The organism is Paenibacillus sp. 32352, from assembly GCF_002042965.1.
In the GTDB taxonomy this organism is placed as follows: Bacteria; Bacillota; Bacilli; order Paenibacillales; family NBRC-103111; genus Paenibacillus_S; species Paenibacillus_S vulneris.
The window spans coordinates 1-57,671 of record NZ_MZNT01000018.1; the positions used below are offsets into that span (position 1 = coordinate 1).

The 57,671-nt window shown below is 50.4% G+C and carries 54 protein-coding genes, 2 pseudogenes and 1 riboswitch; of the genes and pseudogenes, 37 read left to right on the top strand and 19 right to left on the bottom strand.

Annotation, left to right across the window (positions count from 1 at the left end):
• Positions 1-52 precede the first annotated feature (52 nt).
• On the bottom strand, positions 53-448 hold the full coding sequence (locus B1728_RS31135; protein ID WP_079914332.1) for a helix-turn-helix domain-containing protein: 396 nt from the start codon (positions 446-448) through the stop codon (positions 53-55).
• 190 nt (positions 449-638) lie between these two features.
• On the opposite strand from B1728_RS31135, the gene B1728_RS31140 reads away from it, so the two are divergent.
• Positions 639-1,325 (top strand): class I SAM-dependent methyltransferase, encoded by a 687-nt coding sequence (locus B1728_RS31140; protein ID WP_079914333.1) that lies wholly within the window; start codon positions 639-641, stop codon positions 1,323-1,325.
• 84 nt (positions 1,326-1,409) lie between these two features.
• Positions 1,410-1,811, top strand: a complete 402-nt coding sequence (locus tag B1728_RS31145) for a VOC family protein (protein WP_079914334.1) — start codon at positions 1,410-1,412, stop codon at positions 1,809-1,811.
• 212 nt (positions 1,812-2,023) lie between these two features.
• Here the strand turns inward: B1728_RS31145 and B1728_RS31150 are convergent, their stop codons facing one another.
• On the bottom strand, positions 2,024-2,788 hold the full coding sequence (locus B1728_RS31150) for an SDR family oxidoreductase (protein ID WP_079914335.1): 765 nt from the start codon (positions 2,786-2,788) through the stop codon (positions 2,024-2,026).
• 196 nt (positions 2,789-2,984) lie between these two features.
• On the opposite strand from B1728_RS31150, the gene B1728_RS31155 reads away from it, so the two are divergent.
• The 3 genes from B1728_RS31155 to B1728_RS31165 all read left to right on the top strand — a co-directional run bounded on the left by B1728_RS31155 (position 2,985) and on the right by B1728_RS31165 (position 4,335).
• Positions 2,985-3,425 carry an SRPBCC family protein gene (locus tag B1728_RS31155; protein ID WP_079914336.1) on the top strand — a complete coding sequence of 147 codons (441 nt, stop codon included), beginning with the start codon at positions 2,985-2,987 and terminating at the stop codon, positions 3,423-3,425.
• A gap of 191 nt (positions 3,426-3,616) precedes the next feature.
• Positions 3,617-4,045: a ribonuclease domain-containing protein gene (locus B1728_RS31160; RefSeq protein WP_079914337.1), complete on the top strand. Its 429-nt coding sequence runs from the start codon at positions 3,617-3,619 to the stop codon at positions 4,043-4,045.
• A 17-nt stretch (positions 4,046-4,062) separates the two neighbouring features.
• Complete coding sequence (locus B1728_RS31165) at positions 4,063-4,335, top strand: barstar family protein (protein WP_079914338.1); 273 nt, start codon at positions 4,063-4,065, stop codon at positions 4,333-4,335.
• Positions 4,336-4,595: 260 nt separating this feature from the next.
• Here B1728_RS31165 and B1728_RS31170 read toward each other — a convergent pair whose 3' ends face one another.
• Positions 4,596-5,462, bottom strand: coding sequence for a DMT family transporter (locus tag B1728_RS31170; protein ID WP_079914339.1), 867 nt, complete (start codon positions 5,460-5,462; stop codon positions 4,596-4,598).
• 325 nt (positions 5,463-5,787) lie between these two features.
• Between B1728_RS31170 and B1728_RS31175 the strand changes: the two genes are divergently transcribed.
• From B1728_RS31175 to B1728_RS31185, 3 genes are all read left to right on the top strand, one after another.
• Positions 5,788-7,173: a helix-turn-helix domain-containing protein gene (locus B1728_RS31175; RefSeq protein WP_079914340.1), complete on the top strand. Its 1,386-nt coding sequence runs from the start codon at positions 5,788-5,790 to the stop codon at positions 7,171-7,173.
• A complete protein-coding gene (locus B1728_RS31180) occupies positions 7,170-7,799 on the top strand; it encodes an effector binding domain-containing protein (protein ID WP_256865591.1) in 630 nt (209 codons plus the stop codon). Before B1728_RS31175 ends, B1728_RS31180 begins: the two co-directional genes overlap by 4 nt.
• A 95-nt stretch (positions 7,800-7,894) precedes the next feature.
• Positions 7,895-8,305 carry a VOC family protein gene (locus tag B1728_RS31185; RefSeq protein ID WP_079914469.1) on the top strand — a complete coding sequence of 137 codons (411 nt, stop codon included), beginning with the start codon at positions 7,895-7,897 and terminating at the stop codon, positions 8,303-8,305.
• A 67-nt stretch (positions 8,306-8,372) separates the two neighbouring features.
• On the opposite strand, the gene B1728_RS31190 is transcribed toward B1728_RS31185, so the two are convergent.
• A complete protein-coding gene (locus tag B1728_RS31190) occupies positions 8,373-8,954 on the bottom strand; it encodes a type 1 glutamine amidotransferase family protein (protein WP_079914341.1) in 582 nt (193 codons plus the stop codon).
• Positions 8,955-9,190: 236 nt separating this feature from the next.
• Between B1728_RS31190 and B1728_RS31195 the strand changes: the two genes are divergently transcribed.
• Both B1728_RS31195 and B1728_RS31200 read left to right on the top strand, forming a co-directional pair.
• Entirely contained in the window at positions 9,191-10,042 is an 852-nt protein-coding gene (locus B1728_RS31195; protein WP_218672331.1) for a helix-turn-helix transcriptional regulator, read from the top strand.
• A 441-nt stretch (positions 10,043-10,483) separates the two neighbouring features.
• Positions 10,484-11,272 (top strand): S-layer homology domain-containing protein, encoded by a 789-nt coding sequence (locus B1728_RS31200; RefSeq protein ID WP_179136276.1) that lies wholly within the window; start codon positions 10,484-10,486, stop codon positions 11,270-11,272.
• A 247-nt stretch (positions 11,273-11,519) separates the two neighbouring features.
• On the opposite strand, the gene B1728_RS31205 is transcribed toward B1728_RS31200, so the two are convergent.
• Both B1728_RS31205 and B1728_RS31210 read right to left on the bottom strand, forming a co-directional pair.
• On the bottom strand, positions 11,520-11,834 hold the full coding sequence (locus B1728_RS31205; protein ID WP_079914344.1) for a DMT family transporter: 315 nt from the start codon (positions 11,832-11,834) through the stop codon (positions 11,520-11,522).
• 2 nt (positions 11,835-11,836) lie between these two features.
• Positions 11,837-12,175, bottom strand: coding sequence for a DMT family transporter (locus tag B1728_RS31210; protein WP_079914345.1), 339 nt, complete (start codon positions 12,173-12,175; stop codon positions 11,837-11,839).
• Between the two features lie 106 nt (positions 12,176-12,281).
• Positions 12,282-12,389, bottom strand: a riboswitch (guanidine-I (ykkC/yxkD leader).
• Between the two features lie 168 nt (positions 12,390-12,557).
• Between B1728_RS31210 and B1728_RS31215 the strand changes: the two genes are divergently transcribed.
• Positions 12,558-13,337, top strand: a complete 780-nt coding sequence (locus B1728_RS31215; RefSeq protein ID WP_079914346.1) for a Cof-type HAD-IIB family hydrolase — start codon at positions 12,558-12,560, stop codon at positions 13,335-13,337.
• A 274-nt stretch (positions 13,338-13,611) separates the two neighbouring features.
• Here B1728_RS31215 and B1728_RS31220 read toward each other — a convergent pair whose 3' ends face one another.
• The gene (locus B1728_RS31220; protein ID WP_079914347.1) at positions 13,612-13,791 is read right to left on the bottom strand and encodes a small acid-soluble spore protein H; all 180 of its coding nucleotides are present in this window, start codon (positions 13,789-13,791) and stop codon (positions 13,612-13,614) included.
• A gap of 354 nt (positions 13,792-14,145) precedes the next feature.
• On the opposite strand from B1728_RS31220, the gene B1728_RS31225 reads away from it, so the two are divergent.
• Positions 14,146-15,390, top strand: a complete 1,245-nt coding sequence (locus tag B1728_RS31225; RefSeq protein WP_144028067.1) for an MFS transporter — start codon at positions 14,146-14,148, stop codon at positions 15,388-15,390.
• Positions 15,391-15,504: 114 nt separating this feature from the next.
• On the opposite strand, the gene B1728_RS35945 is transcribed toward B1728_RS31225, so the two are convergent.
• Positions 15,505-15,735 (bottom strand): hypothetical protein, encoded by a 231-nt coding sequence (locus B1728_RS35945; RefSeq protein ID WP_144028068.1) that lies wholly within the window; start codon positions 15,733-15,735, stop codon positions 15,505-15,507.
• A gap of 156 nt (positions 15,736-15,891) precedes the next feature.
• On the bottom strand, positions 15,892-16,983 hold the full coding sequence (locus B1728_RS31230; RefSeq protein ID WP_079914348.1) for a ParM/StbA family protein: 1,092 nt from the start codon (positions 16,981-16,983) through the stop codon (positions 15,892-15,894).
• Positions 16,984-17,180: 197 nt separating this feature from the next.
• Here B1728_RS31230 and B1728_RS31235 point away from each other — a divergent pair, with 197 nt between their 5' ends.
• Complete coding sequence (locus tag B1728_RS31235) at positions 17,181-18,143, top strand: M23 family metallopeptidase (RefSeq protein WP_179136277.1); 963 nt, start codon at positions 17,181-17,183, stop codon at positions 18,141-18,143.
• A gap of 33 nt (positions 18,144-18,176) precedes the next feature.
• Positions 18,177-18,629, top strand: a complete 453-nt coding sequence (locus tag B1728_RS31240) for a bactofilin family protein (RefSeq protein ID WP_079914350.1) — start codon at positions 18,177-18,179, stop codon at positions 18,627-18,629.
• Between the two features lie 136 nt (positions 18,630-18,765).
• Here the strand turns inward: B1728_RS31240 and B1728_RS31245 are convergent, their stop codons facing one another.
• Positions 18,766-18,921, bottom strand: a complete 156-nt coding sequence (locus B1728_RS31245) for a DUF1540 domain-containing protein (RefSeq protein ID WP_079914351.1) — start codon at positions 18,919-18,921, stop codon at positions 18,766-18,768.
• 170 nt (positions 18,922-19,091) lie between these two features.
• On the opposite strand from B1728_RS31245, the gene B1728_RS31250 reads away from it, so the two are divergent.
• Entirely contained in the window at positions 19,092-19,388 is a 297-nt protein-coding gene (locus B1728_RS31250) for a putative quinol monooxygenase (RefSeq protein ID WP_079914352.1), read from the top strand.
• Between the two features lie 136 nt (positions 19,389-19,524).
• On the opposite strand, the gene B1728_RS31255 is transcribed toward B1728_RS31250, so the two are convergent.
• Positions 19,525-20,406 (bottom strand): class I SAM-dependent methyltransferase, encoded by an 882-nt coding sequence (locus tag B1728_RS31255; RefSeq protein ID WP_144028069.1) that lies wholly within the window; start codon positions 20,404-20,406, stop codon positions 19,525-19,527.
• A gap of 118 nt (positions 20,407-20,524) precedes the next feature.
• On the bottom strand, positions 20,525-20,743 hold the full coding sequence (locus tag B1728_RS31260; RefSeq protein WP_079914353.1) for a hypothetical protein: 219 nt from the start codon (positions 20,741-20,743) through the stop codon (positions 20,525-20,527).
• 277 nt (positions 20,744-21,020) lie between these two features.
• Between B1728_RS31260 and B1728_RS31265 the strand changes: the two genes are divergently transcribed.
• From B1728_RS31265 to B1728_RS31285, 6 genes are all read left to right on the top strand, one after another.
• Positions 21,021-22,712, top strand: a complete 1,692-nt coding sequence (locus B1728_RS31265) for an alkaline phosphatase (protein WP_483311002.1) — start codon at positions 21,021-21,023, stop codon at positions 22,710-22,712.
• Between the two features lie 99 nt (positions 22,713-22,811).
• A complete protein-coding gene (locus B1728_RS31270; protein ID WP_079914355.1) occupies positions 22,812-23,546 on the top strand; it encodes an ABC transporter ATP-binding protein in 735 nt (244 codons plus the stop codon).
• A complete protein-coding gene (locus B1728_RS31275; RefSeq protein ID WP_079914356.1) occupies positions 23,518-24,735 on the top strand; it encodes an ABC transporter permease in 1,218 nt (405 codons plus the stop codon). The genes B1728_RS31270 and B1728_RS31275 overlap by 29 nt, the downstream gene beginning before the upstream one ends.
• 252 nt (positions 24,736-24,987) lie before the next feature.
• Complete coding sequence (locus tag B1728_RS31280; RefSeq protein ID WP_256865601.1) at positions 24,988-25,719, top strand: hypothetical protein; 732 nt, start codon at positions 24,988-24,990, stop codon at positions 25,717-25,719.
• Positions 25,720-25,754: 35 nt separating this feature from the next.
• Positions 25,755-25,976, top strand: coding sequence for a hypothetical protein (locus B1728_RS35950; protein ID WP_144028070.1), 222 nt, complete (start codon positions 25,755-25,757; stop codon positions 25,974-25,976).
• A gap of 100 nt (positions 25,977-26,076) precedes the next feature.
• Positions 26,077-26,862 (top strand): DeoR/GlpR family DNA-binding transcription regulator, encoded by a 786-nt coding sequence (locus B1728_RS31285; protein ID WP_079914357.1) that lies wholly within the window; start codon positions 26,077-26,079, stop codon positions 26,860-26,862.
• A 52-nt stretch (positions 26,863-26,914) separates the two neighbouring features.
• On the opposite strand, the gene wsfD is transcribed toward B1728_RS31285, so the two are convergent.
• Positions 26,915-28,351: a glycan biosynthesis hexose transferase WsfD gene (gene wsfD, locus B1728_RS31290; protein WP_079914358.1), complete on the bottom strand. Its 1,437-nt coding sequence runs from the start codon at positions 28,349-28,351 to the stop codon at positions 26,915-26,917.
• A 428-nt stretch (positions 28,352-28,779) separates the two neighbouring features.
• Between wsfD and B1728_RS31300 the strand changes: the two genes are divergently transcribed.
• From B1728_RS31300 to B1728_RS31310, 3 genes are all read left to right on the top strand, one after another.
• On the top strand, positions 28,780-29,343 hold the full coding sequence (locus tag B1728_RS31300) for a Chromate resistance protein ChrB (RefSeq protein WP_079914360.1): 564 nt from the start codon (positions 28,780-28,782) through the stop codon (positions 29,341-29,343).
• Positions 29,344-29,368: 25 nt separating this feature from the next.
• Positions 29,369-29,773, top strand: a complete 405-nt coding sequence (locus tag B1728_RS31305) for a YkvA family protein (protein ID WP_079914472.1) — start codon at positions 29,369-29,371, stop codon at positions 29,771-29,773.
• Between the two features lie 120 nt (positions 29,774-29,893).
• The gene (locus B1728_RS31310) at positions 29,894-31,249 is read left to right on the top strand and encodes a TrkH family potassium uptake protein (protein ID WP_079914361.1); all 1,356 of its coding nucleotides are present in this window, start codon (positions 29,894-29,896) and stop codon (positions 31,247-31,249) included.
• A gap of 188 nt (positions 31,250-31,437) precedes the next feature.
• Here B1728_RS31310 and B1728_RS31315 read toward each other — a convergent pair whose 3' ends face one another.
• The 4 genes from B1728_RS31315 to B1728_RS31330 form a co-directional block, all read right to left on the bottom strand.
• Complete coding sequence (locus B1728_RS31315) at positions 31,438-31,602, bottom strand: aspartyl-phosphate phosphatase Spo0E family protein (protein ID WP_079914362.1); 165 nt, start codon at positions 31,600-31,602, stop codon at positions 31,438-31,440.
• A gap of 284 nt (positions 31,603-31,886) precedes the next feature.
• Positions 31,887-32,876: an ABC transporter permease gene (locus B1728_RS31320; RefSeq protein WP_079914363.1), complete on the bottom strand. Its 990-nt coding sequence runs from the start codon at positions 32,874-32,876 to the stop codon at positions 31,887-31,889.
• The gene (locus B1728_RS31325; protein WP_079914364.1) at positions 32,873-34,390 is read right to left on the bottom strand and encodes a sugar ABC transporter ATP-binding protein; all 1,518 of its coding nucleotides are present in this window, start codon (positions 34,388-34,390) and stop codon (positions 32,873-32,875) included. Before B1728_RS31325 ends, B1728_RS31320 begins: the two co-directional genes overlap by 4 nt.
• A gap of 74 nt (positions 34,391-34,464) precedes the next feature.
• Entirely contained in the window at positions 34,465-35,556 is a 1,092-nt protein-coding gene (locus B1728_RS31330) for a sugar ABC transporter substrate-binding protein (RefSeq protein ID WP_079914365.1), read from the bottom strand.
• Between the two features lie 304 nt (positions 35,557-35,860).
• On the opposite strand from B1728_RS31330, the gene B1728_RS31335 reads away from it, so the two are divergent.
• The 6 genes from B1728_RS31335 to B1728_RS31360 all read left to right on the top strand — a co-directional run bounded on the left by B1728_RS31335 (position 35,861) and on the right by B1728_RS31360 (position 44,584).
• Positions 35,861-38,239: a helix-turn-helix domain-containing protein gene (locus B1728_RS31335; RefSeq protein ID WP_079914366.1), complete on the top strand. Its 2,379-nt coding sequence runs from the start codon at positions 35,861-35,863 to the stop codon at positions 38,237-38,239.
• Between the two features lie 213 nt (positions 38,240-38,452).
• The gene (locus tag B1728_RS31340; protein ID WP_079914367.1) at positions 38,453-40,090 is read left to right on the top strand and encodes an extracellular solute-binding protein; all 1,638 of its coding nucleotides are present in this window, start codon (positions 38,453-38,455) and stop codon (positions 40,088-40,090) included.
• A gap of 161 nt (positions 40,091-40,251) precedes the next feature.
• Positions 40,252-41,172, top strand: coding sequence for an ABC transporter permease (locus B1728_RS31345; protein WP_256865599.1), 921 nt, complete (start codon positions 40,252-40,254; stop codon positions 41,170-41,172).
• Between the two features lie 12 nt (positions 41,173-41,184).
• The gene (locus B1728_RS31350) at positions 41,185-42,066 is read left to right on the top strand and encodes a carbohydrate ABC transporter permease (protein WP_079914368.1); all 882 of its coding nucleotides are present in this window, start codon (positions 41,185-41,187) and stop codon (positions 42,064-42,066) included.
• A gap of 284 nt (positions 42,067-42,350) precedes the next feature.
• Positions 42,351-43,331 (top strand): S-layer homology domain-containing protein, encoded by a 981-nt coding sequence (locus tag B1728_RS31355; protein ID WP_079914369.1) that lies wholly within the window; start codon positions 42,351-42,353, stop codon positions 43,329-43,331.
• A gap of 458 nt (positions 43,332-43,789) precedes the next feature.
• Positions 43,790-44,584 carry an alpha/beta fold hydrolase gene (locus B1728_RS31360; RefSeq protein ID WP_079914370.1) on the top strand — a complete coding sequence of 265 codons (795 nt, stop codon included), beginning with the start codon at positions 43,790-43,792 and terminating at the stop codon, positions 44,582-44,584.
• 141 nt (positions 44,585-44,725) lie between these two features.
• Here B1728_RS31360 and B1728_RS31365 read toward each other — a convergent pair whose 3' ends face one another.
• The gene (locus tag B1728_RS31365) at positions 44,726-45,409 is read right to left on the bottom strand and encodes a hypothetical protein (RefSeq protein WP_079914371.1); all 684 of its coding nucleotides are present in this window, start codon (positions 45,407-45,409) and stop codon (positions 44,726-44,728) included.
• A 510-nt stretch (positions 45,410-45,919) separates the two neighbouring features.
• Here B1728_RS31365 and B1728_RS31370 point away from each other — a divergent pair.
• The 7 genes and pseudogenes from B1728_RS31370 (at position 45,920) to B1728_RS31395 (ending at position 56,636) form a co-directional block, all read left to right on the top strand.
• The gene (locus B1728_RS31370; RefSeq protein WP_079914372.1) at positions 45,920-47,431 is read left to right on the top strand and encodes an oligosaccharide flippase family protein; all 1,512 of its coding nucleotides are present in this window, start codon (positions 45,920-45,922) and stop codon (positions 47,429-47,431) included.
• A gap of 405 nt (positions 47,432-47,836) precedes the next feature.
• A pseudogene (locus B1728_RS36565) lies at positions 47,837-48,364 on the top strand (3-keto-alpha-glucoside-1,2-lyase-like domain-containing protein); the annotation flags it as partial.
• Between the two features lie 117 nt (positions 48,365-48,481).
• Positions 48,482-49,654, top strand: a pseudogene (locus B1728_RS36570) (right-handed parallel beta-helix repeat-containing protein); the annotation flags it as partial.
• 139 nt (positions 49,655-49,793) lie between these two features.
• Complete coding sequence (locus B1728_RS31380) at positions 49,794-52,976, top strand: glycosyltransferase family 39 protein (RefSeq protein ID WP_079914373.1); 3,183 nt, start codon at positions 49,794-49,796, stop codon at positions 52,974-52,976.
• Positions 52,977-53,069: 93 nt separating this feature from the next.
• A complete protein-coding gene (locus B1728_RS31385; RefSeq protein WP_079914374.1) occupies positions 53,070-54,065 on the top strand; it encodes a glycosyltransferase family 2 protein in 996 nt (331 codons plus the stop codon).
• Positions 54,049-54,468: a GtrA family protein gene (locus tag B1728_RS31390; protein ID WP_179136278.1), complete on the top strand. Its 420-nt coding sequence runs from the start codon at positions 54,049-54,051 to the stop codon at positions 54,466-54,468. Before B1728_RS31385 ends, B1728_RS31390 begins: the two co-directional genes overlap by 17 nt.
• 80 nt (positions 54,469-54,548) lie before the next feature.
• Positions 54,549-56,636, top strand: coding sequence for a pectate lyase family protein (locus B1728_RS31395; protein ID WP_079914376.1), 2,088 nt, complete (start codon positions 54,549-54,551; stop codon positions 56,634-56,636).
• Between the two features lie 74 nt (positions 56,637-56,710).
• Here B1728_RS31395 and B1728_RS31400 read toward each other — a convergent pair whose 3' ends face one another.
• Positions 56,711-57,553 carry a hypothetical protein gene (locus tag B1728_RS31400; protein WP_079914377.1) on the bottom strand — a complete coding sequence of 281 codons (843 nt, stop codon included), beginning with the start codon at positions 57,551-57,553 and terminating at the stop codon, positions 56,711-56,713.
• Between the last annotated feature and the right edge of the window lie 118 nt (positions 57,554-57,671).

Below are 57,671 nucleotides of genomic sequence, written 5' to 3' on the forward strand. Positions count from 1 at the left end.
TTGGAACCGCCGTATGCGGACCCGCATGTACGGTGGTGTGAGAGGACGGGGGTTAATCACCCCCTCCTACTCGATTATCGAAAAAACGCAGGTTCTTACCCGTCTGAAGCTTGCCGGTGCTGATCATCCACTCGAAGCCCTGCTCCACAATGCCTATCAAATATTCAACGGCTTTGGGGTCATGTTCATGCAGCGCACGCAAGGATAGGGCAAGCTGCTCGATCCGGGCGCCTGCGTCATTCTCGATATACGGCTCGATCTCGTTGGTTTCGATCAACTGAAATTCGTTTTGCAGCTTGTTGATGATTTCCAGCTGAAGCGTCCTTGTTTTGCCGGATTCAAGATTGCTTAAATAATCGGGCGATACACCGAGCTCCCTTGCAAAATCCATAATGTCCACGCCGCGCTGCTGCCGGATGGTTTTGATGTACAGGCCAATCTCATTCATCCAATCACCGCTCCTTCGTAAGGGTATATGTCCAGTATGGACCGGATGGCTAATGCATAACCGTTAGGACGCGTAGAGGCACGGAGTGACAGCAGCATTTCGGTTGGCGGCACTATGCTATTGACCTTCACGTTACGTTAAGCTTTATGATGATGGCGAACCGGTTCCACTACGATAAGGAGGATTCGATATGCCAAATCATTCTGTTATTTATCAGCAGCAAGCAGACCAGTACCACTTGTTGATTTCCAAGCAAAAGCCGCTCCTTCCCGCCATAGAAGAGCTGATCAGCCCGGAGGGCCTGGACATTCTGGATATGGGGGCAGGCTCCGGCAGATTTACGGTTGAATTGGCTGCCAAAGCCAAATCCATCGTTGCTGCCGATGCTTCGGAAGCCATGTTAAAGGTTGCAGCCGAACGTCTGAAGGAAGCGGGATTCGCTCATTGGAGAACGATCGCCGCAGATCACAGGCTGCTTCCGCTAGCGGACGACAGCGTCGATTTCATCATTGCAGGCTGGACGATCTGCTACCTTACGAATGCCGATGTTCCCGATGCCATGGGCAATTTGAGGAAGATCCTAGCCGAGATGAGACGGGTGCTGCGGCCTAACGGCACCATTCTTATCTTGGAAACGATGGGTACAGGGGAAGAACAGCCTAACCCGCCGGAGTTTTTGAAAGCATACTATGACGCGCTCGTTCAGGATTACGGATTTAACCACAAATGGATTCGGATGGATTATACCTTTGAGAATCTTCAGCAGGCGGAGCAGCTTGCGGGATTTTTCTTCGGGGATGCCATGGCGAAGCGGGTGGTTGAACGGAACTGGATTCAGCTGCCGGAATGTGCGGGAATGTGGTGGCTAAAAACATAGCAATCCATAAGAAGCTTGGAAGAGGTATGTACTCTATAATTAGCTTGTACCGATAAAGCTGAACTTTGAAAGGTGGAACATATTGTGGGACAAGTGAGACCTTTTCTTTTATCTGAGGATGCAAGAGCGCAAGCGGAGTTTTACACCCAATCCCTTGGCGGGGAAATCGTATCGGTCATGACACACGAACAAGCAACGGGGGCACAGCACGAGCATAAGGACAAGGTCATCCATTTATGTCTGGTTGTTGCCGGCGGATGCTCTATTTTTATGGCCGATTCCTTGGAGCCTTTTACTAGGGGAACGGGCGTATTACTCAATGTATCGTACAAAACGGAATCGGAAGCTGGCGAGGCATTTGCCAAGCTTGCAGCGGGCGGTCAAGTGAAGCAGCCTTTTGCGCTGCAGCCTTTCGGCCTGTATTACGGAGAGCTTACAGATCGATACGGTGTCGCGTGGATGGTTACATCCGAGCCTAACGAGTAACATCATATTTATCTAACACCTTGCAATAACCCATAAGGCTGCCGCCAAAAACGGCGGTCTTTTGGTTCTGTCGACAAGCTGAACGGTTCATATTTGAAAAATGAAGGGTTCAAAGTCCAGCGCTTCAGCTGGATTTTTGAACCCCGTTTCTATGACATTATTAATTTCGGGACTCTCGGAACGTCATAGCCATCCCGCTGTGTGGGGGCATTTTATAGATGAGAGCCTCCGCTTGCGTCAATCAATTGACCGGTCACCCAGCGGCTGTCCGATGAGGCCAAAAAGGCCGCAATATTCGCGACATCCTCTGGCTCACCCCAACGGTTGAAGGTGGAGAGGCCAGCGGCAAACTTCTGTCCTTCGAGACTCTGCAAGGTATCGGCATTCATCTCTGTATTGATAAAGCCAGGGAGGATGGCGTTCACTGTAATGAGGCGTTTTCCAAGCTGCTGAGCGAGGACGCTTGTCAGAGTATTGACCGCCCCCTTCGAGATGCTGTAGGCGAAGACATTAGGAAGAGCCATCTTAGTAACAAACGATGAAATATTAATGATTCGCCCCTCATCCCTAAGACGCGGCAGAGCCTGCTGAATAACAAAAAGCGGTGCCTTTACATTAATGTTCATCACTTCATCGAAGGATTGCTCCGTCGTGTCTTCAATAGTCACCATTTGTCCGATTCCGGCATTATTGATAAGAATATCGAATCGATTCTCCCCTGTTCGCTTGTAAAGGGCTTCATCCATTGCGTCATATAAATCCGTTACGCCTTTAAGAGAATGAAAATCCGCGTGGACGGTAAATGCGGAGCCTCCATGATTTTGAATCTGGCGGACGACTTCCTCTGCTTGACTTTGTCTTTTTCCATAATGAACTGCGACTAATGCGCCTTCCTCTGCGAGACGTAACGCGATGCTGCGGCCGATTCCCCGGCTTGCACCGGTGACTAATGCGATTTTACCTTGTAGCTTACTCATGCTCTCTCATCTCCTTGTTTGAATTCATGTTAGTTATATCACAAGGGGATGTTCGAAATGTTGCGCTCTCATTCGGGGTGCAGTTACATACAAGCAAATTAGAAACTATCGCGATAACACTTGCACCTTACGTAACGTAATGATTTATAGTGAAATTACCCGCTGGAAGGCCATAATTTGAAAGGGAGGCATAAGTATGAGCAAAGGTGAGAATGAAGCAGTGGCTTCACGCGAATATGATGTACCAAGGGAGCTGGTGTTTCAAGCTTGGACAACCCCTGATTTGTTAGCTCAATGGTGGGGGCCGGAAGGATTTACGAATACGTTTCACGAGTGTGATATTAGACCCGGGGGAACATGGAGGTTCACGATGCACGGCCCGAATGGAGCAGATTATCCCAATCATTGCGTCTTTGTTGAGATTGTGCCGTTTGAGCAGGTCGTGCTGGATCATGTATCCGGTCCTGAATTTCGGGTAACGGCTTCCTTTGAGGATCTGGGAGGCAGAACCAAGGTGACTTTTCGCCAGACTTTCAAGAAGGCGGAGGTGTTCGAACAGGTTAAGGCTTACTGTGTTGAAGGGAATGAACAGAACCTGGACCGGTTGGGCAGGGTGCTGACGGAAATAGCTTTTTAGCTTTACTAAGAAATGTCGTCGTTCATGCTCCTTGTGGGGGATGACGGCGATATTTTTTTTGATGCGGAGGGAAGCAGTATGTGCAACAAGCCGCGGGATAGGGCGTTTATTAGGCGAATGGGTTTGCATAAATGAAACTTCATGTTATCATTTCCGTAAATATCAGATGACTTATACATAAAGAAGTGAGGATGAAAGCTTTGAAATTCATGAAGTCTATTTTGTTTGTATTCCTAAGCTGTTTGCTGCTTCTGGCCGGATGCGGAGTGAGCAAGGAAAAACCGCAATCAGAGGATTATACGACGTTTGAAAGTGTCGCCAAGTACATTCAAGCTCATAACAAATTGCCGGATAATTTTATTACCAAGAACGAAGCGACCAAGCGGGGCTGGGATCCTCAGAAAGGGAACTTGAATCAAGTTGCACCTGGTAAAAGCATAGGCGGCGATGTCTTCCAAAACCGTGAAAATAAATTGCCCTCGAAAAAGGGGAGAATATGGTACGAAGCCGATATCAATTACAAATCAGGCCACAGGGGAAAAGACCGCATCTTATTTTCCAACGACGGCTTAATCTATAAGACCGAGGATCATTACGAAACGTTTCAGCAAATCAAGTAAACACAGGGGGGATAGCCTTGCGCGAAATCATACTGGATGGCCGGAAATTTGATTCTAAAGACCAGCTGCATGCTGTCTTAAAAGAAGCCCTGTCGCTGCCGCACTATTACGGTAATAATTTGGACGCCTTATGGGATTGTCTGACCGGATGGGTTGAACTGCCGCTAACGCTTCGCTGGCAGCATTTTCAGGAAAGCGAGAAAAAGCTCGGGGAGTATACTGGGCTTTTGTTGCAGCTTTTTCAAGACGCGGAGAAGGAGATTGAAGGTTTTCATTTGCGGATCGAGTAAAAGCTTAATGAATAAGACGGAGGGGTATATCATAGACATGAGAGAGCCTCTATCGAAGCCTTTCTAAGACGTGCGGCCGGCGTCTAGAGGTAGGTTTTATCGCCAAATAAAATTTTTACATCCGATGACCTCGGAGTCTTATAAATTCTGTGGTAAAAAAGGACAAGAGCAGAAGCTGCACTTGTCCTTTTATTAATTTAGAGCTTGTGTGGAAGCTGCAATAGACTGCACCGGTCAATGTTGACTAAACTTTTAACTTACTAGGTCTTATTACCCCTGCTTGTTTCGCTTAGCAGCGTCGATCCCAACAATAAGGCAGCGCCAGCCAATTGAAGTAATGTCATCTTTTCGCCTATGACAAGAACTGAAATAAACAAGGAAGTTAAAGGATCTATATAGCTTAATACAGCGACGCTCTGAGCCTTAAGCCCGCTCATTCCAGTAAAGAACAGGTAGAATCCTACTCCCGCATGAAATATTCCCAGGAGCAGCAGTAAAATAATAGAATTGCCCGATATCCGGAAAATAGGAGAGCCTTCTGTAATGAAAACATAAGGCAGTAGTATGACAGAGGATAAGACAATCTGTATAAACGTATTCTCCAGCCCGTTCATGTTTCGGATGAACTTGTTAACCAGGGTCAAGACCGCATAAAAACCCGCCGCTATAAGCCCATAGATAATACCGAGCAGATTATGTTCGGCTGTGGCTGTTTTATTGCTCTGTACAATCAAAACCAATCCGATAAGGGCAATGACGACACATATTGCTTTTTTTAGCGAAAGCTTTTCTTTCAATACAACAGGCGACATCACGATAACCAGCACAGGAGCAAAATAATAGCTTATGGCTGCATTCGCAATCGTAGTTTCCTTATAGGACTGAAAAAGAAAAATCCAATTGCCGCACAAAGCGAGGCTCGCTATAAACAGCGGGACCACATTTCTTCTTATAATTTGCCGTGATATTTTATGCTTCGTACTCATGCAGATGATGAATAAAAACATACTGCCAATAAGGCTCATGAAAAGAGCAATTACACTTGCACTCAAATCTATATATTTAGCAAAAACGCCAACTGCGCCAAATATGATCATCGACAAAATAAAATAAATCGTTTCTTTCACTTCTTTTTCCCGCTTTCTACTAATATGATGGCGGACCTATGCAGGCCGGCTGCCGAATGCATACAGTAGAATCTATGGAAAAGGTCTGACAAGCCTCTTGTAAGTACCCCGACAGTAGATTCTACTGTTAAGGCATTACGGGAGGGGCGACAAAGTTAACCATGCGATATCTCCTCCATTTCGTTAATCACGTGAATCTTTATAAGAAAGCTGCATGTCATAAATTCATTATATAGCTAGAGTGAGTGACTGAAAAGTTCACTGAATATCTGAGAATTTTGAACATACTGGATATCACCCCCTTTGGTATAATAAGGAAGAAGACGTGAGAGATGAAAAGGTGAAAACCATGAGCTATGCCGATTCTGTGCAAAGGGCGATCGACTATATCGAGGAGCGTCTGGACCAGGAGCTGGATCTTACCTGCATTGCCGAGGAAGCTTATCTGTCGGTCGCTCAGCTGTACCGGGTGTTTTATGCGCTTACCGGACATCCCGTCAAGGACTATATTCGCAAACGAAGAATAAGCGTTGCCGCCCATCAGTTGAGAAATACCGACCGGACGGTCGAGGAGCTCGCATGGGAGAGCGGGTTCGAATCCTACCATTCATTTGCCAAGGTATTCAAGAAGATCGTTGGGCTGACTCCCGCCAGCTATCGAAAGGCCGAGCTGTTCTTCAGCTTCGAACCGATCAGGCTGCATGACCAAATCTCGTACACGGAGGATAGGGAGCAAACGGAGCGGTTCCCCGATGTCAAAGTGATTCGATTGCTGCCAGGCAAAATGTACAGCTATCTGCATATAGCCGATCATGAGGAGGGAATGGAGAACGAGGCGTTCCGGATCGTCGGACGGCTGCTGAGCACCCATGAGGTAACGCGAGACGTCAAGTCGAAGCTTCGCATTTTCGGTCATAATGTAGAGCTTACCGGCAAAGGACAGCCGCGAAAATACGGCTACAAGGTGTTGATAGCGGATACAGCGGACCAGACTATGGAGGATGCGTTTACCGGGGAGCCCTTCGCCGGAGGCTTGTACGCCGTCAGAAGGATTCCTGCTGCATGTCCGAAGACCGTTCAGGATGCGTGGGACAGATTATTGTCCGAATGGCTGCCGAAGAGCACGTTTGACATCGGTACACATCAATATATTGAGGAGTTCATTGCCTACAACGATAAAGTGACGAGAATGAACCTGTACCTCCCCGTGCAGCGGAAGCTTCATCCTGAACCGATAGAGATCGTTGAGCTGGGAGAAATCAAAGCATTCTTTTGCAGGGGAGATGGGGCAGAAGCTCAAAAGGCTGCGGAAATGCAGTTGATAGATTGGCATACTAACGTGTCCCATGCGCGCTGGCGGAAGGGCCATGGTAAATATTATATGTCCTATCATTATGGAGCTAAAGATACGGAGGATTATTGGTGGGAGAACGGGATTTTGTCTGTTGGACCCGAAGCTCCGGCGCTGGAGGGACTGAAGGAAAAACGGCTGGGCTCCGGCACATATGCCTGCTGCGTGTCCAAGACGTACGGCTTGTTGACCGGGGTCTTGGATAAGATGCATCGTTGGATTATCGCCAATGACAGCTACAGATTGGATGAAGAGCGGCAATGGTTCGCTGAATATCATCTCATCGAGGGAAGCGATCTGGAGCAGGATACCGTGGTTAAAGTGTACATTCCCATCTCGAAAGGAGGGGGCTCGCTATGAAGCATTCAGCCAGGAATCCCGGGCGGCTGCAGCCCATGCATAGGATTCTGGAGAGCAGGCGCCCGGACAGCTATAAGCCGGAACGGGTTCCGGCGGCGCTTAGCATTGTGTATCGATCAACCCAAAGAGAGGTGTCAACCGAAGCGATGGAGGATATGAAGCCTTATATCGTTAAGCACGATGAATTGAAATTAATCGGCATTCCTTGCATAAGCCTGCAGGATATGAGCGGCAAATACCGCCATGCCAAAGAAGCGCTGTTATCTTCTGCAAAGCATCTGCCATCCGTCAAAAATCCTTCGGTCCATTATGGCGTTTGGCCAAAGGCTTCTACACAGCAGCAATCAGATATGCATGCCTATATTCTCTGTGTTGAGGTGGATTCCTTCGAAGATGTTCCGGAGTGGTATTTCCGGACCACATTGCCTCCTCAAACCTGCGTAGTCGTACCCAACCGGGACGGTGATTTTGACGCGGCGAGCCAGGCTGTGGAACACTATCTTAGTGAAGCCCGCCTGGAAACAGGCGCAGATGACCGGAAGTACATTATTTGTGAACGATACAGCTATGAAAAAAAGGGGTTCTCCCGGTACTCGCTTCCTATTCATTCAGGCCTGGAGGATTGATCATGAGTACAAATCCAATGCGCAAGGAGCCGCCGGAAGGTTATCAGCCGGTGCGGGTACCGCAAGCGTTAACTACGATTATTGGAGGGAAAACGATGAATCAACAGCACGCATCGGAAGCAGGTTCCGTACGTAATAGTCCGGTTAAGAACAAGGTCGGAAGCGTCTTTATCCCGGTCCGCGATATCGAAAGATCCCGCAGCTGGTATTGCCGGGTGCTTGGGCTGAATGAGGCGGATTGTACGAGTATGGCTGGTCATTTGTGCACCTTACCCATGCAAGGAACGGGCATTATTCTGGATACGATGCCCATGTGGGGAGGGGATCAGCCTGGTGGGGCGCCATCTATCGAGACTCCCGCTTTTATGCTGTTGACGGATGATTTGCAGGGCTCTTACGATTATATGAACAAGCTTGGCGTCGAGCTTGTAACGGCAATCGAGCACAATCATTGGTTCGTCGTTAAGGACCCGGACGGCAATAAGCTGATGATCTGCCGGGAATAGGGCAATACACCGGCAATCTAAAGAGCAGACCGCGGGTTGCGCAGTCTGCTCTGAGATTTAATGCTGTTTATTCAGATAGATATCCCTTTTTAAACACCGTGTACCATTCCTCCAGCTTTTCACCCTCATACACGCCGAGCTTCTCCAAAATATGTCTGGAGAACTCCAAGGCAGCGGTTCCGTTGGCTGTTATGATATTGCCGTCGCTGACGGATTGGACTGTCTGATAATAGCTTTCGCCGCGGTAGTTGGGCGCTCCTTCCTTCAAGAAACCCAAGGTATTGCCGGTGTGCTTGATATTGTCCAGGAATCCGTGGGTGGCCAGGAACGTTGTCGCATCGCAAATGGCTGCCACCGGAATGTCTTTGTCGATGCAGCTCCGTACCAGCCGGGCGGCCTGTTGATTTTTGGCCTCTCTCCATCCCGTACCTCCCGGAATAATCAGCATCGCCAATTTGTCCTGAGATGGTTCATCGTTCAGCTCATAATCGGGCAGCACCCGAAGTCCCCCCATGGAAACCTTGGGGTCTTTGTCAATAGCGATCGTTCTTACCTGAAACCCATTTTCCGGGTTATTCAATTCCGTTGAAACGTAGCTCGCCTCCCAATCGGCGAAGCCGTCAGTTATAAATATCCACACTTCCTTCAATGCAGATCCCTCCTTGGATAGTTTTTACATCCTTATAATCTATTATAAAGCAGATATGCTGACAGAAACGGTCAGTGAAGTTGGTATAGTCTAGTGGAGAAAATTCAGTAGGGCTGATTGATTCATCTTGTTTTTATTTGAAATCACCCTTGGGATAGTCAGCCTGAATCATGCAGAACCCCGCCTATTTTGTTATGATGGAAGTAAAATGAATAGCCCGTAAAGGTGGGACTATGATGCTGTCGCCGAATAATAAATTATGGTATGGAAGACCTGCAGATCCGTTTCACATCGAATTTTCGAATCGGACGGGATATGTCACCATGAATCGTTATCATATCCATCATCACTATGAGATTCTGTACTTGTTTTCGGGGGCCAGGGGATTCTTCATCAAGGATCGCTCCTACACGGTCCGGCAAGGTGATCTGGTGATCATTGGCTCCAACGAAATTCATAAATCATTTGACATCGGCGTTCCCGATTACGAAAGGGCCGTTGCCTACTATGATTCGCGATACTTCGAGAGCTTTAAGCGACAGGATGCCGCCCCGCTGCTGTCACTGTTTCGAGGCTACCCGGTCCTTCGGTTATCGATTCAGGAACGAATGCTGATGGAGGGCCTATTTAGCGAGTTCGCTCAGGAAATGACAAACAAGCCTCCCGCCTTCGAGTTGCGGCTTCAACAGCTATCTGCCGAGCTGCTGCTGCATGTGTTCCGGTTTATTGAAAAAAGAAACGCAACCCCCATCGAGCAAGACTCCACGATCAAGAAGAAGATCCTCGAGATTGTCCAATATATGAACAAGCATTACGATCAGCCGATCAGTTTAACGTCCGTGTCCGGGCAATTTTACATAAGTCCTAGCTATTTAAGTAAAATGTTTAAAAATGTAACCGGTTTCATGTTTACGGATTACGTCAATACCGTCAGAGTGAAGGAAGCGCAGCGGCTGCTGCGCGAAACGGATATGAAGATCATCGACATCTCTACCGCTGCCGGCTTTGGTAACGTATCCCATTTTGGCAAGGTGTTCAAGCAGATTGCCTCCGTATCTCCCCGTGATTATCGGCAAGGCTATCGCTAGATAGTAATTTGTGCGGAGCCGGTGGTACCCGGTATCCTTTGTTATAAGGCTGTCGCTGACCACGAAGTAGCTGTTGAATCTCGCGAGCTGTCTGCCGGTCATGCTGAAACCACGGTCAATACGTTGTTTTGGATGTAGGAGATGCTTGTGTCGGGCAATGGCAAGGCGGTATGCGTGGCAGACCGCGCTCTTTCACCTGTTCCATCAGCTCTGCCCAGTTCTGCGGAGAAGGAAGCTCGATGCCTTTAAACAGTGCTTTTACCTTATCCGATGTTGATAGTAGCTTGAGGCGACTTTGAACTGCACCGAGCCATGCAGGAGAAAAATTTTCTACCTGACCTATAGGTGGAATTTTGCCATTTCCAGTCATTTACGAGAGCGGAAGCAATGTGCTAATATGTGGGAACTAACACTATGAAACAGAAAAGGAAGATAATCAGTATGAAGAAAATCGCACTTATCCTCACTCTCGCATTCTCTCTCGTATTCGGCGCGACTGCCGCAAGCGCACAAGGGACAACCTTCAGTGACGTGAGCGATACAAAACACTCCTGGGCGGTCAAAGCCATTGGTTTCATGAGCGAGCACGGGGTCATCAAGGGGTATTCGGACGGGACGTTCAAGCCTGACGCAGGGGTAACCAAGGCAGAGTTCGTAAGCATGTTCTCCCGCCTATTCGATAAGTACGCCACCAACGACTCCCGCACCCGCGAGTTCAAGGACGTGCCTGCCGACAACTGGGCATACGACTCGGTATCGAAGGTAATGTCGGACTACACGTACTTTACATACAGCAAGGACGACAGCGGGACGTACTTCCACCCGAATACAGAGCTAACCCGCCTGGGTGCCGTGAATCTGATGCCCGTGCTGTATGATGAGTTGAAGGATAAAAAGGTAATATACAACACCCTACATAGCATGAACGACATCAAGGTATATGATAATGTCGGCGGGTACGATAAGGACGGACGATTCGATGAGACCACCGACCGCACGAACGCCGAGTTCCCGATCATCTTTAAGGATGAAGTGCTGGACGACGACTACTCCGCTATCGTAGGCACGAAGATCGCAAGCCTTCAGACTGAGGGACTGATGACCGCCTATGAAGGAAGCTTCAGCGCGAACAAGACGCTGACAAGAGCCGAAGCCGCAACGACACTTTACCGCCTGTACACTCAGCTCAAGGGTGACGGTGACCTATCGAAGTACTCTACAATTCAATAAGCCAAAAACAGGAGCGCGGGGGCTAACCTCTCGCTCTTGTCTTTTTAAGACAGAAGCGCACCGCACCAACCCCCTACGAAAATTTCTCCCGCGCCCGCAGCAACTTGACAATGATACCACCCACCCCTCCCTTCGATGACCTCGATTCCATGCAGGTTGGTTTGTTCCAAAATTCGATTATTGCTCCCCGTTAGGGAAGACCTTGAACATGAGGGGTATGCCTTTAAATTTAAGTTTACTGCTAGTACTATGAAATGATCTTCAGTCCAACCGCTGCGGTAAGCACCATAGCTATGAACAGCATACGCTTCCACTCCCTGGATTCCCCATAAACGAACATCCCCAAAAGGGCGCTGCCTGCGGTTCCGATCCCTGTCCACACGGCATAGGCCGTCCCCATCGAGATCGTCTTCATGGAAAAGGACAGGAACAGGAAGCTTAACAGAAAGCCGCCGATAAGAATAGAGTAAGAGGCAATAGATTTGCTTTTGTGGATGCGGTTAATTCCCGACACCCCGATGATTTCGCAGCAGCCTGCCAAAATAAGTGCGATCCAATCCATCTTTATTGCACCTCCTCAGACTTTTTCCCCGCTGTTACCATCTTCAGTCCGACAACCCCGGCGATTAGCAGCAGGATAAGAAGCAGCTTGGTTATGCTGAACGGTTCCCCGAACACCAGCATCTCGGTAATGACGGTCCCTGTCGTCCCTATTCCGGTAAAGACCGCGTATGTCGTACCGACAGGCAGTTTCGACGAGGCTCGGATGAGCAAGTCCATGCTGATCAGGATGGCGATGATTGTACCGGTCCAATCCCACAGATGGTGAGAGTGCTTTAAGCCGATAACCCATGCAATTTCGAATAATCCAGCAATAAAGACCATAGCCCAATTTCGATTCATGATAAACATCCTCCTTTTGAATGGTTTAGAATGCGGCAGGAACAACAGGGGATACCCAGTCCCTGAATCAAACGACAAAAAGCCCGGGATGATATCGTCCATGATATCCTCCCGGGCTTTTATCCCTCCGTGTCCACAGAAAAGTCCTGTGTGTTTTCTCTCGGACCAGACCGAGCTTCTATGAAGAAGCCGCGGAACCCTAGAAAACCTCGGTTATTCGTTTGTCTGAGTCATTACGGCTTATCATAACGTATTCCCTGCTTTTTTTCAAGATACAAAACGTTCCGGAGGCTGGATTATAGTGTAGGCGGGGCCGCCGCTGTCGGACAAAACCAGAAGTCTCTGCTATAATGGTAGCAGAATCTAGAATGAGGTGACTAGAATGATCAAGTTGGTAGCATTCGATGTGGACGGTACTTTGCGGGACCGCGATTATTTGCCAGAGTCTACCCGGGCGGCTTTATTGAAGCTGAAGGAACAAGGGATCGCGCTCGCATTATGTACAGGCCGCAGCGAATTCGAGATGGAATCGCTTCGCGAAGAACTGGGCATTGAATGGGCTGTCACATGTAATGGCAGTCATATCGGATATAAAGGAAAGACGGTATTCGGCAATCCTTTTCCTAAGGAAACCGTGCGGACGTGGCTTCAAGAGGCCGAGCGCAAAAGCCATACGCTGCTGCTGTACGGCTCGGAGCTGATGTTCATGAACCGCGAGAATGACGCTTATTTTCGCCAGGCGCAGCAGGAGATCGGCTTCATGGAACCGGTGCAGCTCCAATCGGTTGAGGAAGTCCCCGATATTTATCAATGCATCGTGTTCTGTAATGAGCAGGAGGAAGCCGCTTATATCGGTGAAGACCGGAGTCAGCTGTATATCCACCGGTGGAGACCGTGGGCTGTTGATATTAACCCGAACGGCATGAACAAAGCCGTAGGTCTTCGCAAGCTGATCGACCATCTAGGATTGACGACGGATGAAGTCGCTGCATTCGGCGACGGCCACAATGACTTTGAGATGATCGAAGCGGTCGGCAGCGGTATCGCCATGGGGAATGCGGCGGAAGAATTGAAGGTAAAGGCGCGCTATGTAACCAAGTCGTTGAACGAGGGCGGCATTGCTTATGCCGTGGACAAGTGGATTTTATCCGGTGTAAACTAATTTTTTTATAAAACAGGCTGCTGCGAAGCAGCTTCAGGATGTCGAGAAACCCTGTTTGCGTGAACAATGCTGCATATGGAGGTGGGGGATGCCTCGGAGGAGTTTACGTCCTCCTTTGAAACCCGTGAAAATACCGCTAAATCTAATCCTATTCACGGGGTTCAACAGAGGCTGGAGGGGCATATCCCACCGGAGTATAACAGCAAAAGTTCAAGCTTCTATAGTTTCTCGACAACCTCAGGCTGCTGTGAAGCAGCCTGTTTTTGCTGTCCTTCTATTGCTCCTGCAAGCTGCTTAAAGCAACGGTCTGCTCATTCTCAGGCTGATCGAGCGGATAGATCCTCGCCGTTTCGTTCTGTTCATCCACATGCTGAATGTAGATGGGAACACCATCGCAGGTCACATGGACCATATCAGGCGAGCTCGCAATTTCTTGTGCACGTTGTTTGTTCACTGGATTATCCTCCACGTATCAGTGTGTAATTCCTGGTATTTATATGGACCAGAAGTTAGTATGCGTCGGTGAAGGGTGCGTTATACCGTCTTCGGAAAGAATAACCATAATGGTTTTTTCCGGTAACACCGTCCCGGGTCCATGATACAATGTGCAAGTGTCACAGGCTTAAGGGCATACAGATCATTAAGAGCGCATCAGGATACAGGAAGAACAAGGGTTAAAAAACAATGTTTGGATGAAGCAACCTTTTGTATTCCGATGACGTATAAGAGTATGCGTTAAGTGCAGCTTGTGCTTATTGGCTCCTGGCAGATGGTTTTTAGTAAAGACTAGGGAAGGATGAGAAGATAGATGTCATCGGCTCCACAAGGTATGGGCGGGTTATTCCGCAACCGTTTCGTACAAGCGATTTTATTGTCCGGGTTGTTTTTGCAGATTGGAATATGGGTACGGAATTTTTCCGTTCTTTTGTTTGTTATGGATCAAACAGGTGGCGATTCATTTGCGGTCTCCATGATTTCGGTAGCGGAGTTTGCTCCGATATTTATTTTTTCTTTCATCGGAGGGACGTTCGCTGACCGCTGGAAACCGAAGCGTACGATGGTTTGGTGTGACATTTTGAGCGCCATATCCGTATTTGCCGTGCTTTTGACGCTGGTATTCGCGACATGGAAGGCGGTATTTTTCGCAACGCTGGTCTCGGCTATTTTGTCCCAGTTCTCGCAGCCTTCAGGGATGCGCTTGTTCAAGATTCACGTTCCCGCCGAATTGATACAAGCGGGGATGTCCATTTATCAGACGATGTTCGCGTTATTCATGGTGCTGGGGCCGATACTCGGAACGTTTGTCTACCAGCATTACGGTATTCAAGTCGCCATCGCCATTATGGGCGTAGCATTCCTGCTGTCGGCAGCTGTGCTGATGTTCCTGCCTCCGGATCGTGTGATTAATGAAGAGGATAAACCGGCAACAAAGCTTGGCGAGGAGATGGCAGCGGGCTTTCGGTATGTATTATCCAAAAAAGTACTGTCAACGCTCGGGGGCTGTTTCTTGTCAGCCGGCCTCGCGCTTGGATTGATACAGCCGTTGGGCGTGTTCCTCGTTACGGAGCGTTTGGGGCTGCCTAAAGAAAATATTCAATGGTTGATGACGGCCAATGGGGTGGCGATGATCATTGGCGGCGGATTAGCTATGGGGTTGTCCAAAAAGTTTGCACCGCAAACGATGTTGATTATCGGTATGGTCGTCAGTGCCATCGGGATGGTCATAACGGGACTTTCAACGTCGTTATGGGTAACCTTAATGGCGCAGTTCATTTCCGGGCTCGTACTTCCGGCGATTCAGATCGGGATTAATACGATGATTCTAAGCAATACGGATGAATCCTATGTAGGACGGGTGAATGGGATTCTGAATCCTCTGTTTATGGGAGGAATGGTAGTGACAATGAGTCTTGCAGGCTGGCTCAAAGAGATGTTCCATATCGTAGCGATGTATGAAGCGGCTGCGGTGCTGTTTGTGATCGGTGTCATCGTCATGCTTCCTCTGTATCGGAAAGAAGTGCGTCAGACCGGCTCTGCCGGCGAAGCCTCTTAAGTAAACTGTTTGATTCAGGCTTTCAAGGACCGCCCCAAGGGGCGGTCCTTTTCCATCATGGCCCCGCATTGCAGGTATCAGATGGAAGGTAGGGCCTCGCGGCCTGCCTGGCGATTAAAGATTGTCTTTACGGAAATAAGGCTGTACGCTTCCTACAAATTCATCTTTTTCACAGCAAGTGTACGAATGCTGATAAACCGGGTAACAGTGATGGCGGTTAATAACCTCTATCGGGTGAATCACCTGTACCAGCTGCGGGTGATAAAAATTTCTTATGACTCTGCGAGGATCCGTTACAATCGGATCGGCAGGCGGACAACAAAAATTACGATGTGAACGACTCATTTTCTTATCAGCTCCTCTCTTGATCTGAGATATTATACGACATTGGCGGAGATGCGGCTTGTGCCTTTGCCTAATTGCTGATAAACAAAAAAATGCAGGTACCGGGTACCTGCACGAATGTTTGTATGAAGTTGGGTGATAGAACCACACACCCGATTAAACGAAGGCGTTCTGGTTCACTTTGCTTTTGGCAAGCTTCAAGTAGCCTTGAACGTTCAACAGCTCGCTTTCGTCCATGAACCGAAGCTTCATAGGACCGGCTGCTTCGACGATATAAGGGCGCAGCGCGGCGGCTCCGCCTCCAACCACATAAAAGCATTGGATGTCAGGGTGCTTTTTCCACCGTTTCTTGATCAAATCGACAATCTTATTTGCAGCGCGGGTAAAGTACATATCGACGATCGGCTTCATGCTGGACTGCCCTTCCCCGATACGGCGGATAAGAAAGTCGCTGCGCTTAATTCGCTGTACAAGCTTCGCGCGGCTCGGAAAGCGGTAACCGAATTGATCCTCCACGTCCCGGATAATGCTGTCCAGGTAGGTAGCCATACCGATTTGTTCTCCGGAGCTGAATTGATTATCGATGCTCATTTTATTAATGACGGGAAAATCCGTTGTCAGCGCGCCCATCTCGCAAATACCGATACAGCCGTGATACAGCTCTTCGTCTTTCACCTGCAAATTGTCATGCGTCGCCATCTGGAACAGCGCAGCCGCGCCTTCGATAGATACGATAGCCCGGCGGATCGAAACCTTGATCTTCCGGTTTTTCAGATGGGGTGTGGATAGGAAGGTAACCTCATGCTCGCCTACAAGACGATCCTCGAAGGAGGAATGATAGTACGAATAGGTACGGACCGGCAGACCGGTCCCAATGACGTACTCGACTTCTTCCATATTATTATAGCCGGTGTTGGTTACCGATTGGCTCACGATTCCCGCATAAGCAAGCGCGGTTACCGCTACGATCAAGGATTGATCCGAGACCGCTTTGTTATCCGTCTCCTCCAGCTCGACGCTGTCTTCATTGTCCATGGCGAGCATGCCGACAAAGTACCTTTGATTGTTTCTTGTCAGGCGCGGGCTGTGTACGACAACATCCAGTGCTTTTAGAGGAGAATCCTCCTCCTGTAAAATATGTCTTTCGTACCCTGGTGCTATAATATTCGGAATCATTAAAGGATCACGAACGCCGTCCAGCACGACCTTGATGCTGTCGTTGCCTATATCGATTCCCGCCAATTTCATTGTAATAAATTCCCTCCAGTCATTTTCACCTACTTATTTAGTACTATGATTCGATTACTTTCTACAAAATCCCTTCGTACTTTTGAACTATTTTCCAAGAAAAACGTAAATCTTGGAAGGTTTTTTTGAAGTTTGCGACGAATAAGATCGTATTCCATCGAATAATGTTAATTTGTGCCAAGCTAAAAGGAGAAGTCATGAAGCTCAAATGGGGCAGTAAACGGTTTACTTTTGTCATTATTCCCGATGCTAATAGCGCCGTTCGCCGTTTCGAGGTACCAAAGCCACTCCCCTATATTGCCGGTGTGGGACTTATTACCTTAGTGTCGGCTACCTTGGTCCTGTACAGTGTCCATGTCAGAACGGCTTTAGTCGCAACGGAGCTGCAAACGCGCATAGCCCATCAGGACCAGCAATTCAACAGTGCAGTGAAGGAAAAGAACGAGACCATCGAGCAGCTGCAGGGCGAAATCATACAGCTATCGCAGCAAACGATGGAAATGAAAAGCAAGATCGAAGATATTCGCAAGCTGGAGGATGAAGTGCGCTCCCTTACTGGCTCCGTTAAATCAACCGCGTCTTCGTCGGGGACCTTCTATGCATCAGGTGCGATGGGAGGCAGCGACCACCCGGTTACAGAGGAAGAAATCAAGCAGCTTCTGGAGCAGACGAAATCGCAGCTCAGTACAATGAGCAAAGAGGTAGTAGAACTGAAGGGCAATATAGCAGACACAAAAGAGAAGGCTTTGATCGCGCAGGAGGAGCTTCGTGTAACCCCTAGCATTTGGCCTGTTGATAGTAGAACCATCACCTCCGGGTTCGGCTTGAGACAGGACCCGTTCACGACCAAGCCGAGCTTTCATAGCGGATATGATATTGCCTCGCCGGCCAATACCCCTGTACATGTAACCGCAGATGGGGTTGTCGCTTCTACTGGAAGCGATTCCTCGCATGGAAACAACATCATCGTTATGCATTCCAAAGGATTGCAGACATGGTACATGCATTTGAATAAAATCAATGTTCAAAAAGGCGATCGCTTAAAAAAGGGCGATGTCATTGGACTGGTAGGGTCAACCGGAAGAAGCACGGGATATCATCTGCACTATGAAGTGCTGAAAAACGGGCAGCCTATCGATCCCAAGCCTTATTTAAAATAATATAAAAACCACTGAATGGAAGAGGGCGAATTAATGTTTAAAGCAAGAAAAGCCGGACGCGATCTGCAGACGACCGATACGCTGATCGGAGAAGGGACCTTGTTTGAAGGACGTATCAAGTCGGAAGCCAGCATTCGGATTGAAGGACAAATTACCGGCGACGTCGATTGTGCCGGTGATGTGACGATCGGCGAGCATGGTGTTGTAAAGTCCAATGTGATTGCGAGGAATGTCATTCTGGCCGGTACGGTTAACGGGAATGTACTGTGTAAGGGTAAGCTGACGATCCGTGCAACCGGCAAGCTCTTCGGCAATACGACGGCGCAGTCACTAATTATCGATGAAGGCGGCATTTTCCAGGGCACCAGCAAAATGGATAACGGTACGAACTCTCAGCCGGATCGAATGGAAAAGGAGACTCAGCCGAATAACCCGTTCCAATCGGGCTTTAACAGCGGCAGCAGCGGGAATATGGCCATGATGTAACATGCAGGTTCTAAAACAATTCGGACAAAAGATCTTTGATGATAATAATTCTCATTATTATTGGCTATACTAAGAAAGGAAACGGGAAAGAACACAAAAAAAGAAAGGCACCCTGGAAGGATGCCTATAGTCAAAATTAAAGCTTGGATTCAAACGTCTTGCAATCCGTTTCATGAGAATCGCGGGCTTTGCTTGCTTGGTTGCTGACAACATAAATGGATGAAGCATTGCATTCATTGCCTGCGGCCCAGTACTTACAGGCGCTCACTTCGCATTTCACGTCTCTTGCCATAGCATTTCACCCCCCTTCCTCACTAGGATGGTCAAGGGGGCTGCTTTTTTATACCCAGGTCCGGTTTATGCAGCCGGACTTTTTTTGTTCTTGAGCTGGTAAAAACGGATAATTGTCGCTGCCTTCAGGAACAATACCTATCGAAACATAAGGATATGGAGGCGCTGCAGATGATCATTGTTCACGCTGCTATGAAGGTAAACCCCGCAAAGGAAGTGGAGTTTCTGCAAGAGATCCAATCGCTTATCACTGCATCACGACAGGAAAGCGGGAATCTATCGTATCATCTGTATAAAGATACCGAAGAAGAACATTCCTTTATCATGATTGAAATATGGAAGGACCAGGAAGCCGTGATGCATCATAATGCCAGCGAGCATTTTACGTCATTTGTCGGTACGGCCAAGCAATATTTAACGTCACCTCTGGACATCAAGGCTTTTAACGGAGAGCCCATAAAGGGATAATGATATCTAGGTAGATTGAAGTAAAAAAAAGAGAAAAGCATCCGCCTGGATTCCGGGGCCGATGCTTATATTTATTTACTGGTTACGATTGAACGCCTTCTTGATTATTGAATCACTCCCTCGCTCTTTGCTTCCGTTAAACGGCCGTATACGAGACATACCAGAAGCTCCCGCCGACAAAGATCCGGAGATCGGCCGCATAAGGCTTGAATATATCGCTCAGCTCGTTGTAGTCATAATAGTTTTTGAGCACTTCATGCTTGGAGCCATCCGCCAGCTCTCTTAGCTTATACGTGTCCTCGCTATGCTCCTTAACGATCAGCTCGCCGCCTCTTCCGGGAACATACACGTTGTCCGCCATGAAGATTTCGGCCCCCGGAGCGAGCTTCCGATGGAACCCTGTTAAAAACTGATCGATTTTGTTCTTCGGCACATGCGAAAACCAGAAGTTCGCCAGCCCGAAATCAAATTGCCCCTCAATAGGCTCCAAATGATAGGCGTCGCCTTCCAGGAATGTGACTTTGCCGGAAGGCAGGTGCTTGGCTCTGGCAATCTGAATGACCTCCGGACGAATGTCGACGCCTACCAATCTTTCGGCCGATTCAGCTATGACTTGAGACCAATAGCCGGTTCCGCAGGCGATCTCCAGAACGCTTCGATCCTTGGTCAGAGACGCAAGGGTTGAACGAAGCAGGGCAAGCTCCTGCTGATAATTCGGATCGTCCCTTCGGTAGATACGTTCATACTCATCGGCCCTTGCGCCGTAATAGTCCCGCATCTTGGTGTCGTCCGCTTTTGCGGCTGCGAGCTTATCGGCCCATGTCTCACTGCGCTTGGACGACACGAGATCGCCAAAGATGCTGCCTCCGTAGGATTGATAGTTGGACAGCAGGCCGTGTGTTGCCATAACGATAAGCTGTGTCATGGATAGTCCCGTATCGTTGGCCATAGCTTCCAACTCCGATTTCACCTTGTCAGGCAAGTATACGGAAAGCCGTTTGGTTTTATCCTCTGCCATTGTTCAACCTCCCTTAATCTTCAAAATAAAATAACATAAAATATATGTTATTACAACATAAACTTTATGTTATTTATTCTGATTCATCAATTCGGAAGACGCCGGCAGGATCTCCATTTCAATCAGCTGCTTCATCATTTTCGAGCTGCTGTGGCTGCTTCGAATCATTAGGATTCATCCCCGGGTTAGTCTGCTTATCCATCTTCTCCAGTATTTTTCGCAAAGTCGTATTAATGTTTAATAACGCCATGAAAACGAAGCCCAGCATAATAAAAGTAATGATTTCACCTGTATAAACAGATACACACGCCAGGAAAATAGCATAAAGCACATACATGACATTGTTGTACTCCTTTCGGAGGAAATTCAAGATCGGCACATCCTTTCAATGATAATTTGGTTTATTTTACCATACACATTGGACTGACTTCACTAAAGGTTTGTTTACGTTCGTTTAACATTATTCGTGAATTTTGATATGCGGAAAACATTTCTTCTCATTCCAGCAAATCTTTCCTTCCTATAATGAACCATGTATTCATCGAACATTTTGAATCGTATAAACGGAGGGGAATTTTTTGAAAAAGGTGTTCAAGCAAATAGTCGTATCCGGAATGGCGCTATCCCTGCTTCCGGCATTAACCGTAGGCTCAGCTTTTGCTGCTGACACGGCTGCTCCTGCTCAAGCGGCCAAATCGAAAAATGTTATCGTTTTGATCGGCGATGGAATGGGTCCTGCCCAAGTATCGGCGGCTAGAGATTATTCCCGTCACTTTTTGAACAAAAATCATTTGGAGCTGGACTCCTACTTCGTGGGTCAAGCCACCACATATGCAGACCGCGGTGAAGACGGCGGCGTGATGGTGTCCGGAGAGGTTACGGACTCGGCATCGGCCGGTACCGCCTTTGCTACGGGACATAAAACCTATAACGCGGGGATCAGCGTATCGAATGAAGACGTCTCCAAGCCTTTCGCTTCCGTTATCGAGGCTTCGGAGAAGGTCGGAAAGTCGACCGGTCTGGTGACAACCGCAAGAATTACCCATGCTACTCCTGCGGTGTACGCTTCCCACGTAAGAAATAGAGATAATGAGAGCGCCATTGCTTCTCAATATTTGACGGACCAAGAAGTGGATGTGCTGTTCGGCGGCGGTAAGCAGTTTTTCCTGAGTAAGGAAGAGAAGGGCAAGCGTACGGACAAAACGATCATCCCGGACTTCGAGGCGAAGGGCTATAAAGTCGTGTATGACAAGCAGGGCCTGGAAGGTCTGAACGCCAAGGACGGCAAAGCGCTCGGCCTGTTCGGCAATTCCCATGTCGACTATGTGCTCGACCGCAATGAGTCGGTACCTAGCTTGGCAGATATGGCTTCCAAAGCGATCGAGATTTTATCCCAAAACCCTAAGGGCTTCACGATGATGATCGAGGGGGGACGGATCGACCATGCCGGTCATGCGAACGATCTTCCGTCTGTCGTGCAGGAAGCGCTGGATTTTGACGCAGCGGTTAAGGTTGCTATGGATTTCGCGAAAAAAGACGGCAACACTTCCGTTGTGATCACGGCTGACCATGAAACCGGCGGATTGTCCCTATCCCGTGACGGTGTATATGAAATTAATGTAGATGCATGGAATAAGGAAAAGCAATCGTCCGAAGTGTTCGCACCTAAGCTGAAAGCAGCCAAAAGCATCGAAGAAATTAAACAACTGGTATTCGAAAACACGGGCTTTAACGATTTGACCGATGAAGAGGCGGCTTACATCATGGCTGGCGACGGTACCTCCTACGCTCAAGAAGGAGCATACAATGCGGTCATGGCTAAAAGATTCATGGTCGGCTTTACCGGTCACGGCCACTCTGCAGTAGACGTTGGCGTATGGGCCTACGGACCGATTGCCGATATGGTAAAAGGCCAAATCGACAATACGGACATCGCGAAGGCGGTTGCCAAGGTAGCTAACGTGGACATTGACGGAACTACGACCGAGATGCAGGCTCAATACGTATACCCTAAGTTTAAAGTTACCCGTGACAATACGGTGCTGTATCCGGCTAGAGCGTTGTCCGAAGCATTGGGCGTCAACGTATCCTGGGATGAAGCGTCCAAATCGGTCGTGCTGACCAAAGACGCTAACAAGGTCTCCATCAATGTAGAAACATTGGAAACAGCTAGCAACGGTTCGGCAAGCAGCTTCAAGGCCAATATGGATAACGGACTGCTGTGGCTGTCTCTGGATGCATTCCAGCAATTAACGGGCAAGCAGCTGACTTGGGACGCTTTGTCCGAGCGCATCAGCTTGAAGTAATTATGGTTGTGGAGGATAGGCAGGGGACCCGTTTCCCCTGCCTATTTTACCCTATAGGGGAAGCTTAGCTTCAATACAGTAAAGGGGTTGAAGGTCCAGATGATCACTTTGACGAATGTGCGTAAATCTTTTCTTTTGGACGGAGTGGAATCTCCTATTTTGCATATTCCTCATTGGTTCGTGGATAAAGGCCAGCGAATCGCGCTAATCGGCCCGAGCGGCAGCGGCAAGAGCACCTTGCTGCATTTGCTGGGGGGCGTTCTTGCTCCGGACAGCGGGGAAATGACTATAGCCAGTCACCCTCTGCACCGGTATTCCGAAGCGCAAAGGGACCAGTACCGGGCCAAGCAGGTAGGGTATATTTTTCAAGACTTTCATCTCATTTCATCTCTGACCGCGAAGCAAAATGTGGAGCTGGTGCTGCCGAGGGAGTGGAGCAAGCAGGAGCGGGAGTCCCAGGTGAACGACTGGTTTGAGAGAGTGGGCTTATCTCACAGGAAGCAGCATTTGCCCTCCCAGCTGTCCAGAGGCCAGCAGCAGCGGGTGGCGATCATCCGTGCATTGATTCATCGGCCTCCTTTTATATTGGCGGATGAGCCGACAGGAAGCCTGGACTGGGAAGCGGCCGGCTCCATCATGCAGCTGCTGCTGTCCTTATGCGAGGAGGAAGAGTCAACGCTCGTGACGGTGACGCATGATTTGCACTTGGCAGAGCTGTACCCGGTTCAGGTCCATATGGGCGAAATCAATATGCTGCTTCGTCCCGGACAGGGACGGCCGTTCAATGGGGAAGGAGGGGAGCCGATTGAGTCTGCTTCACTTGCTATGGCGTAATATGCTGCATCGCAAGACGCTGTCGCTGCTGACGATGTTTTCCGTCGCGATGACGGTTGCGCTTCTGGTGTTTCTGATTCTTTGCAGCCAGGGCGTGGAGCAGGGGGCGGAAAAAGGCTACGGACCGTTCGAGCTGACCGTCGGGGCCAAAGGCAGCCAGACGCAGCTGGCCATGAACACGTATTATCATGTAGGTGCACCGACGGGAAACATTCCCTATGAGGTGTTTGAACAGCTCCAAAAGGAGGAGCAGGCGGAAGCGGCTTACGCAATGACGACCGGAGATAACCTAAACGGCTACCCGATTGTCGGTATTGATGCCCGGTATTTCCTGACCCGTTACGGCGATAAGAAGCTGGAAGCAGGCACAGTGTACGGAAAAACGGGGGAAGCAGTCATCGGCTCCCATGTCGCCAAAACGCTCGGTCTTCATGTCGGGGACACATTCCATGGAGGTCACGGTCTGGTCCATGAAGCGGAGCATGAAGGGGACGAGGACGAAGAGTCCCATGAGGAGCATGAAGCGCATCACAGCTTTGCTTACAAGATCGTCGGCATCTTGCCTCCGCTTCATACCTCGGATGACCGGGCCGTATTTACTACGCTGGATTACGCTTGGGCGGTGCACGAAAGCCAGCAGGGGGCGCATAAGGATGTTACGGCCGTGCTGATCAAGCCCAAGACGCTGCTTGGCGCACAGACCCTGAAAAACAAATACGATCGGATCGACAACGTTCAGGCGATTTATACGAGCAAGGCAGTTGCAGACGTTGTGAATATGGTGGATAAAGGCTCGCAGGTGATCAGCATCGTGACGCTATTATGCGTTGTGCTCGCAGCCATTTCGATCCTGCTTTCTTTAACGGCGGCGGTCAACGAGCGCAAGAAGGATGTCGGCCTGCTCCGGCTTATCGGCAAATCCAAATCGTTCGTATGGATGTCGCTCTTGGGAGAAGGACTTCTGTTGACGGCAATAGGGCTTGTTATCGGGCTGGTGCTCGGCCACGCAGGCAGCTATGTAGGCAGGGATCTGTTGTTTGATTTCTCGGGAATTGCGTTGGATGTATGGAGCGTGTCTGCCTCCGAATGGCTGCTGATGCTGGGGACGTTGGCGGTAGGAGCGGCAGCTTCCGTAGGACCGGCGTTAAAAATGTACCGTGTCGATCCGCTGCAGCTGTTCCGTTCGTGATCGCCGACAACGGCCCATGATCAGATTGAGGGAGAGACAAGAAAGGAGAGATCTATAATGGAAGTGAACGAAGGTGGCGTGAAAGTGCAGAATCACGCCATGGCTAGGGGCGCGCGCGGACGCAAGCGCGCCGGGGCGAAGGCTGCGGCCGCCGTGCTGGTCGCGGCAGCGATGCTGGCCGGCTGCGGCTCGAAGCCGGCAGCGGACCCGTCGGCGGCGTCCTTCTCCGCCGCCGCGCCCGCCCCTTCTGCGGTGCCCGCCGCAGAAGGCAAACCCGCGGACTCGGGCGCTGCGCCGAGTCCGGCTGCCCCGGCCGCCACGCCAGCGGCGGCCGAAGCAGCACCGCCCCCCGCGCCGCAGGCGGGGGGCGAAGCGAGCCCATCCCCGGCGCCGCAGGGGATGGCAGCTCCCGCAGCGGCAGAGGCAGCGCCTGCCGCAAGCGCAACCCCGGCTCCCGCGCAGCAGGAGCCGAAGGTCGCCGCCGCCGCGCAGCAGCCTGCGGCGGAGCCCGCGCCCACGCCGGGGGCTGAGCCAGCCCCGGCCGTGGAGCCGACACCGGCGGCGGTCGAGTCGCAGCCAGCCGCCACGCCGACGCCGGCGCCTGCCTCCAAGCCAGCCTCGAACGAGCTCAAGTGGTCGGAGTTCTTCGATGATGACAAGCAGACGACACCGTCCAACAAGTTCTGGGACTTGAACGGCAAGACGGTGCAGATCAAGGGCTTTATGGGCGAAGTATTGTCCTTCGACAAGCATTGGTTCCTGCTTATCCCGCAGCCTGGAGCGGAATGTCCGTTCGATAACGGTGACGAGACGTATTGGAACAAAATTATGATTGTATTCGTTCCGAAGGATACGAAGCTGCGCTATACGTCCGGGCCGCTGCAAATAACAGGCAGACTTGATGTCGGTATTAAAATCGACGAGTCCGGCTACAAAACGATGTTCCGGCTGTATGATGCCAAATTCGAAAAAATCAAAGAATAGCTATGCCGCAGCTGCAGCCTTCGAGGAGCGTTTCCTTGAAGGTTGTTTTTTTGCAAATTGAAGCCAAAGTCTTTGTGGAGCAGTTGGTTGAAAGCACCTGTTTTGTGCGAGCGATGCAAAATAGGAGGAGGGGCTATGCCACGGAAAGGGAGACACCGCCGGATTATATTGGCAGCAGTTCAAGCTTTGAAGTTTCTCCAACAGATTCCCCTATGGTGGGGATTTTGTTGTGTTTGACGGTTGGGTTCTGGTCCTGACTCTGCATTTGCAAAAAAATAATATGGGCGTGCTCTTAAACAGAACAGGGAAATGGTATAATGCTCATAAGCTGATTTTTATCGTTGGAGGTATTCTCAAGTGTCATTAGTCGGAGAGGAACGGAAGGACTTTATTCTTAACTTGCTGAATCTGGAAGGAAAGGTCAAAACCGGAGATCTGGTAGATAAACTGAAGGTTTCCTCCGAGACGATTCGCAGATACTTGGAGGAGCTTGAGGAAGAGCATAAGCTGAAGCGGGTATACGGCGGAGCGGTGAAATACAATTTGCACCGGGAGGAAGCGTCCCATATCCATCGGGAAGTAACCCGCGCCGAGGAAAAGAGGCTGATTGGACGAGCCGCTGCGACCCTGGTAGAGGATAACGACGTCATTTTCATCGATGACGGCTCGACGACGCTGCAAATGATACCGTATTTGCAAAATAAGAAGCATATTACGGTGCTGACCAACTCCATTGCTGCACTTACTTTGCTGATTGAATATAAGAACAAGGATTTGTATTCGGGCAGCATTTATTTTATCGGCGGCAAGGTCGATTCCAAGCAGTTCCGAACGACCGGCACGACAGCCGAGAACACCGTGGAATCCTTTTATGCGGATAAAGCATTCATTACGATCGACGGCATTATGATGGGCAAAGGCATTACAAGCTTTGACGAGGAACGCGGTCGGCTTGCAAAGAAGCTGATCGAGCATTCCAAGCGGAGCATCGTCCTGACGGATCATTCCAAATTCGGCAATGTGCGGTTCTACAAAATGGCTGATTTGAAAGAGATCGACATTATCATTAGCGATGTGAAGGCTCCAAGGGAATGGGAGAGCTATTTATCGGAAAACGGCGTGGCGTGGATTCACGCGGAATAGCTTTGAAATAGAGCAGCAGGGCTGCCGACACAAGCCGGCAGCCTTGCTGTGCCTAATGGCCGGATTTCCCGGACCGGAAGGCTCTCAGATTTACCAGCCGATTAACCAGCCACGTTACGGACGCAACCAGCATCATGTCGAAGCAGACGTTGAACAGGAACAGATGCTTTCCTATATCCGCCATACCGTCACCTACAACCGGCACCATAAACCCGATGATGCCTACGAAGCCTATCAGCATCATAAGCTCCGTTCGGATTCGGGCGACTCGGTTCTTGCGGCGAATGTATTCATAAATCGCGACAGCGTAATAGGCGGCGTAGAACAGGGCTATAAACAGCAGGGAATTCGGTATATGGGCATTCTTGAATTGACTCCAGCTGCTGAACCGGTAGTCCAGCGCTCCCGGCGGCTTGTTCTCCTGCTTCAAATAATTTCCCAGATAGTACGGCCGGATGCTCATACTGTTGTTCGCCGCAAATTCCAATTTATCTATGAACCGGGAGGTATGCTGAAGATAAAACAACAGCACATCCTTGTGCGATATCCGGTCATAAAAATCCGGCTTCATGGAAGGAGCGTCCTGCTTGATCGGCGTATCCGTCTGAAAATAGTTCGTACCGGCCAGCACAGACAAATGCTCGGGTAGACCGAGCGCTTTAAGATCTCCTTTGACATCGGGAGACGCGTTCAAAATTCCATAGAACACGGTCTGGTACATATTGATGTTTTTCAGCCCCTTGGGGGCAGCCATATACATTCCTGCCGAAATGACGAGCAGAGAAACCGACAGCCAGATCGTTAGACGGCGCCAGCTCGGATCATGACGGAGCGTCAGGAAGCGAAATCCGAGCATCCCGAACAGAATCCCTACAGGGGCGTTCTGGATTTTGGAGCACGTCAGGAAGAAGAACGAGACGAAGCTCAGCCAGAGCAGCTTCCTTGAAGGCTGCTCCTGATTCAGTAGGGCCAGGCTAAGACCAGCTGACAGAAGCAGGAACACCAGCGAGACAGGCTCGCCATACAGCGAATGGAAATAGGCGATATAAGCGATATCGTAGAATACATACAACAGGGCAGCGGCAAGCACTATGCCGACGACAGCGGACTTATACTTATTGTGTCTGACAATAATATAGGTCGCAGCGAGCAGCAGGAGAGCAAACAAGGTCCCAAGCACACGAATATCAAACGACGCCGGCGAGACAACCAATCCTATCAGACATGCCGCAGCAACCAGAATGATTTGGGTGGATGCGTAAAAGCCGCGGAACCATTGCTCATACGCAAAATACCGGTGGGCAAAGGAGAAAAAGCGTTCGTCATCAGACTCCCCTGGGACTCCGTAATCGAGTCCTATGCTCCCCATCACCCGCAGAAAATCCCCGTTATCCGCAACGCCGATAAACGGCCCGGTATACAACAAATAAAGGAGAATACATAAGCCTGCCAGAACGGCGCACCATTCGCAGGTTACCCATCTTTTCATGCTTTATTCGACACTTCCTTTAATTGTGCCTGGAGGGCGGAGTGGCTTCCTTTCTCCGATTCATCTTGGGCATTGTTCTTTGTGGCAGCCTTGGTCTTCATGATGCCGTTGGCCGCGGAACCAAGCTCTTGCTCGATTAAGTAAAGCGATCTACGCTTAACCTCCTTATAGATTTTGCCAATATATTCCCCAATCAAACCAAGGGATATTAATAGGATTCCCCTGATCAGCCAGAACGGGAGCATGAACGAAGTCCAGCCGGAGACTACATGTCCAGAACAATTGGAGAACAAGGAGTAAATAGTAAGGTTCCGTGCCTCCTATATCGATAACGAATCTTTGATAGGTTTATTACAAAAAAATGAAACAATTGTTGCATTTTATTTTCTAGAATAGTAATCTGAAATCAACGGAAGGGGGAGCCGATATTGAAGCCGGTTTGTTCATGGATTGTTTTGTCTTATAAAGTGCCGTCCGAGCCATCGACCCTTCGAGTCCGGGTGTGGCGTACCTTAAAGTCGCTTGGAGTCGTTTATCTTCAACAGTCCGTTTGCGCAGCACCGGATACGGTTGAGGTGAGGAAAAAAATTCAATCGCTGACAAAGCTCATCGAAGCAAGTGAGGGAGAGGCGCTCCTGCTGGAGGTCCGTCAGTTTTCCGCGTTAACGGAGGAGGAGCTCATCGGAATGTTTAACCGGCAGCGTACGGCGGAATATGAGGAATTTCTGGAGGGCTGCCGTCACTTTGTACAAGAAATAGAGACAGAAACCCTCAAAGGAAAGTTCGCCTACCATGAAGTGGAGGAGAACGAGGCGGAGCTGGGAAAGCTGAAGAGATGGCATAAAAAAATTGCCAAAAGAGATTTCTTCTCCTGTGCCGCTTCTGTGGAAGCAGTGAAAATGCTGGATAAATGCGAACGAACCTTTGCCGCATTTGTGCAGACTGTTTATGCTACGGAAGGCCATGCCGAAGGGGAAATAGGCAAACAATAGGTGCGGGAGGCAAAGGGGAATGGATATGGGAGAAGCCAGAGTGTTAGGGAAGTTGAAACAGAAGGCAAGGCAGATCAAGCTTCATCTATTCGTCCTGTGGCTAGCCTACAAGGATCCGAGGGTTCCTTGGTATGCCAAGTGGTTTGCGGCATTGGTACTGGCCTACGCTTTCAGTCCGATAGATTTGATTCCGGACTTTATTCCTGTCCTGGGCTATGTGGACGACTTGATACTCGTTCCGCTGGGCATTGTTCTCGCACTCCGGATGATACCGGCGCCTGTTCTAGAGGAATGCAGGGAAAAGGCGGAGGAAATAAGAAAGCACGGCAAGCCGAAAAATTGGTGGACGGGGGCGCTGTTCCTTTGCGTGTGGGCTCTGGTTCTCCTATGGATCGGAAAATACGGCTACAGCCTGTTCTTTGCCCGATAGCCGCCCGGACAAGGCTTGATCTCGAAAATCGTCAAAAAAACTTGATTCATGGAGAACTTTTCCTTATGATAATGTAAAATCATGAATTGTCCATCCGTCCGCGGATTGAAGTGAGGGAACATGCTGCAAAAGAAAACACATAGACCGAGATCAGCGGTGCATTCCATTGTCATCGCTTATTTCATCGTTATTTTTATCGTCACGGTCCTCCTGGTACTGCCGATCAGCCTGAAGCCCGGGGCGACGCTCTCTTTCATGGATTCCTTGTTTATCGCGGCAAGCGCTGTGAGTGTTACGGGGCTGACTACGGTAAATACAGCGGATACGTTCAGTCATTTCGGGACGGTAGTGCTGATGATCGCTTTCCAATTGGGCGGTATCGGGGTTATGGCAATGGGCAGCTTCTATTGGATCTTGTTCGGCAAGCCAATAGGGCTATCCCAGCGCAAGCTGATGATGATCGACCAGAACCGGTATCATTTGTCAGGAATGGTCCAGCTGATGAAGCTTATTATAGGCATGACGCTGCTATTTGAAGGGATTGGCGCGATCTTATTCGGGTTTTACTTCTACTTCAGAGGTTACTATGCTTCGCTGGCGACAGCGTTGTATCACGGGTTGTTCCATTCCGTTTCGTCCTATACGAATGCGGGCTTCGATCTGTTCGGCAATTCGCTGCTCGATTACTCCAATGACGTGTACGTACAGCTGATTACTATGCTGCTTATCGTTCTCGGGGCCATCGGCTTCCCGGTATTGGCCGAGGTGAAGGAATACCTGTTTGGCGGGCACAAGAAGTTCCGCTTTACCTTGTACACGAAGTTGACAACGACGACCTTCGCCATCTTGCTGCTTTTGGGTGCCGCGGGCGTATGCATAACGGAGGGCTCGAATTATTTTGCGGGGATGCCTTGGTACGAGATGGTGCTGCATTCTGTGTTTACTTCCGTGACCTCGCGCAGCGCAGGGCTTGCGACCATGAATCCGGCGGATATGACGGAGGCAAGTCAATTGCTGGTCTCGATGCTCATGTTTATCGGGGCGAGCCCGTCGAGCATGGGGGGAGGCGTACGAACGACGACGGTAGCTATCATCGTGCTCATGATTATAACGTTTATGCGCGGAGAAGAGGAAATTCGGGTGTTCGGGCGTTCGGTACGCCGCGACGACATTATCAGAAGCTTCGTGTATTTTATGACAGGCCTGCTGCTGTCCGTCACAGGGGTGTTTATTATCCTTATATCGGAATCGCACCGCATCAATCTGGTATCCGTTATCTTCGAGATCTGCTCCGCATTCGGGACCTGCGGGTTATCAACGGGAATCACGAGCGATCTATCCGGGGTGAGCAAGCTGACGCTGATTGTTTTAATGTATATAGGAAGAATAGGCATGACCCTGTTCCTGACGACCTTCACTCCGACCAAAGCCAAAGCGGACGTCCATTATCCGGAGGAGAAGTTGATTATAGGGTAGAGGTTCGTAGGAAGCCTATTTGAAGGTGGATAGAGCAGTTAAAGGAAGGGCAAAATTGTCCTTCCTTTTTTGGTTTCTATTTTCGGGGCTCCCCGCAAGCAGCTGAAGCAGCTTTGAAGCCAAAGCTCCACTTTGTGGGGTTAACAGATGCGGTCGAACCGAAGTGAATGGAAGGGGGGCGATGTGGTTTATGTTCTGCATTCCGCTTGTTTGGAATTGAACTGCAGCAGGAGCAGAAGAACGTCCAGTTCCTGGCTAAGAGCAATCACTTCTTGATCGCAAAAATTGTTCTTTACGTTTACGAGCTCTACCAGCCTCGCCCTGAGTATCTCCACTTGTTCTGCCAAGTCCATGATCAATAAATCCCCTAACCTTCAAAAATCTTACATCCATTTTATCATGACTGCTGTGAATAGGAAATCCGGTTAATGGAGAACATCCATTTAACTGTTTTTCCATAACTAGGATATCGGCATTTGGATGCAAAAATTTTATTAAAAAACTCACATTTGCTAAGATTTTGATATAATCAGTCCGTTTCCCTTGTTTCCAATCGTTGATGCAGGACCATAATGCAAAAATAAAAACAGCTTGGCACCCCGCGCAAAGGGTACCAAGCTGTTGGGTCTATAAGGGCTTAGGAAGTGCGTCTTCGTGTCAAATGAATGAATGTAATGGCAAGCGCCAGAACGAGGACGGTCCCTTTAATGATATCGAAGGCGTAATAAGGCAGATTGAGCATGGTCAGCCCGTTCAGCAGAACCCCGATCAGCACGGCCCCGAAGAACGTACCGATCACGTTGGGCTTTCCGGCCCCGAAGACGGAGAAGCCGACGAACACGGCCGCCACGGATTCCATAAGAAGCGGGGACCCTGCGTCAATCTGTCCGGAGCCGACGCGTGCAGCGAACAGGATGCCGCCGATAGCCGCGAAGATGCCGGAGAGCACGTAGGCCAATGTCCGCACGCGGCTGACGGAAATACCGGAGAGGCGTGCTGCTTCCTTGTTGCCGCCAGTTACATACAATTGACGGCCCCAACGGGTGTAGGTTAAAAAGATATGAACGACGATAACAGCGACGATCATCAGCACCACCGGTACCGGAAGCCCGAACAGCTTGCCTTGACCGATCCAGAGGAAGGATTCGGTAAATTTGCCGGGAGCCTTCGTGCCATCCTGCATCTGCATGTTGTTATAGATGGAGAAGCCTTTGGTGTACGTCTTATGCACGCCGCCGATGATGTACATGACGGCCAGCGTGGCGAGCAAGTCGGGGATCCGCACCTTGACGATCAGCAGGGCGTTCAATAGCCCGATGACGACGCCGATCAGCAGAGGCACCGTCAGCACGACAACCAGCGGAAGCTGGTACCATACCATCATTGATGCGACCACGACGGTCGTTAGTGACACGGTGGAGCCGACTGAGAGATCGAATCCGTCCACGATCTGCGAGAACGTCACTCCGATCGCGACGAAGGTCACGATAGAGATCGACCGGAGAATGTCGGCCATATTATCATAGGATAAGAAATTTTCGTTGACGACGGAGAACACGACGATAACCGCCGCAATAATGATTAACGCTCCATATTTATAGGAATAATCGAGCAGCTTGTCTTTCACTGTACCACAGCCTCCCCTGCACTGGCATAATACAAAATTTGCTCCTGCGTAGCTTCATCGCGCCGCAATTCTTTGACAATCTGCCCGTAGCTCATGACAAGAATCCGATCGGCAATCCCTAATATTTCGGGGATTTCACACGATAAGTACAGAATCCCCTTGCCTTCCTGGGCAAGCCGGCCGATGAGACGGAAGATATCGCTCTTGGCGCCGACGTCGACCCCTTTGGTCGGCTCGTCGAACAGGTAGACCTGCGCATCGGTCGGCAGCCATTTGCCTACGGCAACCTTCTGCTGGTTGCCTCCGCTTAAATATTGAACCGCCTGCTCCATATTCGGCGGTTGAATGCCCAACTGCCGTATCATTTCGGCAGCATTGGCGACCTCCTTGGCCCGCTGTACGAAGCCAAGGGAGCTGAAGAGCTTCAGCAGCGGCAGAGACAGGTTATGCTTGATGCTTTGCTCCACCAGAATGCCCTGCTTGCGGCGTTCCTCCGGGATGAGGGCGATGCCTTCCCGGACGGCTGCGGTAGGGCTGGACAGCCTGACCGGCTTGCCCTGAATCCGAATTTCCCCGCGGTCCATCGGATCGGCGCCGAACAGGACGCGGGACAGTTCGGTTTTACCCGCGCCGACCAGTCCTACGACGCCGACGATTTCGCCCCGGTGAACGGTCAAGTTGACGCCGCGGACCTTGGTCGAGAACGTAATGTCCTTGGCCTCGAGCAGCGGCTCGCCGATGGCGACCTGTACCTTGGGGAATTCCTCCTCGAACGTTCTCCCGAGCATTTGCTCGATGACCGCCTGCGCGTTCGTCTCCGCCGCAGGCACGGTGGTGATCCGCTGACCGTCCCGCATCACCGTTACCCGGTCGCTGATGCGGAATACCTCGTTCAGACGGTGTGAAATAAAGATGCAGCCGACACCTTCCGATTTGAGACGCTCCATAATGCGGAACAGCTGATCGGCCTCTTCATTGCTGAGAGGAGCCGTCGGTTCGTCGAAAATAATGAATTTGGCTTTTTGCGCCAAGGCGCGGGCAATAAGGACAAGCTGCTTCTGCGCAATGCTGAGCTCGGCGACTTGGCGGCGGACATCGATAGCAAGACCGATCTCGCGCAATATGCGATCGGCTTCCTTATTCAGGCTGCCCCAATGTACCCAGCCGCTTCCGGTCCGCCGGGTCATCCGGTCGAGCATAATATTCTCGGCTACGGTCAATCTCGACACCAATGCGGTATCCACCTCTTGGTAGACGCATTGAATACCGCTGTTCATCGCGTCGCTCGGTCCATGAATGGCAAGAGGCTTCCCGTCGATGGAGATTTGCCCTTCATCCGGGATGTAGGCGCCGGCCAGCACTTTAATCAGCGTGCTTTTCCCGGCTCCGTTGGCGCCGAGCAGTGCATGAATCTCGCCGCCGCGCACCTCAAAGTCCACCTGCTGAAGCGCCTTAACGCCGGGAAACGATTTGGATATCCGGTTCATTTGCAGTAAGGCGGTGGATAGGGACATCGTTCATCACACTCCTTATTTCAATGGAAAATCCCATCGGGAGGTTCCGATGGGATCAATAGCTCATTACCGAATTACTTCGCGGCAGGCTGCTTCTCAGCTTGCTTCAGCCAATCGGTGTAACCTTGCTGACTGTTGCCCCAGCCCTTCACATGCTCGCTAAGCTGAGCAGTGGAGATTTGGCTGCTTGGCAATTGGTCGCGGGATACGAACACGGGGTCCAGTACGATTTTGTCCGGCGTTTGGTCGCCGTGCAGCTTCTGGTACAGGTAGCGGACTTGAATTCGGCCGATATCCTTAGGATCTACGGCTGCGGAAGCTACCCAAGGGCTTTTGGTATCTTGAATCATTTGCAAGTCTTCATCGCTCATATCGATGCCGTATACTTTGATTTCGGTACGTCCGGCTTGCTGGATTGCGCGGGAAGCGCCTTTTGCGAATTCATCCCATGCAGCCCATACTGCAGTAATATCGCCTTTGTTCGGGTATTTTTTCAAGATTGCTTCCATTTGGGATTGCGTATCCAGTGCCGTGTTTTGAGAAGCGGCGCCGAATGCGGCGATCTCCTTGATATCTTTGTTTTTATCCATGAATTCTTTGTAAGCGACTTGTCTGCGCTCCATCGGAGCGAAGCCGGCTACCCAGATCTTGACGATGTTGCCTTTGCCGCCGATGTCTTTGCTCATTTTATCCAGAGTCACTTCGGCCATTTTTTGGTCGCCTTGCTCCAGTACGGTTATGCCTGGCTTCTGGATGTCGGCGTCAAACGCGACAACCGGAATTTTTTTATCCAATGCCTTCTGCACGCCTTGATCCAATGCTTCGGCTGTACCGTGGTCGATCAGAATACCGTCGAATTTCTGGTTGATCGCAGCGTCCAGATGCGAAGACATTTTAGCCAAGTCGCCGTCGGCTGTAAATACAGTAACCTTGCCGCCGAGCTTTTCTACTTGCTCCTTCACGCCCTCTATGTACTGCGCGGAGAATGTACCCAGATTGATTTGCATAATCAATGCGATTTTTTTATTCTCTAACGAGCTTCCGCCAGCACTGGCATTAGATCCGTTATCTGCAGGCTTCGCTTCCGGTTTGGCCCCGCATGCCGCCAAGCTGATGGCGAGAATCAGGACGAGCACGAGAGCTATACTTTGTTTCAAACGCTTCACGATGAGTTGCCTCCCCCGAATAATTAATTATTTATAATTCCAATAAGAATACTTGGTAAACATATTTTATCACCACGCTATGAAAATAGCAATGATTTTTGCAGGTTTCGACATATTGCGACTCAGCTAGTCCATATGTTATCACAGCAGCCACAGAATGAGAATAACCAATTTTTTTAGGAGCAGGCTCATTTCAGCCGAAGCGCCATTTTAATAAAAAAGATTTCCAATCTAGTGACAACTATGTGACAAAACAACTAGAATAGAATTATAGAAAGGTGTCTCTCAAGGAGGGATCCGTTTGATGTTTTGGAGAACGATTCGGTCTAGACGTCGCAGTGTCGTGCTGACATGGCTGCTTTCTTATTTGGCTGTGTTGCTGCTGCCTGTCCTTATTAGCATTATCGTGTATAACTCTTCGAGCAAAACATTGGAAAGTGAGATCCACCAGGCTAACGACGCCCTGTTGAAGCAGGTACGAGAGATTATGGATAACCAGTTTCAGTCGATGGAGCGGCTGAGCTTTGAGATGACCTGGAACGTCAAGGTGCAGGACTTGCTGTATTCGAACAAATACCGGTTTCCGAATGATCAGCGGTACGACATGTTTCAAGTGACTCAGGATTTGAAGTTGTACAAATCGTCGTATCCTTCCATCGACTATTTCTACATTTATTATGCGGCGGATGACGTCCTGCTGCTGCCCACGTTTACGAGGGATTTGGGCTTGGGCTACGAGCTTCTGCATAAAGGCGGGACCTTGACCTATGATCAATGGCTCCGGACTTTGCAGCAAAAAAACTATAAAGGCTTTATTCCGATGCCTTGGATCGGAGAAGACGGCAAATTAAGGAAAGCGGTTGCATATGTCAGCTCCTATGCGACAGACCCCGGGGAGCAGCCGATTGGGGCTAATGTCATCTTACTAGATCAGGCGCGCATTCTTGGAGCTATTGCGAATATGCAGTTTTACCGCGAGGGCCAGGTGCTGATTCTTAATAAGGATAACCAGGTGCTTGTGTCGAGCACGAACGATACGCTGCCGGATGCGTTCCCCTACTCCCAGCTGGAGGGAAATACGGGACTGTTTTATTTCAATAACAAGGACGGGGAGAAGATGGAAGGCTTCTATATTCATTCCGCCCGGTCCGAATTGAAGTATGTATCCATCGTTCCAAGCAAGCTGTATTGGAAAAAGGCGGAGCAGGTCCGCAACTTGACTTATATGAGCATTCTGATCAGCTTGCTCGGCGGGATTACGCTCACCTATTTCTTCCTGCGCAAAAATTATGTGCCTGTTCGCCAGCTGGTGCAAGCCTTTGCCGGGAAAAGCGCGGTGTCCATGAATGAAGGGGGCAACGAGTTTCATTATATTGAGCAATCGATACAGAACACTTTAAGGGAGATGGATAAATTCACGGCTCAGATGAGGCAGCAGCGCCAAGTGCTGAAATCGAATTTTATCGTGAAGCTGCTCAAGGGCAAGCTGGACAGCCAGGTACCAATCGATGAGGCATTGACGGCCTATCATATGCAGCCTCTGTCGGACAGCTATGCGGTCATGCTCTTGTATGTCAAGGAAAGAGGGCCGTTCTTCGAACGCATTCAGGGGATGGAAACCGGAGATAAGCATATGCTGCTCCAGTTTATTGTAGCGAATGTCGTAGAAGAGCTGGTGAACCGGCAGCACCGCGGCTATGTCGCGGAAATCGACGAGACGTTCGCTTGCCTGATCAATTTCAATCCGAAGGATGATAACGGGCGATTGGAGCAGCTGTTCCAGATTGCGGGCGAAGCACAGGCGTTTCTGCTGGAGCGTTATCAGATTCATATGACTTTAGCGATCAGCGGCATCCACGGTTCTCTCAATGGAATAGCGCAGGCCTACTCGGAAGCGCTGGATGCGATGGAATATAAGCTGGTGATGGGCAATAGCGATATCCTGGCTTACCCGATGCTCCGCCAAGAGGCCGGGCAGGACGATAATGCCGGCTACTACTATCCGCTCTCGGTCGAGCAGCAGTGGATGAATGCAATGAAAATCGGTGATCTTGGCCGGGCCAAGCAGACGCTGGAGGAGATTATCGAGCGCAACTTCAACCGTCAGCCCGCGCTGTCCATACCGCTTGCCAAGTGTCTGATGTTTAATTTGGCCAGCACGATGATCAAAACGACGCAGGAAATCGGCAGCGGCCAGGGGCCGTTCTTACGCAACAATCCAGTGTCCGTTGAACGGCTGCTAAGCTGTGAAACGGTAAAAGAAATGCAGGTCGAGCTCATCGGCATGCTGGAGAAGGTATGCAAGTACACGTCCGACAAGCGGCAGCAAAATATACAGCAGGCTCGTCAGGAGGCGCTTAGAGAGCTGGTCGACAGCGTGGTTGCATTCATCGAAGAGCACTATCACGACGTGAACCTGAACATCACCATGATCGGCGATTATTTGGATATGAAGCCGGCCTACGTGTCCAAGCTGTTCAAGGATCAGACAGGCGGCGGCTTGCTCGATTACATTAACAAGGTTCGTATCGAGAAGGCAAAGGCCATGATTGTGGAGCAGAAGAAAAGCATAAGCGATGTCTCCGCACTCGTCGGTTTTAATGATCCGAATGCGTTTATCCGCACGTTTAAAAAATATGAAGGCATCACTCCAGGCAAATTTAAGGAAACCTGGAGCGCCTAAAGCTTGCTTGGAAAGCGGCCGTTTCGTTAATTCAGCGCGTGAACGGCCGCTTTTTGGATAAATTGAAGATTGATTTGGCCATTTTGCAGATCGTCTGGTCACTATTGAGGATGAAAATAGAGAAATTGCATATATCTATTTGTAAGCGTTGCCATTATGATCGGGTTAGGAATTGCAGCACATACCTAATCGAGAAATGGGAGGTCACTAGCGATGAAGAAAAGAAGGAAACTCATCCCTATTGTAACGATCGCCACCATGATGGGCAGCTTGATTGCAGCTTGCTCCAATCAATCTTCCGCACCAACGGACACAGGCAAGCAGCCTCAAGGAGGAGCAACAGCTCCAGCGTCTGCAACGACGTATCCGATAAAAACGGACAAAACCTTAACCTATTGGGCCGAAATCAACGGAAACACAGTAGGGATCAAATCCGCCCTGGGCGATATCCCATTCTTTCAGGAATGGCAAAAAAGAACCGGCGTGCCTATGAAGTTCTCTTCACCCGTGGTGAACCAGGCGAAGGAAGGCTTGAACGTTCTTCTCGCTTCAGGCGAGCTGCCGGATATGATTGAATACAACTGGCTTGATTTTCCGGGAGGTCCGGAGAAGGCCATTAAAGACGGTTATATATTGAAGCTTAATGATCTGATCGATAAGAACGCCCCGAACCTGAAGAAATATTTGAAGGAGCACCCGGACGTCGACAAGATGGTCAAGACGGATAACGGCAACTATTTCGCCTTCCCGTTCATCCGCGGCGACGAATATTTGAAGGTATTCCAAGGACCGATCGTCCGCAAGGATTGGCTCGATGAGCTGGGCCTGGAGGTTCCGACCACCATTGACGAATGGTATACGGTACTGAAGGCGTTCAAGGAGAAAAAAGGCGCTGCCGCCCCGCTGTCCTTCTTCAGCGTACCGCGGCCGCTTGAGCAAATTTACAACGGAGCCTTTATCGGTGCCTTCGGCATCAACCGGTTGTTCTATTCGGACAACGGGCAAATCAAGTTCGGTCCCGCCCAGCCGGAATACAAGGAATTTCTTGCTACCTTCCGCAAGTGGTACGCAGAAGGCTTGATCGACAAAAATATCGCGACGGTGGACAGCAAAACGCTGGATGCCAATCTCGCTTCCAATGCGACCGGTGCCACCATCGGCAACACCGGCGGGGGTATCGGCAAATGGATGCCTATCCTGACGGCCAAAGATCCTAAAGCGAATCTGGTAGCCGCCCCCTATCCGGTATTGAAAAAGGGCGATGTCCCTCGCTTCGGGCAAAAAGACCCTGCCTTCGCTCCAGGCGGCATGGTTGCCATTACGGCCAATTCCAAGAACGCGGAGCTGGCCGCCAAGCTGCTCGATTATGGCTATAGCGACGAGGGCCATATGTTCTTCAACTTCGGAACCGAAGGCGTCAGCTACAAGATGGAGAACGGCTATCCGAAGTATACCGATCTGCTGATGAAAAACCCGGATAAGCTGGCTCCTTCCCAAGCCATGTCCCTGTACATTCGCGGTAACTACAACGGGCCGTTTGTTCAGGATAAGCGCTATATTGAGCAATATTTGACTTTGCAGCAGCAAAAGGACGCCATTCCTGTCTGGTCCAAAACCGATGTAGACAAATATGCGCTGCCTCCGATTACGGCTACGCCTCAAGAAAGCACGGAGCTGGCTAAAATCATGACGGACGTGAACACGCTGGTAGATGAAATGACACTCAAAATCATTCTTGGCAACGAGCCGCTGGAAAACTTCGATAAGTATATGGCGAAGCTCAAAACGCTGAACCTGGACCGCGCCATCGAGATCGAGAAGGCCGCCCTGGATCGCTATAACAAACGTTAATAGGCCAATCGCAGCGGGGCGGGGCTAACGCAGTCCCTCCCTGCTGTGAACCGGCTGTCCGGCTATTCCTGTCATGGTTTCTATTGAGGTTACGGACTTTGAGGAAGGAGGGGAATGATATGGCCAAGACGATGGCTGTACAAACGACCGAATCTGCCGCTATGCGCCGCCGGAGCTTTTCCTCCCGGGTTGTCAGGGATTTTTTGCTCAATAAATATTTGTATTTGATGATGGTGCCTGTTATCGTCTACTACGCTATTTTTCATTACGCACCGATGTACGGGGCCATCATTGCCTTTAAGGACTATACCCCGATGAAAGGCATTCTGGGCAGCCCCTGGGTCGGCCTGGACAATTTCAAGGATTTTTTCAGCAGCTATTATTTTTGGCGTATTTTGAAAAATACTCTGATTATCAGCCTATACTCCTTATGCTTTGAGTTCCCTGCGCCTATTATTTTGGCGATTCTCATCAATGAGGTCCGCAATGCGGCATTCAAGCGGGTTGTCCAATCCATTACGTATATGCCTTATTTCATATCCATGATTGTCATATGCGGAATGATCAAGGATTTCACGAACAGCGGGGGCGTCATCAACTCGATATTCGCCTTTTTCGGCGGAGACGGTCAAGCGATGCTGCAGAAGCCGGAGATGTTCCGGGGCATCTATATCGTATCGGAGATTTGGCAGAAAATCGGATGGGAATCGATCATCTATATTGCTGCATTAATGAGCATCGACCAGGAACAGTACGAGGCGGCACGGATAGACGGCGCCGGGCGATGGAAGCAGATCCTGCACATTACGCTGCCGGGCATATTACCGACCATTACGATCCTGTTCATTCTTCGTATGGGCAATATGCTGAACGTAGGGTTCGAGAAAATTATTTTGCTGTACAATCCGGTTACTTACGACACGGCGGACGTTATTAATACGTTCGTATACCGGAAGGGCTTGCTTGAATTCGGCTGGAGCTACAGTTCGGCGGTCGGCTTGTTCAACTCGGTCTTTAATTTGGTGTTATTGATCTCCGCGAACTGGATCAGCCGCAAGGTCAATGAAAACAGCCTTTGGTGAGGAGGAACCGCTATGAAACGGGATAACGACCTTTCGGAACGCATTTTTGACTGGTGCATCCATATCGTACTGCTGCTGCTGGTTGTCGTTGCGCTGTATCCTCTGCTGCATGTTGCCTTCTCGTCCTTTAGCGACGCTAACCAGATCATCGCTCACCGGGGCGTGCTATGGAAGCCTCTAGGCTTTAGCGTAGAAGCTTATAAGAGCGTGTTCGATAATCCGGATATATTAAAAGGGTACGGCAATACGCTGTTTATCGTTATCGTCGGAGTCATCATCAATTTGTTCGTGACCTCCCTCGGTGCCTATGTGCTCTCCCGCAAAAATGTGATGTGGAACAAGGTCTTCATCTTCGTTATAGTTCTTACGATGTTTTTTAACGGCGGGATGATCCCGTTGTATCTGATTGTCAAAAATGTCGGTCTCATGAACTCCCTATGGGCGACGATCATACCGTTTGCGGTAAACACCTTCAACCTGATCATCATGCGCACCGCCTTCATGTCCGTACCGGACAGCCTGGAGGAGTCGGCCAAGATCGACGGGGCGAATCATTTTACCATCCTGTTCAAAATCATTATTCCGTTATCCATGCCGGTCATCGCCGTTATGATCCTGTATTATGCGGTGGAAAAATGGAACGGCTGGTTCTGGGCCTCGTTATTTTTGAAGGATCGTGAACTGTATCCGCTGCAGCTGATTCTCCGGGAAATACTGCTCGCCAATTCGACGGACAGCATGGCCTCGGGTGCTGCGGCAGCCGACAGGTTCCAGATTGGCGAGACCATCAAGTATGCGACCATCATGGTAGCCACGGTGCCGATCTTGTGCGTATACCCCTTTGTGCAAAAATACTTTGTCAAAGGCGTCATGGTGGGTGCTTTGAAGGGTTAACAGAGGTTTTGGAAAAAGATCGTACGACAGTCCACGGAGGGATCTCTCCCTCCTGGGCGGTACGGTCTATTTTTACATTATAGGGCTTATAAATTTCGGGGCTCCCCGCAAAGTACCTGAATCTGCTTCGAAGACATGGCCCCGCTTTGTGGGGTTTTTCTTGCGTTTTTTGGTAGTTGCAGCAACCTTTTGCCAATCGTCTTCGTCAGAAGGGTAACTCCGGAGTTGAAAAAGGAAATAATAGGCTTGCAGCTTAGTTGATACCAAAGAAAGGTGGCTTCATTATGAAAAAAATCGTTACTCTTATGACCTCAGCCGCTATCCTGTGCAGTCTGTCTGCCGGTTCGGTCTATGCCTTTACCGATCTTGATTCTGCCGAGCAGGAGCCGGTTACCGCGCTTAAAGACAGGGGAATTGTAAGCGGCGTGGACAGCCAGCACTTCGTGCCCCGCGGGCAGATCAGCTACGCACAGAGCATCAGCATGCTTGTTAAAGGGCTGAAGCTTTCGCTCGATCACGTCAAATTTGTGAAAAAGCCGGAAGCCTCCGACTATTTCAAGAACGTTCCTAACGATGCCTGGTATGCCGAGGCGTTTATTATAGCCAAGGTGAACGGACTGGACATTCCTGAAGATGTGGATCCGAACGCCCCGATTACCAGGGAAAAGTACGCCAATCTGCTGAACGATGCGATGGATGCGAAGGCTCAGCTTCCGCTTATCAAAATGGCGGTTATCCTTGCGGATGAGGACGATGTCGCTCTCGAGTACAGGGTGGACATGCAGCGAATTTATCTGCTCAAAATTGCCAAGCTAGGTGAAGACCGCAAGGCGTATCCGAAACGGGAGATGACTCGCGGAGAAGCAGCGACCTGGCTGTATAACGGCATCAAATTAGTGGAAGCTCACACCTCCAAGCCAAATCCGCCTCAGCAAGCGGATATTACGGTTGACGTTCAGAAGGTGAACGAAGAGGTGAATAAGGTGATCCTGTCCCGTGAGGTGCCGAACCCAGGGTACGGGTTGAACATTACGGGCATCCGTTTCGAAGCGGATGATACTGCCGTGATTCAGTATGAAGTGGTGAGTCCGAAGCCGGGCATGATGTATCCGCAGGTGATTACGAACGCGAAGGCGGAAACCTTCGTCGCTTCCAAATACAAGCCTGTGGCTGAGCTTGCAGGCGGGTCCGTTTCGGGCGCTGCCGGAGACTCTGCCGCGTCGGAGGTTGTTACGCCGGAAGCTGCCGCTGTGCAGATTCAATAACGATCCATTTGCTTTGAATTCGCTTATTGGAACTTTGTTTCCTTTTCCGTGACAGGCAGTGCTTCGCGTCGGGCGGAACGGATGCGGACTTACCCGACAGTCGCGACGGGTACCCTCTCTTTAACATCCGTGCAGCCGGCCGGCGTCCGTTCAAGAAGCACCGCTCTACTAATCAGGAACTGTGCGTAAATGTTACCCTATGCTGAGTATTGCTCCGGAGCATCAAGCTCCCGGGGAAGGACGCAGGCATAGGGTATTTTGTTTAGGAGATGCTAAGATGTGGTAAGAAAACTATATCGGGCTTTTTCAAGGACGAGCGGCCGTGTTCAATGGTTGGTTTTATCGCCAGAATAGCATTTTCAAGCCCCGATGACCTTGGGTCTTATAGATGCTATTGTGGTAAAATAAACCTGCACGGGCTGGACATAACTACGCGGTTAATGAGAGGAGCTGCTATGATGGATAAACAATATGTGGAGTTGAACGGGCTTCGAATGGCCTATCGGGAGAAGGGGCAGGGACAGGCTGTAGTGCTGCTGCACGGATTTTGCGGGAGCTCGGCTTACTGGGACAAGCTGCTTCCGCTGCTGCCCGAGAGCAGCCGACTCATTGTGCCTGACCTGCGCGGTCATGGGGATTCGGGAGCGCCGGATGGAGTTTATTCGATGGAGACTCTGGCGGACGATATAGCCCAGCTGGTTCAGCAGCTTGGCCTGGGCAAGGCCATTCTGCTTGGCCATTCACTCGGCGGATACGCCGCCTTGGCGGTTGCCGAGCATTATCCGGAGCTGCTGGCCGGCTTCGGCTTGATTCATTCGACGGCTTTTCCTGACAGCGAGGAAGCGAAGCAGGGACGTTTGAAAAGCCAGGAGACGATCAAGGAGAAAGGGCTTCCGGTATTCATCGACGGCTTGATACCGAAGCTGTTCGCACCGGCGCATCTGCAATCGATGCCTGATGAGGTGCAGGAGGCGGTTCGCATCGGCTACGGCACAAGCCCTGAGGGCGCTGTCAACACGCTGGAAGGCATGCGCTTGCGGCCGGACCGCAACCGGGTTCTGGAGACGGCGCGCGTCCCCGTGCTGCTTGTTGCAGGCAAGCACGATCAGATCGTGCCGGTCGAGCGCACGTTCACGGTCAGCGGCGATAGGTTCACTCAATGCCTGATCGAGGACGCCGGCCACATGAGCATGATGGAATCGCCGCAAAAGCTGGCCGATGCCATCAGCAGCTTCGCCGCAAGGGTGAAGTAGCAGAAAGAGTCACTGGACATCGCTTAGAGCAGCGACGCCAGTGACTCTTTTTTTGATCGGGCCTGCCTTGCAGCGCTTACAGCAAGACGAAGCTGCTCAAGCAATTCGTCGTCCGAAGCCAACTCGCCGTATTGGCAGTCGTTACGGCTGATCCAACGGCTCTACGCCGATGGTGATCCCTGTATCGCCGGGATCCTTCATGCCGATCCGGGTGATGTACCAGCCTTCCCCAAGGTCTGGGGCCTGATTAAATTTCTGAATGGTGACGACAGCCGAGCCCTGCTCGTCATACTCGGTGGCTACGACCCGGTAGTCAAACGAGTATTGAACCGTATCCTCATCCGGCGATGACGATTCTAAATTCTCGATAGCTCCCATATGGGGGCTCGACCCTCCAGTTACCCAAAAAAACGATTCGAACTCACTTTTGGTGCGCTCCTTTAATTCCGGAGAGAACACGGCGTACTGCAGAGCGCCGTTTCGGGTCCGGATACCTTTGATCCAAGTGTTCAAAGCCTCTTCGGGTGTATCGGCAAGCAGCGCATCCTGCAGCCGGTTTACCTGTACGGCAAGTCTTGCTGCGTCGGGAAGCGTTACCCGAACCTCCTGTGATTGAGAATCGTAGGACGCTGACCCTCTAAACTCTTTTGCAACCAGCTCGATGGGGGCCATTACCTTGCCGTCCTCCACTTTTAGGCCAAGCACAGTCGGGACATAAGGAATATCATTAATATACAAGCTAAGCTTGGATTCGGCGTATGCGGAGCCTGCTATAGCGGCTGCAGCGACAAGAGAACAAATTGTTATTTTCGGAATGAGCTTCATGGTATGTTTTTACCTCCAATTATTTTAGTAAAGAAAAGACGAGGCAAAGTGAGAGAAGGTTGTAAATTTTTACTATAATTCGTGAAGATTTCCGAGAGTGATTTGAATTATTTCCTAGGCAATTAGTATAAGGAAGCTGTGAACTACAGAGGCTGGCGATAACGGGAGTAAGGCTCTCGCCAGCAGCCGCTGTTTTTTTTCTTGCCATATTCCGTTTTATAATTATAATCAACACAAGAGAACTGTTATCCGATAACGCACTAATGGATAGAATTACTGTAGCCTGAACACAAGCGAAAGCGCAAACAAATCGGCCCCGGATGTACGCGAAGCATTCAGATGTATTTGAAAGGCCGGCAGGATAGAACCATAAGCTTATGATTTCGTAAGAATGCAAACTCAATTTATTCTCGAAATTTCATACGGTCTCATCATCCGTATTTCATGTATACAAGATCTTGTCACCGGAACGGGCATGACCTACAACCAGAACATAAGAAGGTGCTTGTAATGCATAAGCTCAGGCTTACATTGAACTCAAATCAGCGGTTTTTGCTTCGAAATGTATCGATTATTGTGCTCGGCTTATTTATTAACCAGCTTCTGCAGACCGTGGGGAGCATTGTATTAGCGCGCGTGTTGAACGATCCTAGTCAATTCGGGGAAATTAATCTGCTCCTGCAAATTTTCGGCATGGTAACCTTATTCCTTAATGTGGGCTTTAACGCCGCTTTGGTTTACGGCTTTTCTACGGACAGGCAGGAAGCCGTTCGCAATAAATTTCGGCTGGCGATGGTCGGAAGCGTGTTTTTCGGCATCGTCATCAGCGTGATTTTGTCCGCTCTGTCCCCTTTTCTTGCGCATACGTATCAGCTGCCTTCCCTGAAGGGAGCGCTGATTATCAGCTCGCTGATGCTCGTATTCAATTCGGTCATCAACGTGGGGGTAGCGTCCTTTTCCGGTAACAGGGACTTCGGGACACAGGCATTCTTTATGGTTATAACGACCATTTTCTCCACGATGGGGATGGTGCTGGGCGTACTGGTGCCGATAGGCCATCATTTTTTGTGGGGTGTGGCATTCTGGATGGGCGTCGGCTCTGTGCTGACGGCTCTTTGCATTTGCTGGAAAGCGGAGAAGGTGCATCATCCCAAATGGCTGGGTGCCGTAACAATGGATCCCATGCGGGACATGCTGAAGTACGGCGTTCCGCTATGGGCGGGCAATATCGCCAAAGCGTTCCAGCAGCCTTTTCTCGTCATGGTCGTCGGGGCGAGCTCCGTCATTGCGGTAGGCCATCTGGCCAATGCCTTTCGGATAACCGGTTTTATCGGGATTGTCACCTGGGCGTTCATGATCGTGACGTTTCCCTTTGTTGCCGAAAGCTCCCGCGATTTGGAGGAAAGCAGACGGAGAGGCACCTTGTGCGTGCGCTACAACAACATTATTTTGTATCCGTTGACCCTGGCCATTTGTTTGTATCCCGACGAAATTAACGGGTTCCTGTTCGGCTCCAGCTATACGACCGGGGATTCGGGAATGTATATTCGGTTGTTGGCGTTAGGCGTATTCTTCTCCTCCGTCGGCCGTCTGGGCGGTAATATATTGGCAGGTATGGGGAAGACGCGGGCTAATTTCTGGGTAATGATCGTTGCGGGAATTTTCGTCATTGCCATCGTGCCGTTCGTCGCTGCAAGCAGCCCTGTGCTCGCGGTATGGATTTATACGGGCGGCTGGGCCGTATCGGCCATCTCGATGATATGGTTCTTCTTTGTAGAAGGATTTCCGCTGCACTGGTGGAAGGCCTACGGGGAGCCTTTGATACCGACGCTGGCTATGGGAGCCTTCATGGAGATCGGGCGATTTACAGGACCTCTGTACGTATGGTTTATCATAGCAGGTGTTGCGTCGCTTATTCTGTTGACCTATTTGATAGAAAACGATTGGCTGCATCAGCGAAAGCCGGCTGTCCAATGGAGCTCAGCCGAACGGGATGAGCAGGGCAAATTTCATAATGGGTAGGATATATGTTGAAAGCTTGATGGTGACAGCAAGCGCAGCATATTATCCCAATCGAACAGCGTTCCGGTTATGGGGCGCTGTTTTTTAATTCTGGAACTATTTTCTAAGCTGATGATTATTCCAGGACCTAGATGGATTATGCCTTGGGGCTAAATAGTTAAATCGTGTTTATTGCTGTAACGCCCGGATCGAGATACGTTTAAGGGGTTCCCCGGAACAGCAGGCGAAGCCTGGCAGGATGATTCCTTATTGAAAATGAAACGGGAGGTGATACTAGGCATTCGCGCATCCTGCACACGCCTGCAGCAGTTTAACCCCAAAAAGGAGGTAATTGTACGAATGAGATGGATGAAAAGAAAATACGCCGCTCTCATGGTCGGCATATCGCTGATCGCGGCCATGATGATGCTCGGCACCGCCTCGGCCGCCACCCTATTCAGTGATAACTTCGAGGACGGGAACGCAGACGGCTGGACGACGCAGTATGGGACATGGTCCGTTGTGAAGGACGGGGCCTCGTACGTGTACTATCAGTCCAGTACGGATGAGGGACGCGCCTCGGCCGGCAGCCAGAGCTGGACGGATTACAGTGTTACGGCCGACGTGAAGGTCGACAACTGGAACGGCTCCAACCGGACCTATGTTGCGGGCCGATATAAGGACGGCAACAACTATTATGCAGCATCCTTGTATAACAGCAGCGGAGGCACTTTGGAAATCCGTAAAAAAGTAAGCGGCTCCACAACAACCTTGGCCACAAAACCGAACTTCGGACTGGCGGCAGGCACATGGTATACGGTAAAACTTGAAATCATTGGAACTTCTATTAAAATGTATATTAACGGTACTTTGCAGTTGTCCGCCACGGATTCGAGTTTAACGTCTGGCGGGATTGGGCTGATCGCCTATAAAACGGTCTCGAAGTTTGATAACGTTTCCGTCTCGGACAGCTCGGCGTCGACACCGACTCCATCTCCAACGTCGACACCGACGCCTACGCCGACACCAACGGCAACGCCAACGGCAACGCCGACCGCGACGCCGACAACGGGCACGATTTATGTGGCGCCGAACGGTCTGGACAGCAACTCGGGAGCTATCGGCAGTCCGACGACACTTACTTCCGCGATTACGCGTGTGGCACCGGGCGGAACGATCTATTTGCGGGGAGGCACTTATGCTTACTCCACTCAAATTACCATAGACCGCACGAACAGCGGTACGGCCAGCGCCAAGAAGCAAATCGTGGCTTACGGCTCCGAGAAGCCGGTGCTCGATTTCTCCTCTCAGCCTTATAACGCTTCCGACGTTTCGAAAAACGCCAGAGGCTTGCAAATCAACGGCAGCTATTGGGTTGTCAAGGGGCTGGAGATCAAAGGCTCTGCCGACAACGGCGTCTATGTCGCAGGCAATTATAATCGAATCGAGAACCTGGATATCCACAATAACAGGGATACAGGGCTGCAGCTAGGCAGATACGCTTCCTCGGCTGCCAAGAGCGAGTGGCCGAGCTACAACGAAATCATCAATACGTATTCGCACGATAACTTTGATCCGGATAACGGGGAGGATGCGGACGGATTTGCTGCCAAGCTGACGGTCGGTCCAGGCAACGTATTTGATGGCTGCATCTCCGCCTACAATACGGATGACGGCTGGGATTTGTATACCAAGTCGGACACGGGAGCCATCAGTCCGGTAACCATCAAGAACAGCATCGCTCATCATAACGGTCAAACCTCGACCGGCAGCAGCACAAGCAACAGTGACGGAAACGGCTTCAAGCTGGGCGGAGAACAAATCGCCGTCAATCACATCGTCATCAATTCTGTAGCTTATCTCAACAAAAAGCACGGCTTTACGTATAACAGCAATCCGGGCTCGATAACGTTGAAAAACAATACGTCCTATAGCAACGGACAAAGCAATTTTGCATTTGACTCCGGTACGCATCAATTTACGAACAATTTGTCCTATAAGGGCGGTTCCAGCGACAAGACGAGCGGAACCGATGTGGACAGCTCGAACGTATGGTGGAAAAACAATAAAAGCACCAATGCCAAGGGCTTGGTTGCGGCAGATGATGATTTTGTCAGCCTGACGCCTACATTAACCCGCAATGCAGACGGTTCACCGAACCTGGGCAGCTTCCTGAAGCTCGCTTCCGGCAGCGACATGAAGGGAGCGGGAACGCCGAGCGGCACGGATATCGGTCGTAACTAAAGCAACGGGAGTAACATTCATTCACGCGTTCGGATGATACGGCTCATCCGAACGCCTGCTTTTGCAATAAGATGCGGCAATCAGGAACTACACTTGTAAATGGGGGGCGAAGGATATCAATACAACTTGGATTTATTGCATGCTCTTCATGCTGCTGTTTTTCCTGGTTTCCCGCTATGGGATGAGGAGAGGGACGATTCGCCGGGAAACAGCTCCGGCCCATGGAATCGTTATGGCGGTTCTGGGCGCAGGACTGGTGCTTCGGCTTGTGATTGCTTGGAACGTGTACGGGTATGACGCAGACGTCAATACGTTCAAGGCTTGGGCGGACCATGCCGCTTCCGCAGGACTGATGCGGTTCTATACTACCGATATGTTCGTCGACTATCCGCCGGGATATATTTATGTCTTATACATCATAGGATTCATCCGCAGCGCTCTCCATATCTCATGGGATTCGTCATGGGCTCTGCTCCTTTTGAAAAGTCCCGCAATGCTCACCGATCTGCTGACTTCTTACCTCATCTTCCGATGGGGATCCCGTCATGCAGGGGGCGCTGCGGCACTCGGGGCCGCCGTGTTGTACTTGCTGAATCCGGCGATTATCGTCAATTCGGCGGGATGGGGTCAGGTCGATTCTTTTTTCATGCTGTGGATGCTCTTGTTTATCGAGGCTGTCCTGGGCGGCAGACTGCGGCAGGCGTCCGCATATTATGCGGTGGCGCTTCTGATTAAACCGCAAGCGCTGCTGTTTGCCCCGCTGCTCCTGCTGGTCTTCATCCGCAGAGGCAGCTGGAAATCCTTTCTTGCCAGCTTTGCAAGCGGCTTGGCTGTGTTCAGCCTGTTGGCGGCTCCCTTTCTTCTATTGAAGGGTCCGCTCTGGATCTTTAGCCTGTATTTTGGAACCTTATCATCCTATCCATACGCAAGCTTGAATGCGTACAATATCATGACCTTATTGGGAGGCAATTTCGCCCTGATCACGGGTCAAACGCTGTTCCTTACCTTCCAGTCATGGAGCGTCATCCTGATGGCCTGCGTGCTTCTGTATACGGTGTATTTGTATCTGAAAAGCAGCAAGGACGAGAAGCAGCTTGCCATCATTGCCGGCATTCTAATGACAGGGACTTTCGTTGTGCTGACCAAAATGCACGAAAGGTATTTATACTACGCGCTGCTTTTTATCCTGCTGGGGTTCCTGCATCTTCGCGACAGGCGGCTCTTGTACTGCTTTCTCGGATTAAGCCTGACTCACTTCATCAATGTGGACCAAGTACTGCTGGGCAGCCTGGAGCAGCTATACCATATCCCTCCGGATGATGCCGTGTTGACCGTCGTTTCACTGGCCAACGTGATGCTGTTTTTATATTTATGCAGATGGGCATGGCAAACGATTGTACTCCGTCAGATGTCCAGTATGGGGTCCCTGCAAGAAGACGAAGCCGCTCGAAGCGATGACGTCGAGGCTAGAATTCAAACCGGCGCTGCTGCGGAGAACGAATCGGCTAGCGCTGTCGGTTGGAGACTGCCAGAGCCCAAGCCTCTCAATTGGGGAAGGAAGGATACGCTGCTGCTGGGCGGTCTGGTGCTTGTGTACTCCGTATTGGCTTTGTACCATCTCGGCTCTGCCAAAGCGCCGGAAACAGGATGGCTCGCATCCAGGGAAGGAGAGCAGGTCCTACTGGATTTGGGAGAGAGCAAGCCGATTGAGAGAATCAACAGCTTTTCGGGTGTTGGCGACGGAAGCTTCATTTATGAGATCAGTGAGGATGGACAAACTTGGAGCCGCCCGATTCATGTATCGAATGACATCGTCAAGGTGTTCATGTGGCAGGTGGTTTCCGTCCATGAAACCGGACGCTATGTTAAGCTGACTGTGGAACGGCCTTCATTTACGCTTAATGAACTTGCCGTATACACATTGGGCAGCGAAATCCCGGTACCCGTAGCGTCGATCAAGGGGGAGAATATGGATCCTCCATCCAAAGCGGATACCGTTGGCCGGCTGATCGATGAGCCTTCTCAGGCTTCATACCGGTCTACGTATATGAACGGAACGTACTTCGATGAAATTTATCATGCGCGCACCGCTTACGAGCATTTGCATCACCTCGAGCCGTATGAATGGACCCACCCGCCGTTGGGTAAACTATTGATTTCCATCGGAATTATGGTTTTCGGGATGAATCCGTTCGGCTGGCGCATCGTCGGAACGCTGTTCGGGATCGCTATGATTCCGCTGATGTATTTGCTTGGTAAGCGAATGTTCGGAAGAAGCGAGTATGCGTTTGTATCCAGCTTCCTGCTGACGGTAGACGGGTTGCATTTCGTACAGACACGCATCGCCACTATAGATGTGTACGGGGTTTTCTTTATCCTGCTGATGTTTTATTTCATGTACCGTTATGTCTGTACAAGAATGTTTGCGGAAGATTGGCGGAAATCCCTGGTTCTGCTTGCGCTTTGCGGTCTGTTCTTCGGTATCGGGGCAGCCTCCAAGTGGATTGTATTGTATGCGGGGAGCGGCTTGGCGCTGATATTCTTCCTCTGGCTGTTCTGGCATTATCGCGTCTACGCAGCAGCAGGGAAAGGGTTAGCGGCAATGAATAGCACCGATCCGGGCCTTGTTGCCGAATGGAAGCATATTCGGAATGTATTTCCGCGGCGGACGCTGGTTACGTTGGCCGTATGTATCGTATTTTATATCCTCATTCCGACGGTCACCTATGTCTTGTCCTACATCCCGTTTATGCTTGTTCCGGGTACAGGACACGGACTGGCCGAAGTATGGTCGTACCAAAAGCAGATGCTAGATTATCACAGCCAGCTGAAGGGTACGCACCCGTTCAGCTCCTCCTGGTGGCAGTGGCCGGTCATGAGCAGGCCCGTGTGGTATTACGGAGCGGCAGAGCTGCCGCCGGGTACCATATCGAGTATCGTTGCGATAGGCAATCCTTTGGTATGGTGGGGCGGATTTCTGGCGATCCTTCTGTTCATTTTCAGAATGATCAAGTCGAGAGAAGCGACGGTTGTTTTTATCGTCATCGCCTTTTTCTCGCAATATATCCCGTGGATGTTCGTTCCGCGAATGACGTTTATTTATCATTATTTTGGAATGGTTCCTTTTTCCATATTGGCGGTTACTTACTATTACAGGCAAATAAAAGAATCGCAGCAGGGAAAAATAGGATGGATGTATGGTTATTTGGCCGCCGCTGCACTCTGTTTCGTCTTGTTTTATCCTATCCTGTCCGGACTTGTCATTGATCGGTCATACGCCGAGCATGTGCTGAAATGGTTTCCGCAGTGGCAGTTTTTCTAGAGTCCGCGGGAGCTATCCGCAAGTTTCCATGCTGCTGCGGCAGGCTGGCTTCTATAGAGACACACTCCATTACTGAAACGAGGGACTTCTTTTATGCAGGAAACTATACGGTATTCCATTATCGTTCCTATGTTCAACGAACAGGAAGTGATCGAGGAGACTTACCGCAGACTCAAGCGGGTGATGGATACGCTCGACGAGCGGTATGAGCTGCTGTTTGTTAACGACGGGAGCAAGGACCGGACAGCCGATATCGTAAAGGAGCTCTGCGCGGAGGATGCGAATGTGCGTCTGTTGAATTTTGCCCGCAATTTCGGCCATCAGATAGCGATTACGGCCGGGATGGATCATGCGGAGGGCCAAGCCATTGTCGTCATTGATGCGGACCTGCAGGATCCCCCGGAGGTCATTCTGGAAATGATTGAGCTGTGGAAGAACGGCTATGACGTCGTGTACGGCAAACGTCTGGAGCGGAAGGGGGAAACATGGTTCAAAAAATGGAGCGCCCACCTGTTCTACCGTCTGTTAAAATCGATGACCAGCGTGGATATTCCCGTGGATGCGGGGGATTTCCGCTTAATCGACCGCAAAGTATGCGATGTTATGAAATCGATGACGGAGAAGAACCGTTATGTACGGGGGCTTGTCAGCTGGACCGGATTCAATCAGACTTTCGTCGAATACACGAGAGAAGAGCGGTGGGCCGGGGTTACCAAGTACCCGCTGCGCAAGATGCTCCGTTTTGCTGTAGATGCCATTGCCTCCTTCTCCTACAAACCGTTAAAGGCAGCGGCTTATCTTGGGTTTCTGGTGTCTGCCGTCAGCTTTATTTATATTCTGGTCGTTGTGTACCAGAGGCTATTCACCAATACGACGATAACCGGATGGGCCTCGACGGTAGCAATCAATTTGTTCTTTAACGGTATCGTGCTGATCATTCTGGGGATTATCGGTGAATACATCGGGCGCATTTACGATGAAACGAAAGGGCGGCCGCTGTATATTATTTGGGAGCGGGCAGGGTATGGACAGGAACGGAAGAACAGGTCGCGCACAGAACCGCAGGATCGCCATGAAGCTATCCGATAAATCGGCTCGAACGATCGGCCAATTCATTAAATTTAACTTGGTAGGGGTTGCCAATACGGCCATTGACTTGTGCGTCTTCCTGGTCCTGTATTCGGCATGCGGAATTTCAGTCTATGCAGCCCATATTCTGGCTTATTTGGCGGGAACGATCAACAGCTTTTACTGGAACGGGCGATGGACCTTCGGTCAATGGGGAGGACGGGGCAAGGCATGGGCTTTTCTCCGCTTCGCCATACTGAACGGGATAAGCTTGGGTTTATCTACCCTTGGCATCCTGCTGCTTACCCGGTATGGACATTGGGAGGTACTGTGGTCGAAGCTGGCGGTTACCTGCTGTATGATGGTGGTCAATTTTCTTGCCAGTCGAATGTGGGTTTTCGTCAAAGCTTCAGAGAAAGGGTAAAAGGGGAGCGAACCGCTTCCCATACAAGTTTTTTTAGCGATAGAAAGAGGCAGGGAAAATCATTTATTGGGAGGTACGTTATGAGTTTATTAAAGAGCCTCGGCTTCGGGCGGAGAAATGCCGCATTCATTCTTTGTTTATCCCTCATGCTATCGTTGTTTGTGATATATCCGGCAAGCGCAGCGACCTTGTTCAGCGATAATTTCAATAGCGGCAGCGCGAACAATTGGACAGCGACTACAGGGACCTGGTCCGTTGTTCAGGACAACGGCAATTATGTGTATTATCAATCCGGCACGGACGAAGGCCGCACTTCGGCAGGCAGCTCCGCCTGGACGGATTACAGCGTAGAAGCGAATGTCAAGATTGATAATTTCAACGGCTCCAACCGCACTTACGTGGCCGGCCGGTATAAGGACGGCAACAACTTCTATGCCGCCTCGTTATATAACAGCAGCGGGGGCACTTTGGAAATCCGCAAAAAAGTAAACGGTTCCACCACGACACTGGCAACGAAAACGAACTATGGGCTAACCGCTGGAACCTGGTACACCGTGAAGCTGGAATTCATTGGCTCCTCTATTAAAATGTATGTGAACGGTACCCTTCAGCTTTCTGCAACGGATACAAGCCTGACTTCGGGGGCAGTAGGGCTGGTGGCCTTCAAAACGGTTGCGAAATTCGATAATATTACCGTTTCCGACAGCTCTTCATCGACACCAACACCTACTCCGACGGCAACTCCGACACCAACGCCAACGCCAACACCTTCACCTACAGCGACTCCGACACCAACACCAACACCAACACAAACACCGACTCCGACACCAGGGACACTCAGCCAATATAATGTGGCAGGCTTTTCTGCAGGCAATACGGGAGGCGGCAACATTCCAGAGACCGACTCGCGGTATAAAAAAGTATACAACGCAGCCGATTTGGCGGCAGCCCTCAAGAAGGGCTCCGGAGTGAAGGTCATTGAGATTATGAATGATCTGAATCTGGGATGGAACGAGATCCCGGACGCTGCCAAGGTGACTCCTTTTGTTGCCAACAACACGCCATTAACCCATCCGGTTCTCCTGAAGACCGGGGTCAGCAAGATCTACATCGACGGCTTCGACGGCCTGACGATTTTTTCCGCTAACGGGGCCAAAATCAAGCATGCTTCCTTCGACATCAAGTACTGCTCCAACATCATCATCCGCAATCTGGAATTCGATGAGCTGTGGGAGTGGGATGAGTCGACCAAAGGAAATTACGATAAAAATGACTGGGATTATATCACTATTGAAGGAGCCAGCTCCAAGGTATGGATCGACCACTGCACCTTCAATAAAGCGTACGACGGACTTGTCGATGTGAAGAAGGGCAGCAACGGGGTTACGATATCCTGGTCCACCTTCAGGGGGGACGACCGCAGCTCCAACAGCTGGGTAACGCAGCAGATTAACGCCATGGAGGCGAATATGTCGGCTTATCCGATGTATGCCTATCTGCGAAGCAGTGCTATAGGTCTCACCAAGGCTGATATTATCGCCATTGCGGCCTCCCAAAAGAAAGGCCATCTCGTGGGGGCCACGGAATTCGCTTCGGACAATGCCAACCTTCAAGTGACTCTGCATCATAATTATTATCAGGATATTCAAGACCGGATGCCTCGCTTAAGAGGCGGCAATGCCCATGTATACAATATCGTCATGGATAATGCCGCGGCATGGGCGGCGAAGCAAAAGATCACCTCCGCGATGGAATCGGCACTCTCCTCCAAAGGCTATCACTTCGGAGTGACAAGCAACGGAGCTATCTCCACCGAGAATGGAGCCTTGCTGCTCGAAAAATCACAGATCATCGATGTAGCCTCTCCAGTACGCAATAATCAGGCGGATGCGTCAGACGCAAGCTATACGGGGAAAATTCGGGTACTGGATACGATGTATTCTCTGAACGGCTCGTCCTTCAGAGGCGGCAGCGACACGTCCGGAAGTCCGTTGGCTCCAGTGCCTGCAGCCGTTAAGGCATTTTCGTGGAATGGCTTTAGCTCGCTGCCTTACAGCTATACAACGGATGATCCGTCGACACTGAAAGCGAGATTGACCGCTTCCAACGGCTCGGGTGCCGGCAAGCTGACTTGGACCAAAACCAACTGGCTGCTGACGAGCTATTAATAGTTGATGAAGTAAGAAGGCCGTTCGCAGCATTCGCTGTGAACGGCCTTGTGATATTTGCAGGGAAAAAAGGATTAAGGGACTTTAACGACAAACGGAACGGTCACAACTTTCCCTTCATGCTGGAATTGCCCCCAGATCTTATAGATGCCGGACTTCGGGAACGTAGTCATAAACTTGGCATCCGGTCCGGTTGCCTTCTCCTCCATCGGATGAACATGCAGGTACTGCTCAGCATCGTCGCTCAAAGTAACGACATGTCCTACAGCGCCGAGATACTGCTGCAAATTCGTAATGGGCTTTTTGGTAGCGGCATCCTTGATCGTAAAGGTCAAGGTGGCTTCCTTGCCGGCTTTCAGCGGCTCGTAAGCAAGTGTGATTTCCTTGCCGTCCACCGTCTTGGTCATATTGGCATCCGGTTGAATAGGCTCCGGTTTTGCGGGATCGCCCTGTACCGTGATCCATTGGCTCTTGGTTGTAGAGCTCTTGCCTGACGGAACAAAATCAGCGAACAGCTTGTATTGGCCGCCTGCGGGGAATTGCGTCGTAATATCGAACAGTCCCTTGCTCTTGTAGTCCGGGTGAATGTGATTAAAGTAAGACAAGTCTTTGCTTACGACGATTAAATGCATCTTTTTCTCGTGCGAGACTTCAAAGCTTTCAACGGCCTTTTCGCTGCTGTCGGTAATTTGTATGCCGACCTTGGCATCCTGCTTCGATTGGGGTTTGTCCGGGGTCAGCAAGAAGGCGGCCTTGACGTCTTCCGTCTTGGCCGTTTCCGCACCGTGTCCCGCGTGACCGCCAGGGGCGGCCGCTCCCATATTCATGCCTTCATGCCCGGATGAGGCGGGAGCGTTCTTGCCGCAAGCCGATAACAGCGCGGCGGTTACTATAATGGCTATTGCAGCTTTTTTCATGAGGGGGATCCTCCTTAGAGTTTTGCGAAGCAAAACTTGCTTCGAAAGGGTAGGCTAGAGTTGAGACTATTGAAAAACATGTGAAGCTTGAACTATTGCTAACATACTCCGGTGGGTA

What these genes read in the sequence shown, in the direction of transcription:
- B1728_RS31385 (WP_079914374.1), top strand. Translation starts at nt 53,070, where the DNA reads ATGCAGGAAACTATACGGTATTCCATTATCGTTCCTATGTTCAACGAA.
- B1728_RS31180 (WP_256865591.1), top strand. Translation starts at nt 7,170, where the DNA reads ATGAAGCATTCAGCCAGGAATCCCGGGCGGCTGCAGCCCATGCATAGG.
- B1728_RS31335 (WP_079914366.1), top strand. Translation starts at nt 35,861, where the DNA reads ATGTTTTGGAGAACGATTCGGTCTAGACGTCGCAGTGTCGTGCTGACA.
- B1728_RS31215 (WP_079914346.1), top strand. Translation starts at nt 12,558, where the DNA reads ATGATCAAGTTGGTAGCATTCGATGTGGACGGTACTTTGCGGGACCGC.
- B1728_RS31365 (WP_079914371.1), bottom strand. Translation starts at nt 45,409, where the DNA reads ATGAAGCTCATTCCGAAAATAACAATTTGTTCTCTTGTCGCTGCAGCC.
- B1728_RS31140 (WP_079914333.1), top strand. Translation starts at nt 639, where the DNA reads ATGCCAAATCATTCTGTTATTTATCAGCAGCAAGCAGACCAGTACCAC.
- B1728_RS31195 (WP_218672331.1), top strand. Translation starts at nt 9,191, where the DNA reads ATGCTGTCGCCGAATAATAAATTATGGTATGGAAGACCTGCAGATCCG.
- B1728_RS31210 (WP_079914345.1), bottom strand. Translation starts at nt 12,175, where the DNA reads ATGAATCGAAATTGGGCTATGGTCTTTATTGCTGGATTATTCGAAATT.
- B1728_RS31225 (WP_144028067.1), top strand. Translation starts at nt 14,146, where the DNA reads ATGTCATCGGCTCCACAAGGTATGGGCGGGTTATTCCGCAACCGTTTC.
- B1728_RS31185 (WP_079914469.1), top strand. Translation starts at nt 7,895, where the DNA reads ATGAATCAACAGCACGCATCGGAAGCAGGTTCCGTACGTAATAGTCCG.
- B1728_RS31155 (WP_079914336.1), top strand. Translation starts at nt 2,985, where the DNA reads ATGAGCAAAGGTGAGAATGAAGCAGTGGCTTCACGCGAATATGATGTA.
- B1728_RS31305 (WP_079914472.1), top strand. Translation starts at nt 29,369, where the DNA reads ATGGGAGAAGCCAGAGTGTTAGGGAAGTTGAAACAGAAGGCAAGGCAG.
- B1728_RS31380 (WP_079914373.1), top strand. Translation starts at nt 49,794, where the DNA reads ATGCTCTTCATGCTGCTGTTTTTCCTGGTTTCCCGCTATGGGATGAGG.
- B1728_RS31255 (WP_144028069.1), bottom strand. Translation starts at nt 20,406, where the DNA reads ATGGCAGAGGATAAAACCAAACGGCTTTCCGTATACTTGCCTGACAAG.
- B1728_RS31355 (WP_079914369.1), top strand. Translation starts at nt 42,351, where the DNA reads ATGAAAAAAATCGTTACTCTTATGACCTCAGCCGCTATCCTGTGCAGT.
- B1728_RS31325 (WP_079914364.1), bottom strand. Translation starts at nt 34,390, where the DNA reads ATGTCCCTATCCACCGCCTTACTGCAAATGAACCGGATATCCAAATCG.
- B1728_RS31310 (WP_079914361.1), top strand. Translation starts at nt 29,894, where the DNA reads ATGCTGCAAAAGAAAACACATAGACCGAGATCAGCGGTGCATTCCATT.
- B1728_RS31265 (WP_483311002.1), top strand. Translation starts at nt 21,021, where the DNA reads ATGGCGCTATCCCTGCTTCCGGCATTAACCGTAGGCTCAGCTTTTGCT.
- B1728_RS31270 (WP_079914355.1), top strand. Translation starts at nt 22,812, where the DNA reads ATGATCACTTTGACGAATGTGCGTAAATCTTTTCTTTTGGACGGAGTG.
- B1728_RS31370 (WP_079914372.1), top strand. Translation starts at nt 45,920, where the DNA reads ATGCATAAGCTCAGGCTTACATTGAACTCAAATCAGCGGTTTTTGCTT.
- B1728_RS31250 (WP_079914352.1), top strand. Translation starts at nt 19,092, where the DNA reads ATGATCATTGTTCACGCTGCTATGAAGGTAAACCCCGCAAAGGAAGTG.
- B1728_RS31360 (WP_079914370.1), top strand. Translation starts at nt 43,790, where the DNA reads ATGGATAAACAATATGTGGAGTTGAACGGGCTTCGAATGGCCTATCGG.
- B1728_RS31340 (WP_079914367.1), top strand. Translation starts at nt 38,453, where the DNA reads ATGAAGAAAAGAAGGAAACTCATCCCTATTGTAACGATCGCCACCATG.
- B1728_RS31235 (WP_179136277.1), top strand. Translation starts at nt 17,181, where the DNA reads ATGAAGCTCAAATGGGGCAGTAAACGGTTTACTTTTGTCATTATTCCC.
- B1728_RS31200 (WP_179136276.1), top strand. Translation starts at nt 10,484, where the DNA reads ATGAAGAAAATCGCACTTATCCTCACTCTCGCATTCTCTCTCGTATTC.
- B1728_RS31135 (WP_079914332.1), bottom strand. Translation starts at nt 448, where the DNA reads ATGAATGAGATTGGCCTGTACATCAAAACCATCCGGCAGCAGCGCGGC.
- B1728_RS31260 (WP_079914353.1), bottom strand. Translation starts at nt 20,743, where the DNA reads ATGTATGTGCTTTATGCTATTTTCCTGGCGTGTGTATCTGTTTATACA.
- B1728_RS31400 (WP_079914377.1), bottom strand. Translation starts at nt 57,553, where the DNA reads ATGAAAAAAGCTGCAATAGCCATTATAGTAACCGCCGCGCTGTTATCG.
- B1728_RS31205 (WP_079914344.1), bottom strand. Translation starts at nt 11,834, where the DNA reads ATGGATTGGATCGCACTTATTTTGGCAGGCTGCTGCGAAATCATCGGG.
- B1728_RS31245 (WP_079914351.1), bottom strand. Translation starts at nt 18,921, where the DNA reads ATGGCAAGAGACGTGAAATGCGAAGTGAGCGCCTGTAAGTACTGGGCC.
- B1728_RS31390 (WP_179136278.1), top strand. Translation starts at nt 54,049, where the DNA reads ATGAAGCTATCCGATAAATCGGCTCGAACGATCGGCCAATTCATTAAA.
- B1728_RS31230 (WP_079914348.1), bottom strand. Translation starts at nt 16,983, where the DNA reads ATGAAATTGGCGGGAATCGATATAGGCAACGACAGCATCAAGGTCGTG.
- B1728_RS31345 (WP_256865599.1), top strand. Translation starts at nt 40,252, where the DNA reads ATGCGCCGCCGGAGCTTTTCCTCCCGGGTTGTCAGGGATTTTTTGCTC.
- B1728_RS31395 (WP_079914376.1), top strand. Translation starts at nt 54,549, where the DNA reads ATGAGTTTATTAAAGAGCCTCGGCTTCGGGCGGAGAAATGCCGCATTC.
- B1728_RS31315 (WP_079914362.1), bottom strand. Translation starts at nt 31,602, where the DNA reads ATGGACTTGGCAGAACAAGTGGAGATACTCAGGGCGAGGCTGGTAGAG.
- B1728_RS31240 (WP_079914350.1), top strand. Translation starts at nt 18,177, where the DNA reads ATGTTTAAAGCAAGAAAAGCCGGACGCGATCTGCAGACGACCGATACG.
- B1728_RS35945 (WP_144028068.1), bottom strand. Translation starts at nt 15,735, where the DNA reads ATGAGTCGTTCACATCGTAATTTTTGTTGTCCGCCTGCCGATCCGATT.
- B1728_RS31350 (WP_079914368.1), top strand. Translation starts at nt 41,185, where the DNA reads ATGAAACGGGATAACGACCTTTCGGAACGCATTTTTGACTGGTGCATC.
- B1728_RS31150 (WP_079914335.1), bottom strand. Translation starts at nt 2,788, where the DNA reads ATGAGTAAGCTACAAGGTAAAATCGCATTAGTCACCGGTGCAAGCCGG.
- wsfD (WP_079914358.1), bottom strand. Translation starts at nt 28,351, where the DNA reads ATGAAAAGATGGGTAACCTGCGAATGGTGCGCCGTTCTGGCAGGCTTA.
- B1728_RS31160 (WP_079914337.1), top strand. Translation starts at nt 3,617, where the DNA reads ATGAAAGCTTTGAAATTCATGAAGTCTATTTTGTTTGTATTCCTAAGC.